At 44.2% G+C, this 57,671-nt stretch carries 55 protein-coding genes and 1 other annotated feature (1 of these 56 only partly in view); of the genes, 23 read left to right on the top strand and 32 right to left on the bottom strand.

The window, feature by feature from the left end; all coding sequences use genetic code 11:
* The 6 genes from cysS to A5877_RS09015 form a co-directional block, all read right to left on the bottom strand.
* A protein-coding gene (gene cysS / locus A5877_RS09040) for a cysteine--tRNA ligase (RefSeq protein ID WP_016619443.1) crosses the window boundary here: on the bottom strand, positions 1-1,385 show its 5' portion. 28 nt of this gene lie to the left of the window's left edge; only the first 1,385 of its 1,413 coding nucleotides appear in the window; the start codon lies at positions 1,383-1,385; the stop codon falls past the left edge of the window.
* Positions 1,378-1,914, bottom strand: coding sequence for a serine O-acetyltransferase EpsC (gene epsC, locus A5877_RS09035; RefSeq protein ID WP_061054472.1), 537 nt, complete (start codon positions 1,912-1,914; stop codon positions 1,378-1,380). Before epsC ends, cysS begins: the two co-directional genes overlap by 8 nt.
* 65 nt (positions 1,915-1,979) lie before the next feature.
* Positions 1,980-2,178: a binding site (T-box leader), on the bottom strand.
* Positions 2,175-3,632, bottom strand: a complete 1,458-nt coding sequence (gltX, locus tag A5877_RS09030; RefSeq protein ID WP_086316722.1) for a glutamate--tRNA ligase — start codon at positions 3,630-3,632, stop codon at positions 2,175-2,177. Its footprint overlaps the feature before it by 4 nt.
* 169 nt (positions 3,633-3,801) lie before the next feature.
* On the bottom strand, positions 3,802-4,941 hold the full coding sequence (locus A5877_RS09025; protein ID WP_005232908.1) for a PIN/TRAM domain-containing protein: 1,140 nt from the start codon (positions 4,939-4,941) through the stop codon (positions 3,802-3,804).
* Positions 4,942-5,104: 163 nt separating this feature from the next.
* On the bottom strand, positions 5,105-6,475 hold the full coding sequence (gene radA / locus A5877_RS09020; protein ID WP_005226394.1) for a DNA repair protein RadA: 1,371 nt from the start codon (positions 6,473-6,475) through the stop codon (positions 5,105-5,107).
* Between the two features lie 44 nt (positions 6,476-6,519).
* Positions 6,520-7,029, bottom strand: coding sequence for a dUTP diphosphatase (locus A5877_RS09015; protein ID WP_005232909.1), 510 nt, complete (start codon positions 7,027-7,029; stop codon positions 6,520-6,522).
* Positions 7,030-7,217: 188 nt separating this feature from the next.
* Between A5877_RS09015 and proB the strand changes: the two genes are divergently transcribed.
* Both proB and A5877_RS09005 read left to right on the top strand, forming a co-directional pair.
* A complete protein-coding gene (gene proB, locus A5877_RS09010) occupies positions 7,218-8,033 on the top strand; it encodes a glutamate 5-kinase (RefSeq protein ID WP_034872095.1) in 816 nt (271 codons plus the stop codon).
* A complete protein-coding gene (locus tag A5877_RS09005) occupies positions 8,030-9,274 on the top strand; it encodes a glutamate-5-semialdehyde dehydrogenase (RefSeq protein ID WP_061053519.1) in 1,245 nt (414 codons plus the stop codon). Before proB ends, A5877_RS09005 begins: the two co-directional genes overlap by 4 nt.
* A 106-nt stretch (positions 9,275-9,380) precedes the next feature.
* On the opposite strand, the gene A5877_RS09000 is transcribed toward A5877_RS09005, so the two are convergent.
* On the bottom strand, positions 9,381-9,782 hold the full coding sequence (locus A5877_RS09000) for a DUF4809 family protein (protein ID WP_086316721.1): 402 nt from the start codon (positions 9,780-9,782) through the stop codon (positions 9,381-9,383).
* 151 nt (positions 9,783-9,933) lie between these two features.
* Here A5877_RS09000 and A5877_RS08995 point away from each other — a divergent pair, with 151 nt between their 5' ends.
* A complete protein-coding gene (locus A5877_RS08995; protein ID WP_008376766.1) occupies positions 9,934-10,137 on the top strand; it encodes a hypothetical protein in 204 nt (67 codons plus the stop codon).
* 57 nt (positions 10,138-10,194) lie between these two features.
* Here A5877_RS08995 and A5877_RS08990 read toward each other — a convergent pair whose 3' ends face one another.
* A complete protein-coding gene (locus A5877_RS08990; RefSeq protein WP_005232914.1) occupies positions 10,195-11,013 on the bottom strand; it encodes a ZIP family metal transporter in 819 nt (272 codons plus the stop codon).
* A 208-nt stretch (positions 11,014-11,221) separates the two neighbouring features.
* Between A5877_RS08990 and A5877_RS08985 the strand changes: the two genes are divergently transcribed.
* Positions 11,222-12,844: an ABC-F family ATP-binding cassette domain-containing protein gene (locus A5877_RS08985; protein ID WP_005226380.1), complete on the top strand. Its 1,623-nt coding sequence runs from the start codon at positions 11,222-11,224 to the stop codon at positions 12,842-12,844.
* Between the two features lie 99 nt (positions 12,845-12,943).
* Here A5877_RS08985 and A5877_RS08980 read toward each other — a convergent pair whose 3' ends face one another.
* The 14 genes from A5877_RS08980 to dnaA all read right to left on the bottom strand — a co-directional run bounded on the left by A5877_RS08980 (position 12,944) and on the right by dnaA (position 29,218).
* On the bottom strand, positions 12,944-13,819 hold the full coding sequence (locus A5877_RS08980) for a DegV family protein (protein ID WP_086316720.1): 876 nt from the start codon (positions 13,817-13,819) through the stop codon (positions 12,944-12,946).
* Positions 13,820-13,959: 140 nt separating this feature from the next.
* Entirely contained in the window at positions 13,960-15,252 is a 1,293-nt protein-coding gene (locus A5877_RS08975) for an adenylosuccinate synthase (protein WP_005232916.1), read from the bottom strand.
* Between the two features lie 247 nt (positions 15,253-15,499).
* Positions 15,500-16,870 carry a replicative DNA helicase gene (gene dnaB / locus A5877_RS08970; protein ID WP_005226374.1) on the bottom strand — a complete coding sequence of 457 codons (1,371 nt, stop codon included), beginning with the start codon at positions 16,868-16,870 and terminating at the stop codon, positions 15,500-15,502.
* A gap of 108 nt (positions 16,871-16,978) precedes the next feature.
* On the bottom strand, positions 16,979-17,431 hold the full coding sequence (gene rplI, locus A5877_RS08965; RefSeq protein ID WP_086316719.1) for a 50S ribosomal protein L9: 453 nt from the start codon (positions 17,429-17,431) through the stop codon (positions 16,979-16,981).
* A 15-nt stretch (positions 17,432-17,446) separates the two neighbouring features.
* Positions 17,447-18,895: a DHH family phosphoesterase gene (locus A5877_RS08960; protein WP_005232918.1), complete on the bottom strand. Its 1,449-nt coding sequence runs from the start codon at positions 18,893-18,895 to the stop codon at positions 17,447-17,449.
* A gap of 239 nt (positions 18,896-19,134) precedes the next feature.
* A complete protein-coding gene (gene rpsR / locus A5877_RS08955) occupies positions 19,135-19,371 on the bottom strand; it encodes a 30S ribosomal protein S18 (protein ID WP_005226367.1) in 237 nt (78 codons plus the stop codon).
* 23 nt (positions 19,372-19,394) lie between these two features.
* Complete coding sequence (gene ssb, locus A5877_RS08950) at positions 19,395-19,919, bottom strand: single-stranded DNA-binding protein (protein ID WP_005232920.1); 525 nt, start codon at positions 19,917-19,919, stop codon at positions 19,395-19,397.
* A 43-nt stretch (positions 19,920-19,962) separates the two neighbouring features.
* Positions 19,963-20,262, bottom strand: coding sequence for a 30S ribosomal protein S6 (gene rpsF / locus A5877_RS08945; protein WP_005226363.1), 300 nt, complete (start codon positions 20,260-20,262; stop codon positions 19,963-19,965).
* A gap of 263 nt (positions 20,263-20,525) precedes the next feature.
* Positions 20,526-23,051: a DNA gyrase subunit A gene (gene gyrA, locus A5877_RS08940; RefSeq protein WP_008376777.1), complete on the bottom strand. Its 2,526-nt coding sequence runs from the start codon at positions 23,049-23,051 to the stop codon at positions 20,526-20,528.
* Between the two features lie 23 nt (positions 23,052-23,074).
* The gene (gene gyrB, locus A5877_RS08935) at positions 23,075-25,024 is read right to left on the bottom strand and encodes a DNA topoisomerase (ATP-hydrolyzing) subunit B (protein WP_005232922.1); all 1,950 of its coding nucleotides are present in this window, start codon (positions 25,022-25,024) and stop codon (positions 23,075-23,077) included.
* A 5-nt stretch (positions 25,025-25,029) separates the two neighbouring features.
* On the bottom strand, positions 25,030-26,142 hold the full coding sequence (gene recF / locus A5877_RS08930; protein WP_005232923.1) for a DNA replication/repair protein RecF: 1,113 nt from the start codon (positions 26,140-26,142) through the stop codon (positions 25,030-25,032).
* On the bottom strand, positions 26,129-26,368 hold the full coding sequence (gene yaaA, locus A5877_RS08925; protein WP_008376781.1) for a S4 domain-containing protein YaaA: 240 nt from the start codon (positions 26,366-26,368) through the stop codon (positions 26,129-26,131). The genes recF and yaaA overlap by 14 nt, the downstream gene beginning before the upstream one ends.
* Positions 26,369-26,590: 222 nt before the next feature.
* Positions 26,591-27,721, bottom strand: a complete 1,131-nt coding sequence (dnaN, locus tag A5877_RS08920) for a DNA polymerase III subunit beta (protein WP_005226354.1) — start codon at positions 27,719-27,721, stop codon at positions 26,591-26,593.
* A gap of 159 nt (positions 27,722-27,880) precedes the next feature.
* On the bottom strand, positions 27,881-29,218 hold the full coding sequence (gene dnaA / locus A5877_RS08915; protein ID WP_005232925.1) for a chromosomal replication initiator protein DnaA: 1,338 nt from the start codon (positions 29,216-29,218) through the stop codon (positions 27,881-27,883).
* 511 nt (positions 29,219-29,729) lie between these two features.
* On the opposite strand from dnaA, the gene rpmH reads away from it, so the two are divergent.
* The 4 genes from rpmH to jag all read left to right on the top strand — a co-directional run bounded on the left by rpmH (position 29,730) and on the right by jag (position 31,966).
* Positions 29,730-29,864, top strand: a complete 135-nt coding sequence (gene rpmH / locus A5877_RS08910; protein WP_002356012.1) for a 50S ribosomal protein L34 — start codon at positions 29,730-29,732, stop codon at positions 29,862-29,864.
* A gap of 147 nt (positions 29,865-30,011) precedes the next feature.
* Positions 30,012-30,347, top strand: a complete 336-nt coding sequence (rnpA, locus tag A5877_RS08905) for a ribonuclease P protein component (RefSeq protein WP_008376940.1) — start codon at positions 30,012-30,014, stop codon at positions 30,345-30,347.
* Positions 30,348-30,365: 18 nt separating this feature from the next.
* Positions 30,366-31,190 (top strand): YidC/Oxa1 family membrane protein insertase, encoded by an 825-nt coding sequence (locus A5877_RS08900; protein ID WP_008376942.1) that lies wholly within the window; start codon positions 30,366-30,368, stop codon positions 31,188-31,190.
* Between the two features lie 17 nt (positions 31,191-31,207).
* On the top strand, positions 31,208-31,966 hold the full coding sequence (jag, locus tag A5877_RS08895; RefSeq protein WP_086316718.1) for an RNA-binding cell elongation regulator Jag/EloR: 759 nt from the start codon (positions 31,208-31,210) through the stop codon (positions 31,964-31,966).
* A 202-nt stretch (positions 31,967-32,168) separates the two neighbouring features.
* Here jag and A5877_RS08890 read toward each other — a convergent pair whose 3' ends face one another.
* The gene (locus A5877_RS08890) at positions 32,169-32,498 is read right to left on the bottom strand and encodes a heavy metal-binding domain-containing protein (protein WP_005226284.1); all 330 of its coding nucleotides are present in this window, start codon (positions 32,496-32,498) and stop codon (positions 32,169-32,171) included.
* 238 nt (positions 32,499-32,736) lie between these two features.
* Between A5877_RS08890 and mnmE the strand changes: the two genes are divergently transcribed.
* Together mnmE and mnmG are read left to right on the top strand one after the other, a co-directional pair.
* The gene (mnmE, locus tag A5877_RS08885; RefSeq protein ID WP_034859087.1) at positions 32,737-34,134 is read left to right on the top strand and encodes a tRNA uridine-5-carboxymethylaminomethyl(34) synthesis GTPase MnmE; all 1,398 of its coding nucleotides are present in this window, start codon (positions 32,737-32,739) and stop codon (positions 34,132-34,134) included.
* A 33-nt stretch (positions 34,135-34,167) separates the two neighbouring features.
* Positions 34,168-36,060 (top strand): tRNA uridine-5-carboxymethylaminomethyl(34) synthesis enzyme MnmG, encoded by a 1,893-nt coding sequence (gene mnmG / locus A5877_RS08880; RefSeq protein ID WP_086316717.1) that lies wholly within the window; start codon positions 34,168-34,170, stop codon positions 36,058-36,060.
* A gap of 105 nt (positions 36,061-36,165) precedes the next feature.
* Here the strand turns inward: mnmG and A5877_RS08875 are convergent, their stop codons facing one another.
* From A5877_RS08875 to A5877_RS08865, 3 genes are all read right to left on the bottom strand, one after another.
* Complete coding sequence (locus A5877_RS08875; RefSeq protein WP_005232932.1) at positions 36,166-36,684, bottom strand: helix-turn-helix domain-containing protein; 519 nt, start codon at positions 36,682-36,684, stop codon at positions 36,166-36,168.
* Positions 36,685-36,700: 16 nt separating this feature from the next.
* Positions 36,701-37,168 (bottom strand): DUF5626 family protein, encoded by a 468-nt coding sequence (locus A5877_RS08870; protein WP_005232933.1) that lies wholly within the window; start codon positions 37,166-37,168, stop codon positions 36,701-36,703.
* A 350-nt stretch (positions 37,169-37,518) separates the two neighbouring features.
* Positions 37,519-37,971 carry a DUF2188 domain-containing protein gene (locus tag A5877_RS08865; protein ID WP_016619437.1) on the bottom strand — a complete coding sequence of 151 codons (453 nt, stop codon included), beginning with the start codon at positions 37,969-37,971 and terminating at the stop codon, positions 37,519-37,521.
* 256 nt (positions 37,972-38,227) lie between these two features.
* On the opposite strand from A5877_RS08865, the gene A5877_RS08860 reads away from it, so the two are divergent.
* From A5877_RS08860 to guaB, 12 genes are all read left to right on the top strand, one after another.
* Complete coding sequence (locus A5877_RS08860; RefSeq protein WP_086316716.1) at positions 38,228-39,121, top strand: SDR family oxidoreductase; 894 nt, start codon at positions 38,228-38,230, stop codon at positions 39,119-39,121.
* Positions 39,122-39,159: 38 nt separating this feature from the next.
* Positions 39,160-39,729 (top strand): alkaline shock response membrane anchor protein AmaP, encoded by a 570-nt coding sequence (gene amaP / locus A5877_RS08855; protein WP_005232936.1) that lies wholly within the window; start codon positions 39,160-39,162, stop codon positions 39,727-39,729.
* 7 nt (positions 39,730-39,736) lie between these two features.
* A complete protein-coding gene (locus A5877_RS08850; RefSeq protein WP_005226258.1) occupies positions 39,737-39,928 on the top strand; it encodes a DUF2273 domain-containing protein in 192 nt (63 codons plus the stop codon).
* Positions 39,929-39,952: 24 nt separating this feature from the next.
* Positions 39,953-40,723: an Asp23/Gls24 family envelope stress response protein gene (locus A5877_RS08845; RefSeq protein WP_005232937.1), complete on the top strand. Its 771-nt coding sequence runs from the start codon at positions 39,953-39,955 to the stop codon at positions 40,721-40,723.
* A gap of 11 nt (positions 40,724-40,734) precedes the next feature.
* Entirely contained in the window at positions 40,735-40,878 is a 144-nt protein-coding gene (locus A5877_RS17190; protein ID WP_005232938.1) for a hypothetical protein, read from the top strand.
* Positions 40,879-41,020: 142 nt separating this feature from the next.
* Positions 41,021-41,737: a 16S rRNA (guanine(527)-N(7))-methyltransferase RsmG gene (gene rsmG, locus A5877_RS08840; RefSeq protein ID WP_005226256.1), complete on the top strand. Its 717-nt coding sequence runs from the start codon at positions 41,021-41,023 to the stop codon at positions 41,735-41,737.
* An 11-nt stretch (positions 41,738-41,748) separates the two neighbouring features.
* Complete coding sequence (locus A5877_RS08835) at positions 41,749-42,513, top strand: ParA family protein (protein WP_005226255.1); 765 nt, start codon at positions 41,749-41,751, stop codon at positions 42,511-42,513.
* Positions 42,503-43,393 carry a ParB/RepB/Spo0J family partition protein gene (locus tag A5877_RS08830; protein ID WP_005226254.1) on the top strand — a complete coding sequence of 297 codons (891 nt, stop codon included), beginning with the start codon at positions 42,503-42,505 and terminating at the stop codon, positions 43,391-43,393. Before A5877_RS08835 ends, A5877_RS08830 begins: the two co-directional genes overlap by 11 nt.
* A gap of 10 nt (positions 43,394-43,403) precedes the next feature.
* A complete protein-coding gene (locus tag A5877_RS08825) occupies positions 43,404-43,592 on the top strand; it encodes a DUF951 domain-containing protein (protein ID WP_005226253.1) in 189 nt (62 codons plus the stop codon).
* 8 nt (positions 43,593-43,600) lie between these two features.
* On the top strand, positions 43,601-44,701 hold the full coding sequence (gene ychF / locus A5877_RS08820) for a redox-regulated ATPase YchF (RefSeq protein ID WP_086316715.1): 1,101 nt from the start codon (positions 43,601-43,603) through the stop codon (positions 44,699-44,701).
* 71 nt (positions 44,702-44,772) lie between these two features.
* Positions 44,773-45,465, top strand: coding sequence for a DUF1129 domain-containing protein (locus A5877_RS08815; protein ID WP_005226251.1), 693 nt, complete (start codon positions 44,773-44,775; stop codon positions 45,463-45,465).
* A 202-nt stretch (positions 45,466-45,667) separates the two neighbouring features.
* Entirely contained in the window at positions 45,668-47,152 is a 1,485-nt protein-coding gene (gene guaB, locus A5877_RS08810; RefSeq protein WP_005226250.1) for an IMP dehydrogenase, read from the top strand.
* 158 nt (positions 47,153-47,310) lie between these two features.
* Here guaB and A5877_RS08805 read toward each other — a convergent pair whose 3' ends face one another.
* Positions 47,311-50,016, bottom strand: a complete 2,706-nt coding sequence (locus tag A5877_RS08805) for an FtsX-like permease family protein (protein WP_086316714.1) — start codon at positions 50,014-50,016, stop codon at positions 47,311-47,313.
* Between the two features lie 9 nt (positions 50,017-50,025).
* Positions 50,026-50,727, bottom strand: a complete 702-nt coding sequence (locus A5877_RS08800; protein ID WP_008376960.1) for an ABC transporter ATP-binding protein — start codon at positions 50,725-50,727, stop codon at positions 50,026-50,028.
* Between the two features lie 85 nt (positions 50,728-50,812).
* Between A5877_RS08800 and A5877_RS08795 the strand changes: the two genes are divergently transcribed.
* On the top strand, positions 50,813-51,439 hold the full coding sequence (locus A5877_RS08795; RefSeq protein WP_005232942.1) for a TetR/AcrR family transcriptional regulator: 627 nt from the start codon (positions 50,813-50,815) through the stop codon (positions 51,437-51,439).
* A gap of 69 nt (positions 51,440-51,508) precedes the next feature.
* On the opposite strand, the gene A5877_RS08790 is transcribed toward A5877_RS08795, so the two are convergent.
* From A5877_RS08790 to A5877_RS08775, 4 genes are all read right to left on the bottom strand, one after another.
* On the bottom strand, positions 51,509-53,029 hold the full coding sequence (locus tag A5877_RS08790; RefSeq protein WP_086316713.1) for a polysaccharide deacetylase family protein: 1,521 nt from the start codon (positions 53,027-53,029) through the stop codon (positions 51,509-51,511).
* A gap of 287 nt (positions 53,030-53,316) precedes the next feature.
* Positions 53,317-54,594 (bottom strand): serine--tRNA ligase, encoded by a 1,278-nt coding sequence (serS, locus tag A5877_RS08785; RefSeq protein WP_005232944.1) that lies wholly within the window; start codon positions 54,592-54,594, stop codon positions 53,317-53,319.
* A gap of 290 nt (positions 54,595-54,884) precedes the next feature.
* The gene (locus tag A5877_RS08780; protein WP_005232945.1) at positions 54,885-56,093 is read right to left on the bottom strand and encodes a cell wall metabolism sensor histidine kinase WalK; all 1,209 of its coding nucleotides are present in this window, start codon (positions 56,091-56,093) and stop codon (positions 54,885-54,887) included.
* Positions 56,083-56,772, bottom strand: a complete 690-nt coding sequence (locus tag A5877_RS08775; RefSeq protein ID WP_008376963.1) for a response regulator transcription factor — start codon at positions 56,770-56,772, stop codon at positions 56,083-56,085. Before A5877_RS08775 ends, A5877_RS08780 begins: the two co-directional genes overlap by 11 nt.
* Positions 56,773-57,671 lie beyond the last annotated feature (899 nt).

Below are 57,671 nucleotides of genomic sequence, written 5' to 3'. Positions count from 1 at the left end.
TGCGGGGTATCTTCTAAGATGATCCCTTGTTCTTTCAACTCATCACGGATTTGGTCGCTGCGGGCAAAATCTTTGGCTTTGCGGGCGGCGATTCGTTCATTGATCAGCTGTTCGATTTCTTCATCTAGCAATTCTTCTGATACAAAATAAATCCCGAAAATCGTCAGCCATTCGCTGAACTTGGCTAATCCAGCGGTTAATAAAGCCAAGTCTGTTTCTGGGTCTTCGCTAGCTAAGTTCAGCCACTTCGCCAATTCATAGACCACTGTGATCCCATTAGCCGCGTTGAAATCATCGTCCATTTCTTTGATGAAACGTTCTTCAAATTCTTCCAGAACCGGTGCATTGACTTCCTCATCGCTGGCTTGATAGTGACTGCTATTCAAGCGGAATTTGGCATTTTCATAGGTCGTACGCAATTTTTGCAGATTGGTTTGTGCTTCATGCAAGGTAGTCTCGCTGTATTTGATTGGTCGGCGGTACTGAGTCGTTGCCAAAAAGAAACGCAGCACCTGTGGATCAACTTTTTTGACCATCTCATGCACCGTGACGAAGTTGCCCAGCGACTTACTCATTTTTTCTTCGTCTTCACCGATCGTCACATAGCCATTATGCATCCAATAGTTGGCAAAGGTCTTGCCGGTTTTTGCCTCGCTTTGGGCGATCTCATTTTCATGATGAGGGAAGGTCAAGTCTTGTCCGCCTCCATGAATATCGATGGTCTCGCCTAGGTGTTTGGTCGCCATCACCGAGCATTCGATATGCCAGCCGGGACGGCCGGCTCCCCAAGGAGATTCCCAAGCGATCTCATCGCCTTTTGCCGCTTTCCACAAAGCAAAATCCAACGGATCTTCCTTGATTTTTTGTTCTTCACCGGTTCGCTGGCTTGCGCCGACTTCCAGCTCGTCGATGGATTGGTCGCTTAATTGCCCATAGTGAGCAAATTTACGGGTACGGTAATAAACATCGCCATTGACTGGATAGGCATAGCCTTTTTCTACAAGAGCAGCAATAAAGGCAATGATGTCTTCAATATGATCCATCACACGAGGATTCATCGTAGCAGGTTTGACATTCAGCGCTGCAGTATCTTCATTGAAGGCGTTGATAAAACGCTCTGCCACTTCTGGGGCCGTCGTACCTAATTCTTTTGCTGCACGAATGATTTTATCATCGACATCGGTAAAATTCATCAAATAGTCCACTGTATAGCCGCGGTATTCGAAATAACGACGTACGGTATCAAATGAAACAGTACTGCGGCCATTCCCGATATGGATATAGTTATAGACGGTGGGTCCGCAAACATACATTTTTACTTTCTTTTCTTCCAATGGCTGAAACACTTCTTTTTCTCGTGTCAGCGTATTATAGATTTTAATCATCGTGGGTAACCTTCTTTCCTTTGATTCGAACGATCTTTGCCGGGATGCCGACAGCAGTTGCTTCTGCGGGGATATCCTTCAAAACCACTGCATTGGCGCCGATCTTTGCACGCTCACCGATCGTGACAGGACCTAAGATCTGCGCATGGGCTGAGAGAAACGCACCGGTTTTAACCGTGGGATGACGCTTGCCCCGCTCTTTGCCGGTTCCCCCCAGGGTGACTCCGTGAAACAAGACGACATCATCTTCAATGATCGCCGTTTCCCCAATCACGACCCCCATCCCATGATCGATAAAGACCCCTTGACCGATCTGGGCACCAGGATGAATCTCGATCCCGGTCAAGAAACGCCAAAACTGGGCCGTCAGTTTTGCCAAAAAATACCAGCGATGCTGAAACAAAAAGTGCGCCCAACGATGCCAAAATAAGGCATGGAATCCCGGATACGTGATGATGATCTCCAACGTTGATCGCACCGACGGATCGTGTTTTTTTGTTGCCGCAATTGCTTTTTTGAACCAAGTCATCTTCTCACCTGCTTTATCCAAACTTCTTGATACGAAAAAAGCGTCTTTCAAATAAGTTTCCTTATTCAAAAGACGCTTTTTTGCGTGGTCCCACTTTTGTTCGCAGTTCGGCACTGCCTTCAAGCGGGTAACGTCCGCTGCTTCGTCTTTGACTTGCGCCAAAGCCACTCCTAGGTGCATTTCCTAGCCTTTTTTGACCACTCTCACCTTCCGTGGCCTCTCTGAAAAAAATCGGCTAGTACTTCGTCTATTCGCTGTGTTTATAACACGTTATTCAAATGATCAAGGGCTTTTTCTTTCCCTAATAATTCAACGGTATCCGGTAGTTCTGGTCCATGGGTTTGGCCTGAGACTGCCACTCGGATCGGCATGAATAAATTCTTGCCTTTGATGCCTGTTTCTTTTTGGATCTCCTTGATAGCTGCTTTGACTGCTGCAGCTTCTACGACTGGCGTCGCCAGCAATTTTTCTTTAAATGCTGTTAAAACCGTCGGTACGGTTTCCCCTGCCAAGACTTCTTTGGCTGCATCATCTAATTCAGGATGTTCTTCGAAGAACAATTCCGAAAGATCGACGATTTGAGCCGCAAAACTCATTTGTGGTTGATACAAGGATACGATTTTTTTCAACCAAGCAGCTTTTTCTTCGGTCAATGTTTCTTCGATGCGGCCAGCTTTTACCAAGTAAGGAACGCACATTGCCGTCAATTCATCCAAATCCATTTGTTTCATGTATTGGTTATTGACCCATTCCAATTTCTTGGCATCGAAGGCAGCTGGTGATTTGCTCAACCGTTCAGGATCAAAGATTTTGATCAATTCTTCTTGAGAGAAAATTTCTTCCTCCCCAACTGGTGACCAGCCTAAAAGTGCAATAAAGTTGAACATAGCATCTGGCAAATAACCCAATTCACGGTATTGCTCGATGAATTGCAGAATCGATTCGTCCCGTTTGCTTAATTTTTTCCCAGTTTCGCTATTGATGATCAACGTCATATGCCCGAATTCCGGTGCTTGCCAGCCAAATGCTTCATAGATCATCAACTGTTTTGGTGTGTTGGCGATGTGGTCATCTCCACGCAACACATGGGTGATTTTCATATGATGGTCATCCACTGCTACTGCAAAGTTGTAGGTCGGCATGCCATCACGTTTTTGGATGACAAAATCGCCACCGACATTATCTGATTCAAAAACGATCTCGCCTTTGACCATGTCATGGAATTTGTATTCAGTATTGCGAGAGACACGGAAACGAATCACTGGTTTCAAGCCTTGTGCTTCTTTTTCGGCTTGCTCTTCCGGTGTTAAGTTGGCACATTTCCCTGCATAATGAGGCATTTCGCCACGCGTTCTTTGGCCTTCGCGTTCGGCTTCCAACTCTTCTTCCGTACAATAACACTTATACGCACGATTACTTGCGAGCAATTGATCGACCAGTGGTTGGTAGATATCGCCGCGTTCTGATTGACGATACGGCCCATATTCCCCTGGATTTTCAGGTGATTCGTCCCAATCCATCCCTAACCATTGCAAGTTTTCAAGCTGGCTTTTTTCACCATCTTCAATGTTTCTTTTTTGATCGGTGTCTTCGATTCGGATAATAAATTCACCGTCATTGTGACGAGCAAACAAATAATTGAATAAAGCCGTCCGAGCATTCCCGATGTGTAAATGTCCTGTTGGACTTGGCGCGTAACGTACACGTACTTTTGTCATTGTTTTCCTCTTCCTTCATCTGATTTCCAAGCCAGCCAAGCTGCTTGGGGCTTATTGTTCAGTTTAGTGGGAAAGACCCGCGTAAAAAACAGAACCCTCAAGTTGAATTGTACAATCAATAACCCAATTAGTAAAGGCAGCTGGCATATTTTACGCCAGCTGCCGAGGATTATTTCTCTGATTTTGATCCTTCTTTGTTGTCGATGCCGCGACCAGAATGGGCTGGTTTGGCAAAAATCATCCGCCCAGCTGCCGTTTGCAAGGCGCTGGTGACGATCACTTCGATGTGTTCGTTCATGTAATGCTGGCCATCTTCCACCACGACCATCGTCCCGTCATCTAGATAAGCGACCCCTTGCTGCCGCTCCGTGCCAGCTTTCACTACTAAGACGTGCATGCTTTCTCCTGGAATCACCACTGGTTTGACCGCATTGGCCAACGCATTGATATTCAAGACCGGCACATTTTGAAATTCAGAAACTTTGTTTAAATTGTAGTCATTAGTCACAACGACACCATCCAGCAATTTCGCTAACTTGATCAGCTTGCTGTCGACTTCGGAAATGTCTTCAAAATCGCCTTCGTACATCTCAACTGCGATGCCTTCTTCTTTTTGCAAAGCATTCAAAATATCCAAGCCGCGACGGCCCCGGACCCGTTTCAAACTATCGCCAGAATCTGCGATGTATTGCAATTCATACAAAACGAAATTCGGGATCAGCAGGACGCCTTCCAAAAAGCCGGTTTTGGCAATATCATAGATCCGGCCATCAATGATCACGCTGGTATCCAAAATTTTGTATTTGTGGAAATGGTCCGCGATTTTTCTTTCTAGCATCTGCTGTTCATCTTGCTCTTGAGGCTCTGCCTTTTTGTTTTTCGGGGCAAAGACTTTTTTCCATTCATCGATCCGTGTCGTCCCGATCTGAAAACCGAGATACCCTAACAGGACCATCACTAAGATTGGGGCGATCCCGTTGATAAAAGGAATATCCCAATTGTAAAAAGGAATCGACACGATCACACCGATCATCAGACCGATGATCGAACCAATTGCGCCAAACAAGAGATAGGTTAAGCTCAATTCACTTAGTTTTTCTTCAATTTTGCGAATACCGGCTGCAATATATTTCGCTAATAGTAAAGATAATAAAAAGAAAATAAGGGCTCCAAGCAAACTATTAGTGATGTTATTATTCAGCCATTCATTTTGGGTTTGCCCAATGGCTTGCCATGCGATGGGCATCAGTGAGATCCCTAGACTTGCACCGGCAAGTACCATTAGTGCGGTAATGACTCGTTTCTGCATACATGTTCCTCCATACTCCAGTAGGTTTCTTTTGTTCAAAAATCCGTGCTGCCAAACTGACTCCTTCCACCAGTCAGCGGCTGTCGGTTGGTTCAATGAATGAACCAGCAGCGTCAGGGCAAGAGGAAGGGAGATTGCCCCTTGCTCTTGCAGTGACTCCACTTTAACGGAAGACTTTCCGTAAGGTTTCGGCTAAGGTAGACACGCCTTCGACTTCGATGCCTTTTGGCGGCTGCCAACCAGTCAGATTGTTTTTAGGCAAATAAACTTTTGTAAAGCCCAGTTTCTGCACCTCTTTGACCCGTTGTTCGATCGCATTGACTCGGCGAATCTCACCCGTCAAGCCAATTTCACCGATAAAACACTCCGTCGGGCTGGTGCCTTTTTCTTTATAGCTGGAGGCGATACTAACAGCGATCGCTAGATCGATCGCGGGTTCATTTAATTTGACCCCGCCGGCTGCTTTTAAGTAGGCATCTTGATTTTGCAGCAGCAAACCTGCCCGTTTTTCTAAAACCGCCATGATCAGCGAGACCCGGTTGAAGTCTAGCCCCGTCGTCGTGCGTTTGGCATTGCCGAACATCGTTGGCGTGACCAATGCTTGGATCTCCACCAAGATTGGCCGACTGCCTTCCATTGCCACTACGATCGCCGATCCGGTTGCGCCTTCTAAGCGTTCTTCCAAAAAGACTTGTGACGGATTGGCGACTTCTTTCAACCCGCCTTCTTCCATTTCAAAAATCCCGATCTCATTGGTGGACCCAAAGCGGTTTTTGACGGCCCGCAAAATCCGAAAGCTGTGGTGCTTTTCGCCTTCGAAATACAAGACGGTATCCACCATGTGCTCCAGCATCCGCGGTCCTGCGATCGAGCCTTCCTTCGTCACGTGGCCAACGATAAAGATGGCGATGCCATTGGTTTTAGCGATTTTCAGCAATTCTGCGGTCGTTTCTCGCACTTGGCTGACACTGCCTGCCACACTGGTGATATCCGGTTGGGTCATGGTTTGGATCGAATCGATGATCACATAATCTGGGCGGATGTTTTCGATCGCTTTACTGATCTCTGACATGTCCGTTTCCCCATAGAGATAAAATTCCGTGTCGATGGCGCCTAAGCGCTGCGCCCGCATTTTGATCTGCTCGGCACTTTCTTCTCCTGACACATACAAGACCGTTCCGCCGATCGCTGCTAATTGCTGGGAAACTTGCAAGAGCAGCGTCGATTTTCCGATCCCGGGATCCCCACCGATCAAAATTAAGGAACCTGGGACCACGCCGCCGCCTAAGACGCGATTCAACTCAGCGAGTTTCGTTTGGACCCGCGGTTCTTTTTTCGGTACGACATCGGCAATTTTCGTCGGCTGCATCTTTTGCCCCGTCAATGTCGTACGTACACGACGATCAGCGGTTTCTTGGATCACTTCTTCTACCATTGAATTCCAGCTGCCGCAATTGGGGCATTTTCCTAAATATTTAGGGGAACTATACCCGCAATTTTGACAGACAAATTGACTTTTTGCTTTTTTTGCCATTGATCTCCTCCACTACTTCTATCAAACAGACCCCCAGGCAGGATTTACTGATTCGAGGAGCCAAAGCCGCCGGTTCGGCTGGCAGTGGTTGTATCTTGATCAGCTTTTAAGAACGGCAAGAAAATTCCTTGGCCGATCCGCTCGCCTTTTTTAATGACGACATCTGTGGGGCCGAAATTAGTAAACTGGAACATAATATGCCCTTCATTATCTGGATTGTCATAGTAATCGCTGTCGATGACGCCGACACCATTCGTCAAGACTAAGAAACGTTTCAAAGGATTGCTGGAACGATTTGTCAGCTGCAAATACTCGTCTTCCCCCATATAGGCTTTGATCCCAGTGGGAATCAAGGTTGGCTTCAACTGTTTTGCGGTCTCTTTCGCAAAAAGCGCTTTGACCCCATCGATCACGCCCGCTTTCCAAATGCTTGGCACCACGATTTCTTCCGCGGCTTCAAAGTCATAACCAGCCGCATGATGGGTGGCACGTTGAGGCAAGGTGATGCTTTTTTCTTTATATGATGTAATAATTTCAAATCCTCGTAATTTCATGGGTTCCTCCAATAATAAAACATATAGCTATTTTAGCATAGGAAGAACTATTTTCTTCATGGAAAACACAATTATCGAAAAGTCTTTACAATTTCTTCGTTTAAAATAGCTCAAAAAGAAAAAAGAGCATGACGAAACGCCCGTTTGCGAGTACAATAGAAAAAATATCAAAAAATAGGCGGTGGCATATGCGCGCAGATCTTTCAAACAAAAACCGAATCGTTGTAAAAATCGGCACCAGCTCGTTGATTTATCCCAATGGTGCCATCAATCTAGCTGGCATCGATGAATTAGCCTTTGTCTTAGCAGCTTTGCAAAACCAAGGCAAAGAAATCATCTTAGTTTCTTCCGGGGCGATCGGTGTTGGCATGAACAAGTTAAATTTGAAAGAACGACCCGTGGAGATTCCACAGCAGCAAGCCGTGGCCGCCGTTGGCCAATCGGAACTGATGACGATCTACAACCAGCGTTTTCAAAGCTATAGCCAGCAGACTGCACAAATTCTGCTGACCAGAGACATCATCGAATTTCCCCAAAGCCGTCAAAACGTTAGCAACACCTTAGAGCAACTACTTACGATGGGGATCATCCCGATCATTAATGAAAACGACACGGTGGCAGTAGATGAATTGGACCATCTCACCAAATTTGGCGACAATGACCAGTTGTCAGCGATCGTCGCTCAGTTGACGAAAGCCGAGCTTTTGATCATGCTTTCTGATATCGATGGCTTTTATTCCGCCAATCCGCTGAATGATCCTGATGCCGTTTTGTATTCCGAGATCAATGAAATCACCCCGGAACTTTTAGAACAAGCTACGGGAAAAGGCAGTCCTTATGGAACCGGCGGTATGACCAGTAAACTAAAAGCCGCCCAACGCATCTTAGACGTGAACAGTCACATGCTGCTCGCTAACGGCAAGCAGCCGAAAATTATTTTTGACTTGCTCGCAGGGGAACCTGTCGGCACCCACTTTTATCAACGAACGGAGGATGAGCAATGAGCAACTTGCAAACGATCGGTCAACAAGCTCAAGCAAGCGCCCAGACATTAAGCTTACTGAGTGCCAGTGAAAAAAATCACCTACTGGTAGCGATGGCCGATGCTTTAGAAAAAGCTACTGAGACGATTTTAGCTGCTAATCAACAAGACCTAGCTGCCGCAAAAGCCAAAGGAACCAGCCAAACGATGCTGGATCGACTGTTGCTGACAGAACAACGGATCACAGAGATGGCTAACGGCATCCGAGAAGTCGCCCAATTGCCCGATCCAATCGGTGCCGTGGATAAAATGTGGCGCAATGCTGACGATCTTTTGATTGGTCAACAGCGGGTGCCCTTAGGGGTCATCGGCATCATCTACGAAGCTCGTCCTAATGTCACCACTGACGCCGCTAGTCTGTGTTTCAAATCAGGAAATGCCGTGATTTTGCGTGGTGGAAAAGAAGCCTTCCACTCCAATCAAGTCCTCGTGACTATTTTACAAGAGGCATTAGCTGCCAATGGACACTCCCGCCATGCGATCCAGTTTATCGAAGACACGAGCCACGAAACAGCGGCTGAACTAATGCGTCTGACGGATTACTTGGATGTTTTGATCCCCCGTGGGGGCGCCGGCTTGATTCGTCGCGTCAAAGAGACCGCCACAGTACCAGTGATCGAAACCGGCACCGGCAACAATCATATCTACATCGATCAAGCCGCCCAGCTGCCGATGGCACTGGCGATCGTTACGAATGCAAAAACGCAACGCCCTTCTGTCTGCAATGCCATCGAAACGATCCTCGTCCATGAAGCAGTGGCAGCGGAATTTTTGCCAATGGTAGAACAGCAATTTGCCAATCAAGTCGAATTGCGAGGAGATGAAAAAGCATTGGCGTTTTTAAACAATGCACAGCTTGCCACTGAAGAGGACTGGGCAACCGAGTTTTTAGACTATATCTTAGCGATCAAAGTGGTGGCTTCGCTAGAAGAAGCCATTGCCCACATCAATCGCTACAATACGAAGCACTCCGAAGCGATCATCACTGATGATTATTTCGCTTCCCAACGCTTCTTGAAAGAAGTTGATGCGGCGGCGGTTTACGTCAATGCCTCGACCCGTTTCACGGATGGCTTTATGTTTGGCTTTGGTGCCGAGATCGGCATCTCGACGCAAAAACTACATGCCCGTGGGCCAATGGGGTTAGAAGCACTGACTTCCACCAAATACATTATTTATGGCGAAGGACAGATCCGTAAGTAACGATATGCAAAAACAGCCCCCTGCTGTAGTGTCCCCCAAAAAGTTCGATCAAAAGCGAACTTTTGGAGGTCGGTACACCCGTGCAAGGGGTTGTTTTTGCGTCTTCTTATGCTTGTGCAGCCCGCAAAACGAAGGAAAGCGGGTCGATGCCAAACAATTCTGTCAGCACCCGATTGGTTGTGGCAAAAACGTCTGCTTCACAACTCTTTTTCGGACAAGCAATCGTCTGTCCTTTGCTGGAAAACGTATCCTGGCGGCTGCCTTCTACAAAAATCACTTCTTGTGTTCCTTTGCGATAGATCAGCCCTTCGTCTTCTTCCAATAATAAGCGAGTCTGCCACTGATTGATTTGAGCGATGGGCATCACCAAGGATGCAACATCCAAGTTTTCTAACGAAAAACTACGACCATCTGGCAGCTGCAGCGTGAAGGTATTGAGTTCATAAGGCAAACAGGCATTGCACCCTCCTTCTGTGATGACTTGGCTCGTGAGGATTTCTACGTTCATTCGTTTCGCCTCCTTTCATGAATACTTCATGTTTAGTTTATCACAAAACCTATGGCCCACGGCGGAGCAATTATTCCGCCTTAAGTTGGATGTGTTTCTTCTTCCTTCTTGCTATGCTAAGGATAAGAAAAAAAGTCTAGGAGGAGTCGCTATGAATACAGAAAGTTTATTAGGAAGAATCGTTACTGTCGTGGCAGTTTTAATCGCAGCATCTCTTGTTTTATCTGTCGTATTAGGCATTGTTGGTGGGTTGATCGGATTGATCTTCCGTTTCGGGATTCCTTTACTGCTGGCCGTTTTGATTGTTCGCTGGTTAACCTCGATTCGCCAAAAACCAAGAAAATATTATCGTTAATTGCAGGAAAACCAAAACCACCTGACTTTCCAACAGTCAGGTGGTTTTTTCTATCCATCAGCCTAATGCGACATCTAGAACCATCATTAAGATAAAGCCTAACATGACGCCAAAAACCGCAAAATGGCGGCGACTCGTCAAGGTTTGCTGCGCTTCTGGAATCAATTCTTCCACCACCACATAAATCATAGCACCCGCTGCAAAAGCCAACGCATACGGCAAGACAGCGGACATACTCGTTACCAACAAAGCCCCGATCACACCCGCGATCGGTTCAACGATCCCAGATGCTTGCCCATACATAAAGGCTTTGGTTCGGCTTAACCCTTCTTGGCGCAAGGGGATCGAAACGGCTGCGCCTTCTGGAAAATTCTGGATCCCGATCCCGATTGCCACCGAAAGTGCTGCTAAGATCGCAGCTCGCGGATCATCAGCACTAGCCGCCGCCCCAAACGCTACCCCTACCGCCAAGCCTTCCGGGATATTATGTAGTGTGATGGAAAAAACCAGCAAGATCGTTCGCTTCAAATGACTAGGCAATCCTTCTGTTTCATGATTCGGACCAAAATGCATATGTGGGAGTGTCTTATCTGCTGCATAAAGAAACAAACCGCCCAAACCAAACCCGATACTGACCACCAGCCACGGAATGTCGCCATTTTCTTCGGCTCGTGCGATCGCAGGATCTAATAACGACCAGAAACTAGCGGCGATCATCACTCCAGAGGCAAACCCCAGCATCGTGTTCAGGACATTTTTATTGATTTCTTTGAAGAAAAAGACTAGCGCTGCCCCAAGCGCCGTCATACCATACGTAAAGATCGTCCCCGCCAGCGCTTGCTGCCATGGCGACAATCCAACCAACCAATCCACCATTCGTCTGCTCCTTTGTCTAACTATTCTACCAATACTCTAGCATAGGAAGCCGTCAGGTTCTACTAGGAAGGCAGCAGCAGCCATAATTTTTCTTTCACCAGGCCTATGCCTTTCCTGACGAAATCCGCGGCTTTACTTGAAAGTTTCAACATTCATCGCTATAATGCTAGGAGACTCCATGTCAATTTATATAAAGTGAGGAAAAGAATTGATTACAGTAAGTGATGTAAGTTTGCATTTTTCAGACCGCAAACTGTTTGATGATGTTAATATTAAGTTTACGCCTGGTAATTGTTATGGTTTGATTGGTGCAAATGGTGCTGGTAAATCAACTTTTTTAAAAATTTTATCTGGTGAGATCCAACCTTCGACCGGGAACGTTTCTTTAGGTCCTGATGAACGGATGGCTGTCTTGAAACAGAACCACTATGATTACGAAGAGTTTCCAGTGATCGAAACGGTCATCATGGGCCATAAACGTCTCTACGAAGTGATGAAAGAAAAAGACGCGATCTACATGAAGGAAGACTTTTCTGATGAAGATGGGATTCGTGCCGCCGAACTAGAAGGCGAATTTGCGGAACTTGATGGTTGGGAAGCAGAGCCAGAAGCAGCCGTTCTTTTGCAAGGCCTGAACATTCCCGATGAATTGCATCATGTCTTGATGAAAGATCTAACTGCTGGTCAACGGGTAAAAGTCTTGCTCGCACAAGCCCTTTTCGGTAAGCCAGACGTCTTGCTCCTAGATGAGCCTACCAACGGATTGGATATCCAATCTATCAACTGGTTAGAAGAGTTTCTAATCAACTTTGACAACACTGTCATCGTTGTTTCCCATGACCGCCACTTCTTAAATAAAGTTTGTACCCATATGGCCGATCTAGACTTCGGCAAAATCAAATTGTTTGTCGGCAACTATGATTTCTGGTTGGAATCAAGCCAATTAGCGGCGAAATTACAATCACAATCAAATGCCAAAAAAGAAGAACAGATCAAAGAACTGCAAGACTTTATCGCACGCTTTAGTGCCAATGCATCAAAATCCAAACAAGCAACGTCTCGGAAAAAAATGTTGGATAAAATCACCCTTGATGATATTCAACCTTCGTCCCGCCGTTATCCGTTTGTTGGTTTTAAACCAGAACGTGAAATCGGGAATGACTTGCTGCAAGTCGACAATGTCAGTGTGACGATCGACGGCAAAAAGATTTTAGACAATATCTCTTTCACCTTGAATAAAGACGACAAAGTCGCTTTTGTTGCCAATAGCGATATCACCACCACGACGCTATTCAAAGTCATCATGGGGGAAATCACTCCTGATACAGGTAGTGTTCGTTGGGGCGTCACCACGCAGCATGCCTACTTGCCAAAAGATACGACCAGCGAATTCGATACGGATACCCCGATCGTTGATTGGCTGCGTCAATACGCAAGCAAAGAAGAAGACGACAATACCTTCTTGCGCAGCTTCCTAGGTCGCATGTTATTCTCTGGTGATGAAGTATTAAAACCCGTCAACGTTCTTTCCGGGGGCGAAAAAGTTCGCTGTATGTTGTCGAAAATGATGCTTTCAAAAGCCAACGTATTGGTGTTGGATGATCCAACCAATCACTTGGACTTAGAATCGATCACCGCATTAAACGATGGTTTGATGGCCTTCACCGGCTCATTGTTGTTTGCTTCTCATGACCACCAATTTATTCAAACCCTTGCGAACCGTATCATTGCGGTCTCTAGCAAAGGCGTGGTGGATCGTGCCGAAACGACCTACGATGAATTCTTAGAAAATAAAGATGTCCAAAAACGCGTAGCAGAAATGAATCAATAATCTGCTTCTACAAAAAAGAACGCTCCAGTTGCAGCCTTGGTGGCAGGCAACTGGAGCGTTCTTTTTATTTTGTCTAATACTTCGGGCATGTTGGGCAGGTTACGCTTGTTCTAAACGGGCTTTGCCGAATGAAAACAGCGCCAAGCAGCCGTAGCCGGTATGACTGGAGATCGTTGGACCTAATGGATAATGATGAATAATAATGTCAGGAACTTTTTCGGTCAAACGCTTGATGACTTTCTCCGCTGCTTCGGCATCGCCAGCATTGGCAAAATAAACCGTATTGGTTTTTGATTCGTGAAGATTGGCGATGGTTTGATCCACGATTTTTTGGATCGCTTTGTTGCGTCCCCGCACTCGATCAACACTGCGTAATTTTCCCGCGGTATCTACGGTAATGATTGGTTTCACATTCAACAATCCACCGATCGCTGCGGCTGTTTTAGAGATTCTGCCGCCGCGTTCCAATTGTTTTAAATCATCGACGGTGACCCATGAATCTAAACGCAGTTTATTTTCTTCTACCCATTGGCTGACTTCCAGCAACGAACGCCCTTGGGCTTTTTGTTGAGCTGCTTCAGCCACTAAGAAGCCTTCGCCTAAACTAGCAGAGCGCGTATCGATCAAGGTGATCGCGACTTCTTTGTATTCTTCTTTTAGTAAGGCTACGGCTTGGACGGCACTTTGGAATGAGCCGCTCATTCCTGAAGAAAAACCTAAATAAAGGATCGGTGTGCCCGCTTCGACATATGGCCGAAAATATTCCATATAACGTCCGACATTGATTTGAGAAGTCGTCGGTTGCGCATGCTCTTTTAGTTTTCCTAAAAACCATTCCGTATCAAATTCTTTGCCCATATCATCGATATATTCTTTGCCATCTAATTCAATCAGCATTGGAATATAGGCGACATCTAGCTCCGCTAATCTTGCTGCTGGTAAATCACAGCAGGAATCTGTCATGATTTGAAACATGGTTTCACCCCTCTCGTTACCCCCTATTATAGCAAAAAAAGAACAAGACAGAAGAAATTCTCATCAAAAGCAGCCAAACTTATCGTTGACCGCTTCTGACACAGAAGTTCTTTGTCTTGTTCTGATGCTTTCGCGTCAGGTTAAATTTGCGCCCAAACACTTTCTAAGATGTTGGTTTGGCTGCGGTCTGGCCCTACCGAGAAGGTCGAAATGCGGACACCGACTAATTCAGAGATGCGGTGAACGTAATTGCGTGCATTTTCTGGCAGATCTGCCAATGTTTTGCAGCCAGTAATGTCTTCAGACCAGCCAGGAAGTTCTTCGTAGACTGGTTTGCAGCGGTTCAACTCTTTCAAGCTTGCTGGATAATGATAGATCAATTCGCCGTCTAGTTCATAAGCGGTACAGATTTTCACGGTTTCTAAACCGCTCAAGACATCGATCGAGTTAAGGGATAGGTTCGTGATCCCTGAGACCCGTTTTGAATGGCGCATCACGACGGTATCAAACCAGCCCACACGACGAGGTCGTCCTGTCGTTGTCCCGTATTCACGACCGATCTTACGAATTTGTTCACCTGTTTCATCAAACAGTTCCGTTGGGAATGGACCATCTCCTACCCGAGAGGTGTAGGCTTTGCAGACACCAACGACTTTGTTGATTTTTGAAGGGCCCACACCACTACCGATGGTGACACCTCCAGCAACGGGGTTGGATGACGTTACGAAAGGATAGGTTCCTTGGTCGATATCCAGCATCACGCCTTGTGCCCCTTCAAATAAAACTCGTTTGCCTTCGTCTAAGGCATCGTTAAGGATCACCGAAGTATCCGTCACATATTTTTTGATTTGTTGGCCATATTCGTAATACTCTTCAAAAATATCTTCAAAGGCGATTGGCTCTGCATCAAACATTTTCACGAATTGACGATTTTTTTCTTCTAAGTTGATACGCAGACGTTCTTCAAAAATTTCTTTGTCTAAAAGATCAGCGATCCGAATGCCGACTCTGGCCGCTTTATCCATATAGGCTGGTCCGATCCCTTTGATTGTCGTACCGATCTTGTTGTCACCTTTGGCATCTTCTTGCAGCTGATCCAAATGGATATGGTAAGGTAAAATAACATGTGCACGATCAGAGATCTTCAAGTTTTCTGTTATTATATTGTTTTCTTTCAAGTATGCTAATTCTTTAACTAATGATTTCGGGTTCACAACGACCCCGTTTCCAATGACACTGATTTTATCTGCATAAAAGATCCCTGAAGGAATCAAATGCAGTTTATAGGTCACACCGTCAAATTTAATCGTATGGCCGGCATTGTCTCCACCTTGATAACGTGCAATGACTTCCGCGTTTTCACTCAAAAAGTCCGTAATCTTTCCTTTACCTTCATCGCCCCATTGTGTACCTACTACTACTACAGATGACATATAATGACCTCTTTCTTTAATTAGTGCATTCCTTAAGTATTGTAACAAGATTCGCAAGCTCTTTCAATCTAAAATCGAATAATCGTTTTAAATTCTCATTTTTCAGGGGTAAAAAACGAACTATTTTCTTTGGAATAATTATTTATACACGTAAAAACGAATAAAGTCGACACATAAAAAAAGCCCTACTACCATCAGCGCAATGCAGACGGCAGCAGGAGCCATTGTTTTTCAAATAATTGGTGTCTTACCCGAACTCTTCTCGCGGCGAGACCGAGGAGAACTTATTGTATTCTTTGATGAATAGAAGTTCGACGGTCCCTCGGGCACCACTCCGGTTTTTCTCGATAATGACTTCGATCACATTGTTGTTTTGTTGTTCTTCTGGTTCATCGTCATCGTCGCCTTCGCTGCGGTAGTAGTCATCTCGGTACAAGAAAGCAACGATATCGGCATCCTGCTCGATCGACCCTGATTCCCGAATATCACTTAAAACAGGACGCTTGTCTTGTCGCTGTTCCACACCCCGAGAAAGCTGAGACAGTGCAATCACCGGCACTTTCAATTCCTTCGCCAGTTTCTTTAATTGGCGAGAGATCTCAGAGACTTCTTGTTGGCGGTTTTCGCGACCCGTTCCTTCAATCAGCTGCAAATAGTCGATCAAAATCAAGCCGAGATTGCCTTTTTCTTGCGCCAGTTTCCGACAACGCGCCCGGATCTCAGAGATCTTGATCCCGGGGGTATCATCGATATAGATATTGGCGTTAGAAAGACTGCCCATGGCAACGATCAAATTCCGCCATTCTTCTTCTGAGAGCTGCCCCGTCCGCAAGTGACTAGCCTCAATCGAGCCTTCCGCACAAAGCATCCGGTTGACCAATGATTCAGCCCCCATTTCCAGACTAAAGATCGCTACGGAACGATCGGTTTTCGTTCCGACATTTTGCGCGATATTCAAGGCAAACGCGGTTTTCCCTACCGCGGGGCGGGCAGCGAGAATAATCAGCTCTTCTTTTTGCAGCCCCGCCGTCATTTTGTCTAAAGCCGCATAACCCGTAGGTAATCCGGTGATTTCTTCATTGTTTTGCGCCAATTGATCGATCGTTTCGATCGTCCGATTCAAGACTTCCGCTATCGATTGGAAGCCATTACTGTTGCGCTTTTCGGATACTTCTAAAATACTTTTTTCTGCTTGATCAATGATCGATTGTACATCTTCATCTTGTTCAAAGCCTTTGGTTACGATACGGCTCGCTGTTTGGATTAGATTGCGCAGCGTGGCTTTGTCGTCAACGATCTTCGCATAATAAGCAATACTTGCTGCTGATGGTGAAGCTTGACTCAGTTCAGTCAGGTACGTCAGACCGCCAACATCTTCAAGACTGTTGCTTTTTTCAATTTCTGCTTTCAACGTAATCAAGTCGATCGATTCACTACGGTCGTTCAACTGGATCATTGCTTGAAAAATTATTTGATGGCTGCGGCGATAAAAATCTTCTGGGGCGATTACTTCCATTGCATCGATGATCGCATCGGCATCTAAAAAGACTGCCCCTAGGACCGCTTGTTCCGCTTCAATATCTTGTGGGGGAACTTGATTTTGCCAAACTTCATTCATGCCATTCGCTCCTTCGTCCATTCATTCTACAAGATTCCCATCCAAAGTACAAGATTGCTTGGACGTTTGCCGAAAAAAAACCCAACATGTGACTGTTGGGAGTAATGCTTATTCTTGAATGGTATGAACATTGATCGTTGCTGTTACTTGTGGGTGCAATTTTACAGGTACTTGCGTAAACCCTAATGCACGAATCGGCTGATCCAATTCGATTTTGCGTTTGTCGATCTTAATTTTGTATTGCTTGTTCAAGGCATCGGCAATTTGTTTTGATGGGATCGAACCGAACAAGCGGCCATCTTCCCCTGCTTTGGCATTGATCTTCACGACGGTTTCTTCTTTTTCAAGAAGTGCTTTTAGCTCTTTCGCTTCTGCTAAGACTTCCGCATCTTGTTTTTCTTTGGCTTTTTGTTTGCCTTTTAATTCTGCCATGCTTTCATTGTTGGCAGGTTTGGCTAAGTTGTTTTTGATCAGAAAGTTTTGTACGTAGCCATTAGGGACTTCCTTGATATCGCCTTTTTTGCCTTTGCCTTTGACATCTTGTAAGAAAATAACTTTCATCTTGGTCACTCCTTGTTATTGTTCATTTTTCGTTAATTCCGCTCGCAGCTGGTTTTCTACATCACCAATGCTGCTGTTCTTTATTTGCGTGGCTGCGTTGGTAAAATGTCCGCCGCCGCCTAATGCCTCCATCAAGGTTTGTACATTGACTTTACCAGTGCTTCTAGCACTGATACCGATCAAATCTCCTGGTTGTTTCGTAATGACAAATGCGGCATGGATCCCATTGATCGATAGCAGAGTATCGGCCGCTTTTGCAACGGTGACACTATCGTACACCCGATCTTCATCCGCTGCAGCAATCACGATATCTTCGCGGAAATGCTGGCTGCGAGAAACCAGTTCACTGATCATCAAATAGGAATCGAGATCCGTACTCAACATGTATTGAACCAATGACGTATCTGCGCCTTGGTTTTTCAAATAGCCAGCAATATCAAAGGTCCGACCAGTGGTTCGCACCGTGAAGTTCTTCGTATCCACGTAGATTCCCGCTAATAAAGAAGTCGTAATAAATTTAGGGACTTGCGATCTGCGAGAAGCGCGATACTGGATCAATTCTGCTACCAGTTCCGATGCTGAAGACGCGGAAGATTCAATATACGTCAATAATGGCTTATCGGGAAACTCATCCCCGCGACGATGGTGATCGATCACTGCGATTTTGTCAAATTCATCATAGACCGCTTGCGAGATCGACATCGACGGCTTATGGTAATCTACCATCACTAAAACACTTTCTTCATTTGATAAATTGACTGCTTCTTCCCCAGTGATCACAAATCGTTCCAGCTCGGGGTATTTTTTCAATTCTTCCAATGCCCGCTGAATGTCGGCGGTGATCTCTTTCGGATTTAAAATGATGTAGCATTCTTTGTCGCTCATCATCGCCATGTAAGCCACCCCAAAAGCCGAACCTAAAGCATCCATGTCCGGGTAACGATGACCCATGATAAAAATCCGCTGGTTTTCAGCAAAAATCTTTCTCAACGCCGTACTCATGGCACGAGAACGAACACGCGTTCTCTTCGGCGTACCATCCGTATTACCGCCAAAGAATTGCGGTTTTGCTTCTTCTTTGGCTTCTTTTAAAACGACTTGATCGCCGCCACGAACTAACGCAATGTCGAGATTGTTTTGTGCCACTTCACCAATCTCTTCAAAAGACTCTTCCCCATAGGAGATTCCCATACTGATCGTTAATGCCAGATCATTTTTTTCCGCAACTTGCCGTACTCTAGTCAAAAATTGGAATTTTTCTTCCTTCATCCGCTCAATATCTGAATACTTCGCGACGAAAAGAAACCGCTCGGAATTGATTCGTTTGTAAAAAACATGATTCTCACTTGCCCAATCAGAAATCAGTGTCGTGATCAGCGAGTTCAAATAAGAAACTTGTTTGTCGTCTTTTTTCTCAATCAAATCATCGTAATTATCAATTGAAATCAACCCAATTGCTGCCATCTTTTTTACCCCTCAATGTATCATCCCATTTTTTTGAAGCTTTGTTCCTTATTTTACCACAAAACAATCAAATAGGCGATTGATGCAAAAAGTTCCACGTGAAACTTTTTTGGTGAGATAATCATGGGAAAATTTCTGTCACTCGTTATTTTATCTGTATATAAAATAACAAGTATTTCTTCAGTAGATAAAAAAATTGACAAGCTTCAAAAGAAACTTGTCAATGAAAATCATTCGATTTATTCTTCGCCTACGAATGGAAGTAATCCCATAATACGCGCACGTTTGATTGCAATGGTAAGTTTGCGTTGGTTTTTCGCACCAGTACCAGTTACACGACGTGGTAAAATTTTACCGCGTTCTGAAATGAAACGTTTTAGTAATTCAATATCTTTATAATCGATATGTTCAATATGGTTTGCAGCAATGTAGTCTACTTTACGACGTTTGCGTCCGCCTCTTCTTTGTTGTGCCATCCTATTTCCCTCCTATCAATTTCTTAGAATGGTAAATCATCGTCTGAAATGTCGATTGATGAGTTTCCGAATGGATCGGAGTTGTCTCGATCAAAATTAGGCATTCCTGATGGTTGAGAGGATTGAGTTTGATTTGAGTTATTGTTACCAAATCCAGAAGAACTATTTGAGTTATACGTATTGCTGCTGCCAGATCCGCTATCAGTTGTGCGTCTTTGCTCGGAAGCATTTCGCGATTCTAATAATTGGAAGTTGTCAGCAACGACTTCTGTTACATAAACACGTTGGCCTTGTTGGTTGTCGTATGAACGGGTTTGAATACGTCCAGTAACCCCTAATAAAGTTCCTTTGCGTGCATAGTTTGCTAATGTTTCCGCTGGTTTTCTCCAAATAACACAGTTGATGAAATCAGCTTCGCGCTCTCCACTTTGGTTGGTAAAATTGCGATTTACCGCCAAGGTAAAGGTTGCGACACCAGTGCCATTAGAAGTGTAACGTAAATCAGGATCTTTGGTTAGTCTTCCTACTAGTACAACATTATTAATCAAAGTTCATCATCTCCTCATCGCTTTTGTTTCATGTGAAACAATATTATGCTTCTTCTTTGACAATCATGTGACGGATAATGTCATCATTGATTTTCGCAAGACGGTCAAACTCGTTGATTGCACTTGCAGTTGTTGAAGAAGAAACTTTAACGATGTGATAGATACCCTCACGGAATCCATCCATTTCATACGCTAGACGGCGTTTTTGCCAATCTTTTGATTCGATAACTTCAGCGCCGTTATCAGTTAAGATTGAGTCAAAACGAGCGATCAATGCGGCTTTTGCTTCTTCATCAATGTTTGGACGAATGATATATAAGATCTCATATTTCGTGTTTTCCATTGATTTTTCACCTCCCTGTGGACTTTGGCCCCTAGTTTTCTAGGAGCAGAGAGAGTGGTCTAATTAGACTACTCACAAATAATTATTATACACTTTTTTCGTCCCTACTGCAAGCTATTTTTTTGCGTCCCTGCATCTACCCATCACCGCAAACAATCGCTTACACTGATAAATACGTCAGCTGCTGCCGATTTTTTGAAAAAGAGTAAAAAGACAGCAAGCTGCAGGTTCGCAGGTTGCTGTCTTCCTAGAAAATGTATTGCTTATTCTTGTGTATCCGTGGTGTCTTCCGTTGTTTCTTCCACAACTGGCACGTCTTGTCCCGCTGTTTCTTCGGCAGTCGTTAGTTCTTCTTCGACTTCCGGTTCAACCGTTGCCATCGTCACTACTTTGGCATTGTTTTCCATCTTCATCAAACGAACCCCTAAGGTTGCCCGACCAGTTTGGGAAACAGTCGCTACATTGAAACGAATCAAGACGCCTTTATTGGTGATCACCATGATGTCTTCCTCACCGCTGACCGTCGTCAAGCCGGCTAATGGACCGTTTTTCGCCGTAATGTTGGCTGTTTTGATCCCTTTTCCGCCACGACCTTTGATTGGGTATTCAGAGCCTTTGGTGCGTTTGCCATAGCCGTTCTCAGTGATGACCAAGACTTCACTGTCTTCTGTGATCACAGCGGCACCTACGACGTAGTCTCCATCTCTTAGACGAATGCCTCGCACACCAGCAGCTGTTCGGCCCATATCCCGAACAAGGGCTTCTTTGAAAGTCACAGAGTAGCCATCGTGGGTGCCGATGATCACGACATCTTCGCCATGGGTTTCGATCACGTTAACCAACTCATCATTTTCCCGAAGACCGATCGCAATCAGACCATTGGCACGGATATTTGAAAAGGCCGTCACTGAGGTCCGTTTGACCACACCTAGACGCGTCGTGAAGAACAAGTAGCGTCCTTCTTGAGGCCCACCAGAAGCCGAAATGATCGCTTCGATCCGTTCGCTAGAATCGATCCCTAGCAGATTGATCACAGGGATACCTTTGGCTGCCCGACCATACTCAGGAATTTCATAGCCTTTGGCTTTGTAAACTTTCCCTTTATTGGTGAAGAACAGTAATGTGTCGTGAGTCGAACAAGAAATCAACGTCTTCACGAAGTCTTCATCGTGGATCCCCATTCCTTGAACGCCACGTCCGCCGCGACGTTGTGCACGGAATTCAGACTTAGCTACTCGTTTGATGTATCCATTGTTCGTCAAAGTAATGACGATTTCTTCTTCTTCGATCAAGTCTTCATCTTCAAGACTTAAGACTTCCCCAACCAATAATTCAGTCCGGCGATCATCGCCAAAGCGTTGGCCTAATTCTTGCAACTCCGTTTGGATGATCTCTAGGACTCGTTGTGGATTTGCTAAAATGTCTGTCAAATCAGCGATAAATTCTAACAAACCTTGGTACTCGTTTTCGATCTTGTCGCGTTCCAAACCAGTCAAGCGACGCAAACGCATATCTAAAATTGCTTGCGCTTGGCGATCGGACAATTTGAAGCGCTCCATCATGCTATTTTTTGCTTCATCATCAGAATTTGATGCCCGGATCAAAGCAATGATCTCATCGATATGATCCAATGCGATCCGTAACCCTTCTAAGATGTGGGCACGGGCTTCTGCTTTGTTTTTATCAAACTGTGTCCGACGAGTCACCACTTCTTGTTGATGCTCGATGTAGTTTTCTAAAATTCGTTTCAAACTCAAAATCTTCGGCACGCCTTTTTCAATGGCTAACATATTAAAGCCAAAAGAAGATTGCAGTGCAGTCATTTTGTAGAGATTGTTTAAGATCACCGACGCACTGACGTCGCGACGAACGTCGATAACGATCCGCATGCCTTCACGAGACGATTCATCCCGCAGATCGGTGATTCCTTCGATCCGTTTGTCACGGTGCAGCTCAGAGATCCGCTCGATCAACTTCGCTTTATTGACCATATACGGCAATTCAGTCACTAAGATCCGTTCTTTACCGTTGGGCATTTCAGTCACTTCGACTTTTCCGCGAACAGTGATCGAACCTTTCCCTGTTTCATAGGCACGGCGAATACCGGATTTTCCCATGACGATCCCGCCGGTTGGGAAATCTGGTCCCGGCAGGACTTCCATCAATTCACTTGTCGTGACTTCTGGATTTTCCATCAATAGATCGATGGCTGCAATAACTTCATTCAAGTTATGAGGCGGGATATTGGTCGCCATCCCAACAGCGATCCCCGTCGTCCCGTTGACCAAAAGGTTCGGGAAGCGTGCTGGTAATACCGCTGGTTCTCGTTCTGTATCATCATAATTGCTTTGGAAATCAACAGTATCTTTGTTGATGTCCCGCAGCATCTCCATCGCCAGTTTGCTCATGCGGGCTTCGGTATACCGCATCGCAGCGGCACCGTCACCATCGACTGAGCCAAAGTTTCCGTGGCCATCGACTAACATGTAGCGATAGCTGAAGGGCTGTGCCATCCGCACCATTGATTCATAGATCGCACTATCACCATGGGGATGGTATTTCCCCATGACATCGCCGACGATCCGGGCTGATTTTTTATGGGGCTTGTCTGGTGTGACCCCTAATTCATTCATTCCATATAAAATTCGGCGGTGAACCGGCTTTAAGCCATCCCGCACATCTGGTAAAGCCCTAGCAACAATTACACTCATTGCATAATCGATAAAGGACTCGCGCATTTCACTGGTCAGATTGACGTCATGAATATTTTGTTTTGCTTCTTCACTCAAGCTGTTTCCTCCTCTACGATTGGCTAGATGTCAAGATTTTTCACGTAGTGCGCGTTTTCTTCGATAAAGGCCCGTCTTGGTTCGACGCGATCCCCCATCAGCATTTCAAAAATTTGATCGGCTTCAATGGCATCATCTACGCTGACCCGCAGCATCATCCGATTGTCAGGATCCATCGTGGTTTCCCATAACTGGTGGTCATCCATTTCCCCTAGACCTTTGTATCGTTGAACTGTTGGTTTTGGTGTCGCAGGTAGTGATTCAATCGTATTTTTCAAATCTTGTTCGGCATTCTTGCCGGGTTGGATATAATGGATATTTTTCCCTTGTTTGACACCGTACAATGGCGGTTGTGCGATATAGACATAACCGGCTTCAACGATGGGACGCATATAACGATAGAACAGCGTCAAGAGTAGGGTCCGGATATGGGCACCATCGACATCGGCATCGGTCATGATGACTAGCTTGTGGTAACGGGCTTTTGCTACATCAAAATCAGCACCAAACCCGGTACCCATTGCCGTAAACAATGAACGGATCTCTTCGTTTGCTAGGATTTTGTCCATGCTGGCTTTTTCGACATTTAAAATCTTCCCACGGATCGGTAAGATCGCTTGGAATTCCCGACTGCGGCCTTGTTTTGCTGAACCGCCGGCAGAATCTCCTTCGACGATAAACAATTCGCATTTTTCTGGATCATTACTGGAACAGTCGGCTAATTTCCCAGGTAAGTTACTGATTTCTAACGCACCTTTTCGGCGAGTCATTTCCCGGGCACGTTTGGCTGCTTGACGGGCTTTTGATGCCAAAAGTCCTTTTTCCACGACTTGACGACCCACATTCGGGTTTTCCATCAAGAATTTCGTGAAATGTTCGGAAAAGAGACGATCGGTGACTGTCCGCACTTCGGAATTTCCTAATTTGGTTTTCGTTTGTCCCTCAAACTGAGGATCTGGATGCTTGATGGAGATAACCGCCGTCAAGCCTTCCCGAACATCTTCTCCGGTCAGGTTTTCGTCGTTTTCTTTCATCAATTTTGACTTGCGGGCGTAATCATTGATCACCCGGGTCAAGGCAGTCTTAAACCCGAATTCATGGGTTCCGCCTTCATAGGTATGGATGTTGTTGGCAAAACTTAGCAGGTTGCTATGGTAGCTATCGGTATATTGCATGGAGACTTCAACCGTGATTCCTTGTTGTTCTCCTTCTAAATAGATCGGATCTGGGAAAATCACTGTTTTACTCGCATTCAAATGCTCCACATAGCTCTTGATCCCGCCGTCGTAATGATATTCTTTCAAAACGGGTTTTTCTTCCCGTTTGTCTTCGATCGAGATTTTTAAACCACGGTTCAAGAAGGCTAATTCCCGAACCCGCGTCGCTAATTTATCAAAATTGAATTCCGTTGTTTCCGTAAAGATCTCTGGATCTGGAACAAAGTGGACGGTCGTTCCGTGGCGGTCGGTTTCATCGATCACTTTTAAGTCATCAACGACTGCTCCACGATGGTATTCTTGATAATACACTTTGCCTTCTTTATAGACTTTTACGTCTAAAGTCGTGGACAACGCATTAACGACGGAGGAACCTACCCCATGAAGTCCGCCGGAAACCTTGTAGCCGCCGCCGCCAAATTTCCCGCCGGCATGCAGGATCGTAAAGACGGTTTCTACCGCTGGACGGCCTGTCTTGGCTTGGATATCAACGGGGATCCCCCGACCGTCATCGACGACCGTAATACTATTATCTGGTTCAATGATCACTTGAATACTTGAGGCAAAGCCTGCTAGTGCTTCGTCGATCGAGTTATCGACGATTTCCCATACTAAGTGGTGCAAACCTTCTGAACTGGTAGAACCAATGTACATCCCAGGTCGTTTGCGGACGGCTTCTAGTCCTTCCAGCACTTGGATCTGACTGGCATCATAGGCTTTCGCACGTTCAACTAAGCTTTTTTCTTCTTCTGTCATTCAGTCTATTCTCCTTTAATATGTCCTTGCTCTACATAAAAAATCTCTGCTTCCACAGACATTTTGTCTTTTACATGTTCTAATGTCGTTGTTGTCAGAAAGGTCTGAACTTTTCCTTCAATGGTTTCCAATAAATGCAGTTGTCGGGAATCATCCAGCTCACTCATGACATCATCTAATAAAAGGACGGGATATTCCCCTGTTTCTTCTTTCATCAAATCGATTTCTGCCAATTTGACACTTAGGGCCGTTGTTCGCTGCTGTCCTTGCGAACCAAAGGTCTGAACATTTTTCTCATTGATCAAAAAATCCAGATCGTCTCGATGGGGGCCTGCCAACGTGACTTGCCGAAATCGTTCACGGTCTTTGACTTGTGCCAAGGCTTTGACAAATTGCTGTTGGATCTCCTCCAGCGAGGTCGCCTCACCGGGCACATTTGATAAATAGTCGATCTGCAAGGTTTCTTTTCCTTGGCTGATCTTTTGGTGCAGCTGATTTGCCCAATACGCCAAGCGCTGAACAAACCGTTGTCTGGCTAAAATGATTTTACTGCCGAAAGCCACCAGCTGTTCCGTCAAAACATCTAAATAGATCTCATCGGTCTGTTTTTTTTCATTCAGCTGTTTTAAGTATTGATTGCGCTGTTTCAAAACGGATTGGTATTGAACGAGATCATAGAGATAAATTGGATCGATCTGCCCAATTTCCATATCGAGAAATTTGCGGCGGACTTGGGGACTTCCTTTTACAAGGGAGAGGTCTTCTGGAGCAAATAAAATGACATTCAGCTGCCCTATGTAACTACTGAGCTTTTTTTGCTCAATGTGGTTTACTTTCGTTTTTCGTCCTTTTTTTGACAAAAACAGTTCTAACGGGATCGTTGAGCGTCCCCGACTGACACTGCCAGAGATCCGCGCACCTTCCGTGTCCCAACGGATAAGTTCTTGCTCGCTGGAGGTGCGGTGGCTTTTGGTCATCGCCAATACATAGATACTTTCTAAAATATTGGTTTTTCCTTGCGCATTTTCGCCTAAAAAAATGACCAGACCTTTCTCAAAAGTCAGTGTCAGCGAATCATAGTTCCGATAATTGCTTAAATGCAACTCATTCAGCCGCATCTGCGTCTTCCTTCTTCACCATAAAAAAAGTACCTTCATCAGGTAGCTCAACACGCATTCCCGCATACAATTTGCGCCCTCGTCGATTTTCCGGCTCGCCGTCGACAAAAACGGTGTGCTCTGCAAGGTACCATTTCGCTTGGCCGCCGCTGCTGATCACACTGACTTCTTTGAGCATTTGTCCAAGTGTCATATATTCCGTTTCTAACGGTATTTGCATTTTCATAATTCCCCTCAATTCTATCAAAGAGCGTTTAGCTCTATTATACTCTTTTTTTGCCAAGAAAACAAATTCATCGGCATATTTTTCATTCTCAGAAGACTTACTGCTTTTAGACAAAAAAGAAGCCAAAATAGAAAAAAGGGCTTAAAAACGATTTTAAGCCCTTTTAACTCATTTATTCATTTTCAGATGATTGTTTCAACTTTTTTCAAAAGACATGAAAAACTAGTTGGTGCGCACCGGTGTGATCAGCTGGATAAAGCTGCCTTTGCTCTCTGTTGGCTCCAATGTAAAGGGACGGATCGCTGAGATAAAGCGGATCACGATGCTGGTGTCACCAAATGCTCGTAGTGCAGCTTTCATATAATCAGGATTGAAAGAGATCTCTAATGGGTCGCCGGTCACTTTTTCAAAAGAAAGGTCTTCTTCCACTTTCCCGATTTCTGGTGAGTTTCCATATAAGACAACAGCTTCCTCGGAGATTGCCAAACGAACGATGTTGTTACGGCCTTCATGGGAAAGCAATGACGCCCGTTCGATAGCCTGTAACAATTCTGGCACAGAAAATTCAATTTCAGTATTGAAGCTTGAAGGGATCAGACGGTTGGTATCTGGGTAAGTTCCTTCCAATAAACGAGAATAGAATTTCATAGTTTTCGTTTGGAACAATACTTGGTTATCCATAATGCTGATTTGGATCGCTTCTTCTTCATCTGTTAAGGAACGAGAAAGTTCCGTTAGGCTTTTGCCGGGAATCACGATATTGAAGGCTGTTTCCCCGCTTTCCAAGGGAATCACCCGTTGGCTCAAACGGTGTGAGTCCGTTGCAACAGCTAATAATTTTTGATTTTCTAAGACAAAGTGGACCCCAGTTAAGATTGGACGGCTTTCGTGTTGCGAAACCGCAAAGACCGTTTCACTAACAACCTTATTCAACACGTGCGCTGGAATCTCGATCGAATCTTGACTTTCGACAACTGGTAAATGTGGATAACTATCGGCATCCAAGCCGTTGACGGTAAAGTTAGCTTTTCCAGAAGTGATCGCTACTTGATTATTGTCTAAAACTTCTAACGTTAAGGTACTTTCAGGCAAACGACGAACGATTTCGCTGAAGAAACGTGCTTGTAAAACGATTGCTCCTGTTTTTTCGATTTGCATTTGCGCTTTTTCGTTTTCCACACTTAAAAAAGTTTCAATGGAAATATCGGCATTGCTCCCAGTCATGGTCAATCCTTTTTCGGAAAGGGACAATTTTACTCCGGTTAAGATCGGGATGGTGGTTTTGGTTGAAATCGCCCGTTGGACAGTTTGTAATTCTTGCATGAACTCTGTTCGGTTTAAAGTTAGCTTCATAGCGATACTCCTTTAATTTATAGTTATTAAATAAAAGTAATAGTAGTAATAGGCTTGTTAGTAATGTGGATAACTCGAGAAAAGAGTGATTAGACTAACGAAAATGCCTGTGAATAACTTGTGGACAACTTTTTTGGTTCTTCTTTTCTTATCCACAGATCAGCTGAAGAGAATTTGTTTGATTTCAGCGATCTCATTTTTGATCGTGGGATCTGTTTCGACTAAATGCTGAATTTTTTCATGGGCATGAATGACCGTGGTATGGTCTTTGCCACCAAATTCGCCACCGATTTTTGGTAAAGAACTATCGGTCAATTCTCGAGAGAGATACATCGCGATCTGCCGTGGGACAACGATGCCTTTGACCCGTTTTTTCCCTTTTAGATCATTGACATGAATGTGATAGTATTTTGCGACTTCTTCTTGGATCTGCAAAATCGAAACTTGGGTCGAGCCATGGCTTGATTTCAAGGCTTTGATGGCTTCAGCTGCCAAGCTCGTTGTAATGTCTGAGTTTTGCATCGTAGCAAAAGCTTGCACCCGCACGAGTGCTCCTTCAAGTTCCCGGATATTTGAATCGATCTGTCCAGCGATATAACTTAGCGTATCGTCGGGGATCTCCAAGCGTTCGGCTTCGGCTTTTTTCCGCAAAATCGCAGTCCGCGTCTCTAGATCCGGCGGGGTGATATCAACGGACAAGCCCCAAGCAAAACGGGAAACCAAACGTTCTGGTAAAGTCGGGATCTCATTTGGCAAACGATCACTTGTGAGGACGATCTGTTTATTATTGCGATACAGTTCTTCGAAGGTATTAAAGAATTCTTCTTGGGTTCCTTCTTTATTGACTAAGAATTGAATATCATCCACTAGCAAAAGATCAACATTGCGGTATTCGTTTCGAAAATCTTCCATTTTGTTCTTTTGAATAGAAGTAATGAAATCATTGGTGAAATTTTCACTACTAACATACTTGATTTTGGCATTGGGACGTTTCAGCAACATTTGATGACCGATCGCATGCATCAAGTGGGTTTTCCCTAAACCAACGCCACCATAGAAGAACAGCGGATTATAAATAGACCCAGGATCTTCTGCAACAACTAAAGCAGCAGCGTGGGCCATCTGATTGCCTTTCCCGATGACAAAGGTATCAAATGTGTATTTTTCATTTAAGATCGATTTCGGCGGCCGCTCGTTTTCTTTTGCAGCTGTTTGAATAGTAGAAGGGGCTGTTTTTAAAGCTTCTGCTTCTTCGACAGTCACAAAACTAGGAATCAATTCTTCACCAGTTTTCATAAATCCCATTTCAACAATTTTGGCAGCTAGATTTTTTTCCCAATAAGATTTATGAAGATCGCTGGGTACTTCGATCAGCAGCTGATTTTTTTCAAACGACAAGACATTGGCAGTCTCGATCCAAGCACTATAACTGGCCGGATTCAGCTCTTCTTTAAAGGAACGTTGAAGATCTTGCCAAATAGAATCAGCAGATGGCATAAATTGTCCTCCTATAACTAAGAATAGATATAACTAAAATAGCACGGATTGAAAAAGTTTTCCACAGATTACGATAAAAAAGGTTAGAAAAAAATACTTTTCCACAAAACGGGATAAAAGAAAAAAGGAAATGCACATGTTCGAAAATGCACTATCCACAGGTAGAAAAAGAATGTGCATAACTAGAAAAAATTCTCTCTTATCCACAGATCTATCTGAAGATCACGCCTTGATAATACTAGGTTTTAGGCCAGTTATCAACAGCTGGAAAAGCGATTGTGGAAAACTTTTCTACAGGCTGTTTGTTTGTGGAAAAAGTCAAAATAACTCTGGGGAAAAAGTTATCCACAAAAATTAGCTGTAAACAGCAAACCCACACAAATCAAGGGAATTGTGGATAAAGAATGGTCGATTTTGAGCAAACTTCTTATTGACAAACTAGTACTTGACTCGTTATACTATCAAAGTATGTCTGTGCGCATAAGCATTATCCTGATGGAGGTGGAAATAAATGAAAAGAACGTATCAACCAAATAAACGTAAACGTCAAAAAGTTCACGGATTCCGTAAACGTATGAGTACAAAAAATGGACGTCGTGTTTTAGCTAGCCGTCGTCGTAAAGGCAGAAAGGTTATTTCTGCGTAAGCCACTGAATGCCAGTGGTTTTTTTTTATGCCGTTTTTGCGGAATATAGTGTCTGACTTTTGGCAAATATGGTATTATTGACAGGTGAGTGGTTACGGATTCAATCCGTTTCGCGAAGCTTAATTGAAAGAAGTGAAGGAACCGAAGATGAGAAAATCCTATCGAGTAAAAACAGAGCAAGATTTTCAAAAAGTTTTTCAGGCAGGAAATTCTTTTGCAAATCGGAAGTTCGTGGTGTATGTCTTACCTAAAGAGCAATCACATTTTCGAGTTGGTTTATCTGTAGGAAAAAAAGTCGGTAATGCAGTGAAGCGAAATGAGGTCAAACGTAAGATTCGTGCGAGCTTAACGGAAATGAAGCCGCGAATCGAACCAGCGATCGATTTTATTGTGATCGCCCGTCCAAGTATCGCCACTTGTTCCTCAAAGGAAATCTACTCGAATTTAGAGCATGTCTTAAAGCTTGCCAAAATTATTCATTAATGGAAAGGAATTAGTTACGTGAAAAAAGGGAAACGCGTCTTACTATTTTTGGGAGTTCTCTCATTAGTAGTTGTCTTATCTGCCTGCGGTGCAACAGGTGAAGTAAATGCACAAAGTACCGGTCTATGGGATCGTTACATCGTTTATTATTTTGCAGAGGCGATCAAAGCCCTCTCCTTCGGCAATGCCGGGATCGGGATCATCCTCTTTACATTGATCATCCGGGTCATTTTGATGCCGTTGATGCACTTTCAAACCAAAAGCATGCGCAAAACGCAAGAATTACAACCGAAGCTAAAAGCGCTGCAGCAGCAATATGCGTCAAAAGATACAGAAACACAAAGCAAGTTAAAAGAAGAAACACAACGTTTGTATGCGGAAAACAATGTCAATCCCTATGCCGGCTGTCTACCATTATTGGTACAAATGCCGATTTTGATGGCCTTGTGGCAATCGATCTCACGGGTTCCTGCTCTGCAAGAAGGAAAATTCTTATGGCTGCAGCTGGGTGATCGTGACCCATACTTCATCTTGCCGATTTTAGCGGCGCTCTTTACTTTTGCAAGTACCTACTTATCAAGTATGAGCCAAGTGGAATCAAATGCGAGTTTGAAAATCATGAATTTCGCTATGCCGATGATGATCTTACTGATGGGGATCAACATTGCCAGCGGTCTTTCCTTGTACTGGGTTGTTTCTAATGCATTCCAAGTCTTGCAAACAATGATCTTAAATAACCCATTCAAGATTCGCCAAGAAAGAGAAGAAGCCGCCCGCAAAGAACGCGAGCGTGAACGAGCCCTGAAAAAAGCAATGAGTCCTAAAAAGAAACGGAAAAAATAAGAGGAGGTTGCACTGCAATGCCGATTTATGAAAATCTGACAGTAGCTGAAGCAATTCAAGAGGGATTGCAAGTCCTTGGTATCACCAAAGATCAAGCAGTAATCGAAGTCCTGGATGAAGGAAAAAAAGGCTTCTTGGGGCTAGGAAAAAAACAAGCACGGGTCTCCATTGAAAAAAGAATCGTTGAAGAACCGGCACCCGTTGAAGAAGTACCAGCAAAACCGCTGGTAGAACCAGATCCTGTGACGACAGAGGATGCAAGCAGTGTGATGGAGGCGGCCGCGAGCGAACCTGTTTTGCTGACGGATCTTTCAGATGAGGAAGCATTGGCTCAGTTGGGACTCTATCTGACAAATATTTCAAAAGCATTGAATGCACCTGCCTTAGTAAAAACCGCTCGTCAAGACGGCGTGATCGTCTTTCAATTAGAAACGCAAAAACAAGGCATTTTGATTGGGAAGCACGGCAAAACCTTGAATGCACTGCAATATTTGGCGCAAGTTTATATTCATCGCATCGCGAAAAACAAATTGTCGATCGTTGTGAATGTCGGGGATTACCGTGAAAAACGTCAAGCGATCTTAGAACGTTTGGCCAGCCGTACTGCTGAAAAAGTCAAACGAACAGGCCGCCCGGTCTTTTTAGAGCCGATGCCGGCGTTTGAAAGAAAACAGATCCATTCCGTATTGAGTAAAGATGCGTATGTTCAAACTCATTCTGAAGGGGATGAACCGTATCGCTACTTAGTAGTGGAACCTGCGGACAAACGAATTTAATGAAAAAAGGGAAAGGCGGTCTGACAAGCCTTTCCCTTTTTTGATGGGAAAAAGCGATTGACAACAAATTTAAAACCAAGTATCCTTGACTAGAAATCATTCTTATCAAAGTCAACATACGTTACGTAGGTCAGCCTTTGGTATCAAAAAAGAGTCCGTATGCCGCGGACTCTTTTTTGTATTTCGTTGTTCAAAGGGGCAATTAGCCGCCAATGGTTGATTGAGTAAATTGAACCACCGTACCATAGGCAAAGATCTCAAGGTAGGTTTTGTCGCCTTCGACGATGCGGTCGTGTTCGAAATGACAGTTGATCACTGCATTCGCACCGTAGCTGTGAGCTGTTTCTTTTAAGCGATAGGTCACATCTGCCAAAAGATCGTTCAAATTCACAGATGTATCAAATAGATCTACTTCGATTTTGTCTGCCGCAAAGACGATATCCCGCACGACATAAGGCCGATTCACGTTTCCTGTCGATAAAATGATTTCTTTAATGCGGGCAGCACTGTTTGATGATTTGATGGTTTCCATAATAGATCCCTCTTTTCTTATTCTTTGCTTTTATTTTAAAGGTTTTTGCGGACAGATGCAAAATTTAAAAGTTTTTGAAGGAAGCTTGCGACTCGCGCAAAAATGTGCTAATCTATTTCCAGAATTTAATTGACAAGCAGTCAAAGTGCTAAGTCTACTCGTTTTTATTGATTTTCAATCAATTTGACGGGTGGAGTGGGCACTTTTTTTATGTGAAAAAATAGGAGGAGCATGCAACATGGCGAATATTACGCAAGAATTTGATACGATTGCCGCAATTTCCACCCCGCCAGGCGAAGGGGCCATCAGTATTGTGCGATTAAGCGGGGAAGAAGCAATCGCAATTGCGGATCGGATTTTTCAAGCAGGCACTAAAACCCTCGCCCAAGTCCCTAGTCATACGATTCATTATGGTCATATCGTGGACCCAGAAGAAAACCGTTTGATGGATGAAGTGATGCTTTCAGTGATGAAAAAGCCGCGGACCTTTACCCGAGAAGATGTCGTTGAGATCAACTGTCACGGCGGGATCGTTGTCGTCAATCAACTCTTGCAGCTGGTTTTACGACAAGGTGCACGTTTGGCTGAGCCGGGGGAATTCACGAAGCGGGCCTTTTTAAATGGACGGGTTGATCTTTCTCAAGCCGAGGCGGTGATGGACCTGATTCGTGCTAAGACCGATAAGGCGATGAATCTCGCTGTCAATCAGCTGGATGGCAATCTTTCCCACTTGATTCGGACCTTACGCCAAGAGATCTTAGAGACGTTGGCGCAAGTTGAAGTGAATATCGATTACCCTGAATACGATGATGTGGAAGAATTGACGACCCGCTTATTGTTAGAAAAGGCCACGATGGTCAAAGGGCAGATCCAAGCCTTATTAGCAACTGCCCAACAAGGAAAAATTTTGCGAGAAGGCCTGAGTACTGCGATCATCGGTCGGCCGAATGTCGGTAAATCCAGCTTATTGAACCATTTATTAAGGGAAGAAAAAGCTATCGTAACAGACATTGCTGGTACGACTCGAGATGTCATTGAAGAGTATGTCAATGTTCGCGGGGTACCGTTGAAACTGATCGATACGGCTGGTATCCGCGAAACGGAAGATGTCGTTGAGAAAATTGGGGTCGAACGCAGCCGCAAAGCACTGGCAGAAGCGGAGTTGATTTTGCTGGTTCTCAACCAAAGCGAAGGATTGACCCAGGAAGACAAACAATTGCTGGAGCTGACTGCTGGCAGCCGTCGGATCATCTTATTGAATAAGACCGACCTTGAGCCAAAACTAGCGCCCGCTGAATTAGCGCAGTACGCAGCAGATGAACCGATTTTTTCTGTCTCTGTATTGACCAACGAAGGCTTGGATCAACTGGAACAAGCCATTGCCGATCTATTCTTTGGGGGGAAAACCACCGACAAGGATGCTTCCTATCTTTCTAACACCCGCCACATTGCCTTATTAGAAAATGCCGTTCAGTCGTTGTCTGAGGTCATCCAAGGGATCGAAGCAGGAATGCCTGTCGACTTGGTTCAAATCGATATGACACGTTGCTGGGACTATCTAGGAGAAGTTGTCGGCGACAGTGTCCAAGATGAGTTGATCACCCAATTATTTAGTCAGTTTTGTTTAGGAAAATAAAGAATGCGCCACTGGCGTAAAAAGGAGAACACCATGCAAGAATATCAAGCAGAAAGTTATGACGTGATCGTTGTTGGTGCCGGCCATGCCGGATCAGAAGCTGCCTTAGCAGCCAGCCGAATGGGGGCAAAAACCCTTTTACTGACCATCAACTTAGACATGGTCGCATTCATGCCTTGTAATCCCTCCGTCGGCGGACCAGCAAAAGGCGTCGTGGTGCGCGAAATCGATGCTTTAGGCGGAGAAATGGGCAAAAATATCGATAAAACCTACATCCAAATGCGGATGCTCAATACAGGAAAAGGTCCCGCAGTGCGGGCTTTGCGGGCGCAAGCCGATAAACATGCCTATGCGGCTGAAATGAAACGAACGATCGAAAAAGAAGCCAATCTAACACTGCGCCAAGGGATCGTTGAAAAGCTGATCGTTGAAGAAGGCGAATGCCGTGGCGTCGTGACATCTACAGGCGCTCGTTACCAAGCCCAAGCTGTAGTGATCACTGCAGGAACAGCGTTGCGAGGGGAGATCATCATTGGAGAGTTGAAGTATTCTTCTGGTCCAAACAACTCCCAGCCATCGATTGGATTAGCCGATCATTTGAAAGAGCTTGGTCTAGAGATCGCTCGTTTTAAAACCGGTACACCACCGCGGGTCAAATCCAGCACCATCAACTATGAGGTAACGGAGATCCAGCCTGGCGATGAACAACCGAATCACTTTAGTTACAGCACACCCGATGAAGCCTACAATCAAAACCAAGAACCTTGCTGGTTGACCTATACGAACGAAGGGACGCACCAAATCATCAACCAGAATTTACATCGGGCGCCGATGTTTACAGGGATCGTCGAAGGGGTAGGTGCCCGTTATTGTCCATCCATCGAAGACAAAATCGTGCGTTTTGCAGACAAATCTCGTCACCAACTATTCTTGGAGCCAGAAGGATTGAACACCGAAGAAGTGTATGTTCAAGGGCTTTCTACTTCTATGCCAGAAGACGTTCAAGTCCAAATGCTGCATTCCATCGCAGGTTTAGAAAAAGCGGAAATGATGCGGACGGGCTACGCCATTGAATATGATGTCGTGGTACCTCATCAATTGCGTCCAACATTAGAAACCAAAGTCATCGAAAACCTCTTTACGGCAGGACAAACCAACGGAACCAGCGGCTATGAAGAAGCGGCCGGTCAAGGCTTGATTGCTGGCATCAATGCCGCTTTGAAAATTCAAGGCAAAGAACCTTTCATTATGAAACGCAGCGACGGTTATATCGGTGTGATGATCGATGATTTGGTGACCAAAGGAACCAATGAACCATACCGTTTATTGACCTCTCGTGCCGAATACCGCTTATTGCTGCGTCATGATAATGCCGATCTGCGTTTGACCGAAGCGGGACATCAAATTGGGCTCGTCCCAGAAGCGCAATACGAAGCATATGTAGCGAAAAAAGAAGCTGTTGAAGCAGAAATCAAACGCTTGTCTAAAATCCGCATCAAACCAACGCCAGAAGTACAAGCATATTTGACTGCCAAAGGGACGGCCACCTTGAAAGATGGTGTTTTAGCAAATGAATTCTTGCGCCGGCCTGAAGTGACGTATGCGGAAATGCTGCAATTTATTGAAGCCAATGAAGCATTGAAACCAAAAGAGATCGAACAAGTCGAGATCCAAATCAAATACGAAGGCTATATCAAAAAAGCCCTCGAAAAAGTGGAGAAACTCAAACGGATGGAAGCCAAACGCATTCCTGAAAACATCGACTATGCCGCTATCAATGGCTTGGCAACAGAAGCCAAACAAAAACTGCAAAAAATCCAACCCGAAACCATCGCCCAAGCGAGCCGTATCAGCGGAGTAAACCCAGCTGATATTAGTATTTTGATGGTGTATATCGAACAAGGGAAGATTGCAAAGGTTAACTAAAGACGGTGAATATTCTTTGAAAAACCAATTTATAAATGGTAAATACAGTGTCAAAAGCCCGCTACGAGAGTAACTCGCAGCGGGCTTTTTGTGTTAGCAATTGATTTATTCAACTTTTTCAATCGTAGTGGTTCCCCAGTTCATGATGTTGCTGAGATGGACATAGCCATCGTACAAATTCAAGAAAATTGAGAAGGCACAGACGATATAGATCAATACATAAAAATTATTGGCCTTTTTGTTACGCCATAAGACAAAGCCATCTAAAATCAAACCTAATGGAAAGAGAAATGAGCCGATTCCAGCTAACAGTAGCAAGAGCAGACTTTCATCTTTTTCCGTTGCCATCGTTCTTTGGAGTAACGACAATTTTTCTTTTTTGTCGTTAATCTCTTGATTATTGGTTTCGATCCGCTCTTTTAACGCTTCGTTTTCCCGCAAGAGCTCATCAATCGAGACTTGATAGAGATCGCTCAACAAAATCAAATTCTCAATATCTGGATAGCCGCGCCCGTTTTCCCATTTTGAAATCGACTGGCGTGAAATCTGTAATTTTTCTGCGACTGCTGTTTGCGACAATCCGGAAGACTCGCGACAGCTTTTTAATTGTTCTGCTAAAGCCAATGTATGCTCCTATCTGCTATTTAACAACTAGCTTCCCATTTGAGATCGTGGTTACGACACTCCCATTGGTAGTGATTATACCTGCTTTTTGCTTAAACGTACAGGTGGCTTTAGTGGACGTGTGAGTTAATGAACTAGAAGTGATACTTCCTCTGTGAGCAACTAAACTTAAATTCGAAGTGCCTGTAAATTGATTGCGGCTATTGACCGTGACATTGTAACTAGCGGTCCAATTACCGGTGGATGTTTTTGACACGCGATACGTTCCTGCTGCCAGATTTGCCCGGAATGACGGCAATTTTTCAATGGTCAAAATCAACTCGTTGCCTTCTTCATCTACGGTGATCAGCTGCTCATAGGGACTATCTGATGCTAAGTCGTAAACGAGTTCAGGTTCTTCCACTGTTTGGGCGGCAGCTGGGAGAGCAAAGAAGAAACAAATAAAAATAAACGGCACAAAAAATAATTTTTTCACAAATACCACTCCTTGTACTTTTGATAGTTTAAGTATACAAGGTTTGGCTAGTTAAAGAAAGCACAAGCTAATTTGCAACGGCAACGGATGGTTTACAGTTGTTGCTAGAGCAGCATTTCATAGGCTTATTTTTTAGGATGTCGAGAAATTTTAAAAGTAATGGTTCATTCAAAAGGTCTTCGTTTTTTAGGTTTCTGACAATGAAACGTTGTTTTTTAAAAGAAACGTTAAAGAAGCGGTTGCTTTAGTTTTAACCAAACCTAGCTGTAAAAGGAAACAAAAAAGCGAAAGAGAAGGTAACGTTTCGCGCCGTTAAAACGACAAACGTAAGACCTCCTTCCGCTTTTTTGCGGCCAATTTTATTCTCCTAAATCAATATCCTTTTGATGGTCGCCGTCTTTTTTATAAACGTTCACCACGGATTCTTTATTTTCGGCAATTTCTTTGGCACGGGCGATGGCCTCTGCTTTCTTGTCGAAATGATCACTGGCACGTTTTGCTCCTTTGGAACGGACTTGCCATTGGTCCTCTTCATACACAACTTCAACATCCGCATCCATTAATTTTTTCGCATTTTTATTGGTTTGATGGGCATCATCTTTTTGCGGATTTTTCTCTTTCTGAAAAGCTTTCTTCTCCTCTTCATCTGCATTGTCATACCATTTTTCTGCTTGACTCGTGGCGATCGGGATCGCCCGATCGTCGGAATAGCCATCGGCTAGCAGGGCATTGGCGATATCGATCGCTTTTTTACGAACTAAGGGGTCTAGATTCTTCATTGACGCAGGATAATCACGGACATTCCAAGGCATTGTTTGGTTCCTCCTTTTTCTTGATCCAAAGTCATTTTCCTAGGGGTTCCTTTTTACAGGCACCACCAGATATTACTTATTAGTTTACCCCCTTCTATAAAAAAGTGAAATCATTTGCTTTCTGGTCAAAAATGAGGGCACTTTCTTTTTTCATTTTCTAATAAACGAGGATTTATTTTTGTTAACAAAGCGTTATATTTCCCAAAAAAAAATGAATGGTTTAGAATTTTATTATAGAGAAAAGGAGGACGTAAGAATGAGTGAACCTATTTTGACTGATCCACGGGAACTTTATCACACGGGTAAATACAGCAAACAGGAACAAGATACGCCTGCTTTACAAGAAGAAATGCGACCAAAACCTGATTGTGGTGAAGACTCTTATGAGGGAAGTCAGCAGTTAGAAAACCGGCGGGTACTGATTACCGGTGGGGATTCTGGGATCGGACGAGCAGCAGCGATTGCCTTCGCTCGTGAAGGAGCAGACATTGCCCTGCACTTTTTCCCAGGAGAAGAAGAAGATGCCGAAGAAGTTGCAGGGTACATCAAAGAAGCCGGACGCAAAGTGATTTTGCTACCCTATGACCTGCGAGACGAAGCGACACCACAAGAGATCGTTGACAAAGCGGTAGCAGCATTAGGTGGGTTAGATACATTAGTATTGAACGCAGCACAGCAAATCACGCGGCCATCGATTGCAGAATTACCGATTGAACAAGTGAAAGACACCTTTATGGTAAACATTATCTCAATGTTTGCATTAGTGAAAGCAGCTGAGCCACACTTACCGGCTGGAGGAGCGATCGTGACAACGACTTCTGTCCAAGCCTTTAGTCCAAGTGCCCATTTAATGGATTATGCGGCAACCAAATCGGCGATCGCCAGTTTTACAGTCAGCTTGGCGAAACAATTTGCTGAAAAAGGGATTCGGGTCAATGGGGTAGCCCCAGGACCAATCTGGACACCATTACAGTTAGATCATGGCCAACCGCAAGACAAGCTGCCTGAATTTGGTCAGCAAGCATTACTGGAGCGGGCAGGACAACCAGCTGAGCTGGCACCCGTCTATGTCTTTTTAGCTTCCAATAAAGCTAGCTATGTGACAGCACAGATTTATGGTGTTACCGGCGGAGAAGCCATCAACTTGTAAGCTTATCAAAAAATCGGAGAAAAAGGAGGAGGTGTCCTATGAGTAAAGGGTGGAAAATCGTATCAATCATCGTTTCGTTGATCTTTATCACTGTCTTATTACCAATCGTTTTAATGAGTAATCCTTACATGCAGCTGCCATTTGGTTTGGACAGCAGAGGCAATGTCGTCACGTATTTCTTTGACAACTTGTTTATGCGTCAATATATGTTTTGGGTAGCCGTTGTTTTGATCGCCGTATTCTTGATCGTGATCTTAGTCGTGCTGTTTTATCCAAAAACCAAAACAACCTTTGTTTTGAAAGAGGATAAGGGCGCATTGACGATCGATAAGAAAGCGATCGAAGGACTTGTACGTACGAAAGTAAATGAAAAAGAATTTGTTGAAGGACCAAAAGTTCATGTCAAGGCGACCAAAAATCGAATTTTAATCAAAATCAAAGGCCGCTTGAAACGGACGTCTGCCTTAGTTGGCAAAACCGAAAACTTAATGGCGGAAATCCAACAAGATGTCCAACGAGTGCTTGGCTCAAGTGAAAAAGTCAAAGTCGAAGTCAATTACGCGAATTTTGAACAAAATGAGACTCCGGAAAACCCGCGAGTAGAATAGGAGGGCTATGATGAACGAACTACAACAATACAAAATCCCATTGATTTTTGGAGCAATCGGCCTTGTTCTGGCTGTGTTGTTTGTAACGATCGGTTTTTTCAAAACATTGCTGATTCTACTCCTAACAGGTTTGGGTTTTGCGCTAGGATTGTATCTCCAACGTACCGGTATCATCGACGAATTTTTTAACCAACAATAACGTATTTTATAGGAGGAATTTTTAATGAATAACGATAAAAACGAATTAAACAATGAAAAAAATGTCAGTGCACATCCAGATCCAGTGGTTCCCAACACCAATCATCAAGCCAATGAAAATGCGATTCCAATGACTGAATCACCTGATCCAGTGGTACCAAATGCTGAAAAAGCAGTAGCAGGACAACAAAATGGACCAAAACCAGGGGATCATCCAGCACCAGGAAATCCAGATCCAGCCGGACATCATCCAGCACCGCCAAAACCTGGCCACAACGATTTTGAAGGACCAACCGGGGATGCACCCGTTCATGGTTCATTGACCTATGATGACAAAGTGATCCAAAAAATTATCGGAATTGCATTAGAAAATGTAGATGGTCTGTTGACGGTCGATGGTGGTTTCTTCTCTAATATTGCTGAAAAATTAGTTAATACAGACAATGTGACTGCCGGTATCAATACTGAAGTTGGGAAAAAACAAGTAGCCGTTGATTTAGATATCGTGGTTGAATACGACCGCAATATCCCAGAAATCGCTGAACAAGTCAAAGAAGTCATTCAAAAAGAAGTAACGACAATGACCCAATTAGAAGTGATCGAAGTCAACATCAACGTTGTGGATGTGAAAACAATCGCTGAATACGAAGAGGAACAAGAAACGGTTCAAGACAAAGTAACGTCAGCGGCTTCTAAAACCGGCGACTTTGCTTCACGTCAAACCAACAAAGCCAAACATGCGGCTTCCCGCGCGTCTGATCGTATCGAAGAATACAACGAACCTCGCGTGAAATAAAAAAGTTTCATATGAAACAAAAACAAGCATTGATCCTGAGATCAATGCTTGTTTCTTTGAGAAAAAAGCTGACCAGCAGGGTTGGCAGCCTTGCTGGTCAAGGAAAAATGAAAAAAGTTTTTTGGATTGAAATGAGTATAATTTCTATGCCTTAAACCAACCTTAAAGCCCCAGTTAAAAAATAGTAAATTCTCCTAGAAAGCAATCTCTGGCTATTGCATCGCACTGCTTTTTGCGTTAAAGTAGGAACTAGTCTGTGAAACATTTTTCTGTTTCACAAAATAGAAAGGATTCGTTATGCTACCTGAAGAATTTCATGAAGAATTACGCAAAAACGGGATCGTTTTAACCGAAGAACAAATGGAAAAATTCGCTGTCTATTTCGAGCGTTTAGTCGAATGGAATCAGAAGATGAATCTAACCGCAATCACGGAAAAATCAGAAGTGTATTTAAAGCATTTCTACGATTCTGTTTCCTTAGCTTTTGAAACCGCCTTTGACCCGCAAAGTCATTTGTGCGATGTCGGTTCAGGTGCTGGCTTTCCAAGTATTCCACTAAAAATCGTGTTTCCTGAACTAGAAGTGACGATCGTCGACTCTTTAAATAAGCGCATCACCTTTTTACAAACTCTTGTGACGGATCTACAATTGGAAAATGTCCACTTGTACCATGACCGTGCAGAAACATTTGGTCAAAACCCGCAATTTCGTGGGCAATTCGATTATGTGACCGCTCGAGCGGTTGCCCGTTTGAATGTGTTAACGGAACTCTGTGTGCCATTGGTGAAAAAAGCAGGCTATTTTTATGCGCTCAAAGCTGCCAAAAGCGAGGAAGAACTGGTTGAAGCCAAACCAGCGATCTCACTCTTAGGCGGCAAATTTATTGAAGAAAAAAGCTTTACCTTACCGGTCAGCGGCGATGAACGCCATCTTTTGATCATTCAAAAGAAAAAAGAAACGCCAAAGAAATACCCCCGCAAACCGGGAATGCCAGCGAAACAACCAATTAAATAGGAGGAAAATCAATGGCCCGTATTATTTCTGTTGCAAACCAAAAAGGCGGCGTAGGCAAAACCACCACAACGGTGAACCTAGGTGCGTCCTTAGCATTTGTCGGCAAAAAAGTGTTACTCGTAGATATTGATGCCCAAGGCAACGCCACAAGCGGTGTCGGCATTCGCAAACCAGATGTGGAACAAGACATCTATGATGTATTAGTCAATGAAACACCGATCGTTGAAGCGATTTTACCTAGCAGCCGAGAAAACTTGGATATCGTTCCAGCGACGATCCAATTAGCTGGTGCGGAAATTGAATTGACCTCCATGATGGCACGGGAATCTCGATTGAAATCGGCTTTGAATGAAATCAAAGAACAATACGATTATATCTTTATCGATTGCCCGCCATCTTTAGGTCATTTGACGATCAATGCCTTTACCGCCAGTGATTCGATTTTGATCCCAGTCCAATGTGAGTACTATGCATTGGAAGGGCTGAGCCAACTATTGAATACCGTGCGTTTAGTACAAAAACATTTTAACCCTGAGTTAGAGATCGAAGGGGTCTTACTGACGATGTATGATGCCCGCACGAACTTAGGCGCGGAAGTCGTGGAAGAAGTCCGCCGCTATTTCCAAGAAAAAGTATACGAAACCATTATTCCGCGGAATATCCGGTTGTCTGAAGCACCTAGTCATGGATTGTCGATCATTGATTATGATCCACGCTCAAAAGGAGCCGAAGTCTATCAGACGTTAGCAAAGGAAGTGTTAGCCCGTGAAGAATAAAGGGAAAGGATTAGGGCGTGGGATCGATGCGTTGTTTCAAGACCTGCAAGGGTTAGAAGAAGTCGATATCAAGACAGAAAAAGTCGTTGAACTGCCTTTAAACGAATTAAGACCCAACCCTTATCAACCGCGAAAAACCTTTGATGAGCTTTCATTACAAGAACTGGCCAATTCGATCCAGCATTCGGGGGTCTTTCAACCGATCATCGTGCGGCAATCATCCGTCAAAGGCTATGAGATCATTGCTGGTGAACGCCGGTTTCGAGCGTCCAAATTAGCTGGCAAGGAAACGATCCCAGCCATCATCCGCAATTTTGATGAAGAAGCGATGATGCAAGTCGCCGTTTTAGAAAACTTGCAGCGGGAAGATTTGAATCCTTTAGAAGAAGCAGAAGCCTATGACATGCTGATGAAGAACTTGAAATTGACCCAAGCACAAGTCGCTGAACGTTTAGGGAAAAGCCGCCCGTATATCGCCAATTATTTGCGGTTACTGTCCTTGCCGAAACTCGTCAAAGAAATGGTTCAAGATGACCGTTTGTCTATGGGGCAAGCCCGGACATTATTAGGCTTGAAAAACAAAGAACAGATCTTAAAATTAGCCAATCGTTGTGTCAAAGAAAATCTGACAGTCCGCCAATTAGAACAAATGGTCGCTGAGATGAACGACACGAAAAACGAAAAGAAAAAAGTGCCGCGTCTGATTCGGGAAAAACCGTACTATTTACGAGAAAGCGAAGAACGGTTGATGGATAAATTCGGCACGAATGTCGAGATCCGCGAAAAAGAAGGCAAAGGAAAAATCGAGATCGAATACCTGTCACAAAAAGATTTAACCCGTATTTTAGATTTATTGAACATTCAATTTGATGAAGCTTGAGGTGATAAAGATGTATGATCTTGGGGATATTGTCGAAATGAAAAAACCGCATGCCTGCAAAGCCAATCGTTGGGAAATCATCCGCATGGGGGCAGACATCAAAATAAAGTGTACGAATTGCGGCCACATCGTCATGATGACGCGCCGAGAATTTGATAAAAAGATGAAGAAAATCCTAGAAAAAAAAGAGAAAGAGTGAAGTGAAGCATGGCGTTAACTGCCGGAATCGTTGGATTGCCAAATGTGGGCAAATCTACTTTATTTAATGCAATAACCAAAGCAGGAGCAGAAGCCGCAAACTACCCGTTTGCGACGATCGATCCGAATGTAGGAATGGTGGAAGTGCCAGATTGGCGCTTACAGCGTTTAACAGAATTAGTCCATCCGAAAAAGACGGTCCCAACCACCTTTGAATTTACGGATATTGCCGGAATCGTCCGCGGTGCCAGCAAAGGGGAAGGATTAGGGAACCAATTTTTGAGCCATATCCGCCAAGTGGATGCGATCTGTCATGTCGTTCGTTGTTTCGACGATGACAACATCACCCACGTGGAAGGCCGCGTGGACCCATTAGCTGATATCGACACCATCAATTTGGAGTTGGTTTTAGCGGATTTAGAATCCGTCAACAAGCGCTATACTCGGGTCGCAAAAATTGCCAAAACCAAAGACAAAGATGCAGTTGCGGAACTGGCCGTTCTTGATAAGATCAAACCGGTCTTAGAAGAAGGGATCTCTGCTCGTTCGATCGAATTTACAGATGAAGAACAGCGCATCGTCAAAAGTTTGTTTTTACTAACGACCAAACCAGTCTTATACGTTGCCAACGTAGCAGAAGAAGACGTGGCAGACTATGAAATCAATGACTATGTCAACAAAGTGAAAGAATTTGCAGCAAGCGAAAATGCGGAAGTGATCGTCATCAGTGCTCGTGCTGAAGAAGAGATCGCTGAGCTGGAAGAAGAAGACAAAGCAGAGTTTTTAGAAGCATTAGGAATTGAAGAATCAGGGTTGGATCAATTGATTCGTGCCGCCTATGATTTGCTGGGTCTAGCAACGTACTTTACCGCTGGTGAACAAGAAGTGCGTGCGTGGACGTTCCGTAAAGGCATCAAAGCACCGCAAGCAGCGGGGATCATCCATACGGACTTTGAGCGCGGCTTTATTCGTGCGGAAACTGTTTCCTTTGAAGATCTGAACCAATACGGCACGATGCAAGCGGCCAAAGAAGCCGGTCGGGTACGTTTGGAAGGAAAAGATTATGTCGTGCAAGATGGCGACGTGATGTTGTTCCGTTTTAACGTATAAAGGGCTTTCTTCCCAGTGAATTTGTGGTAAAATGTCCATTGTGAAGAAAACGCAGAAGGGAGAATCAATTCATGGAACCAGAAACTCTGCGAAATTATGTTTCCGAAAATCGTGAATTAGAACAACAATTAACAAAACGAAACCAACAATATATATTTGATTTAAAAAAATCGCTAGAGGCAGCCAACCTTTCTGAAGAAGAAAAAACGATTGCCTTGCATGAGATGCTGCCGGTCTTAGTCAAAGAACAAAAAGGCGGCAAAACGGCCCGCCAATTATTTGGTACAGTGTCTGAACGTACCGAAGCCATCATCAACAAACCCGTTGAGCAAAAAGAATCCGGCCCCTTCTTGATGTGGTTGGATAACACCTTGCTGATTTTAGGGATTTTTGGGTTGATGCTAGGGGTTATGGGAATCTTTACTAGAGGACAAGCACAACCTTATGGCTTATTGACCCTCTTCTTGATGGCGATGCTTGCTGGTTGGGTCTTCTACTTGATGTACAAATACATGTATCAATATGAACGCCCGGGTGCTGATAAGAGCAAACGGCCGAAGATGTGGAAGATCATTTTGATTTTAGTCGCAGCCTTCATGCTATGGATCGTTGTGATCTCGCTTTCTGCGATGATCCAACCACCATTGAATCCACAAGTGGACCCTGTGATCGAAGCCTTGATCGGGGCAGTGGCATTAGCAGCGAAGTACTACTTGAAACGCAAATACAATATCATCAGCAGTCTGTCTGTTCCTAGAGGCTGATGGCTACACGTTGATCGTGCGCCTTCTTTTGTTAAAAAAGACCGCACGATCAGCGTGTTTTTTTAGAAAAAATGGCGAATTATGAGATTTGACCAAAGGTTTGAAGAGGATTATTAAGAAAGCTTTCCGAATGGTTGACTTATGAAAAAATCTTTGCTATTTTTTTTAAAATACCTAAAAACTTTAAGGAGTGGTTACAAAAATGTCCAACTGGGAAACCAAATTTGTAAAAAAAGGGTTAACGTTTGATGATGTCTTATTGATTCCGGCAGAAAGTCACGTCTTGCCAAATGACGTGGATATGAAAGTGCAGCTTGCCCCGAATATTACACTAAATATTCCAATCATAAGTGCCAGTATGGATACCGTAACTGATAGTAAAATGGCGATCTCAATGGCGCGTCAAGGCGGACTTGGCGTGATTCACAAAAACATGAGTATCGCCGCGCAAGCAGATGAAGTGCGCAAAGTAAAACGTTCTGAAAGCGGCGTGATCATCGATCCGTTTTTCTTAACACCAAGTCACTTAGTTGCTGATGCAGAACATTTGATGAGCAAGTACCGCATCAGCGGGGTACCGATCGTAGAAACGATGGAAAACCGCAAATTAGTCGGTATCATCACGAACCGCGACATGCGTTTTGTCACGGATTATACGATGCCGATCAATGATGTGATGACCAAAGACCAATTGATCACAGCACCTGTCGGTACTTCGTTGAAAGACGCGGAAAAAATCTTACAACAACACAAGATCGAAAAATTACCGATCGTTGATGAAGCAGGGATCTTAAGCGGGTTGATCACTATCAAAGATATTGAAAAAGTAATCGAATTCCCGAATGCAGCCAAAGACACGCATGGACGCCTATTAGTGGCAGCGGCAGTCGGCGTTACTAGCGATACCTTTGAACGAGCACAAGCATTATTGGATGCAGGCGTGGACGCGATCGTCATTGATACTGCCCATGGACACAGTGCGGGTGTTTTACGCAAAATCTCTGAAATTCGCGCGCATTTCCCAGAAGCGACATTGATTGCTGGAAATGTTGCCACTGCAGAAGGCACGAAAGCATTGTATGATGCTGGTGTCGATGTCGTAAAAGTCGGGATCGGTCCAGGATCGATCTGTACTACTCGGGTGGTAGCCGGTGTCGGAGTTCCTCAATTGACAGCGATCTATGATGCAGCCTCTGTGGCACGTCAATATGGCAAAGCAATCATTGCCGATGGTGGGATCAAGTACTCCGGCGATATCGTCAAAGCTTTAGCAGCTGGCGGACATGCTGTAATGCTCGGTAGCATGTTGGCAGGAACTGACGAATCACCAGGTGAATTTGAAATCTATCAAGGCCGTCGCTTCAAAACGTACCGCGGAATGGGTTCATTGGGGGCAATGGAAAAAGGCTCCAGCGACCGTTACTTCCAAGGGGGCGTAAATGAAGCCAACAAATTGGTTCCAGAAGGCATTGAAGGACGTGTCGCTTATAAAGGCAGCGTTTCTGATATCATCTTCCAAATGATCGGCGGGTTGAAATCAGGGATGGGTTATGTCGGTGCCGGCAATCTGCAGCAATTACGTGATGAAGCACAATTCATCCAAATGAGCGGCAACGGACTAAAAGAATCACATCCCCACGATGTTCAAATCACGAAAGAAGCACCAAACTACTCCGTAAAATCATAAAATGTTTCACGTGAAAACCAACGCCCCCTCTGTTCAAAAGTGGACAGTGGGGGCGTTTGGTTCTAAAAAAGGGTGCCGATCTTGCCAAAATGGCTGAGATCGGCACCCTTTTCTCTAAAATCGCTGCTGGATGATCAGCAAATCGCTTTAGCAGTAACTTATTCGTTTGATTTCAACGCATCGATCATATTGACATGAGTCAGTTTCACATGGGTGACGTACATCACGATGATCGTAAAGAGAATCGTCATGCCACCGGCTAAAGCATAAGCCGGCCAATTGATCACTAATGGAAAGACCATGTTCTCCATCGAAGCTTGGATCAAAATAAAGTCAGTCAAGAAGTAACCTACCACGTAACCTGCGAGAATCCCAAATAACGTAAAGACGATATTTTCTCGTACGATGTACATAGTCACTTCCTTATTGTAAAACCCTAATACTTTGATAGTAGAAAGCTCGCGAATCCGCTCGGAAACATTGATGTTGGTCAAGTTATACAAGACGACAAAGGCTAATGCCCCTGATAATACAACTAAGATCAAGACAATGGCGTTCAAGTTACCCATCGAATCATCCTGCATTTTGATCTGAGTGGAAAGGAACGTCGTGTTTTTGACTTTGTCGGTATCTAACAAGGCTGTTGATAAAGCTTCCTCTTGTTTTTTCGTCATCGTCTTGCTTTTGACTAAGAACGCATTTGGTTCAAAGGTACTATTGGTGATTTCTTCATAAACGGTCGGCGACAGATAAAGAGAATTGCCTAAATAATTTTCTGCGATGCCACTAATAGGTACTTCATAGGCTTCTTGATCGCTGGTATAGAAGGTCAATGTATCGCCAACGTGCAAATCATATAATTCTGCGTACTTCATAGTCAGCACGGCACCCTCTGTTAATGACAGCTTCTGTCCTGCCGTCGTTTTCAAATGGACATAGTCTGCAAAAGCATCCTGATCTGCCGGAACCATCAAGGTCAGACTTTGTTTTCCTTGGTTAGTCGGTCGAATCTCGATCGTTTCATTGTAGACTAGCATCGAATGGGTCACAAGAGGCTCGTCTGTTAAAACCGTTTCAGCGGCAGCAACGGTTTCTTCCTTCGCATCATTTAAGGTCACGACGGCTTGATAATCCGTAATGGGCCCAAATTGTTTTGCAGTCACGGCACTTAGAGAATCTTTCAACCCAACGCCTGCCACCATCAGTCCCGTACAACCGGCGATGCCAATGATTGCCATGATCATTCGCGATTTGTAGCGGAAGATGTTACGGAAGCTGACTTTTTGATTGAAGCTTAAACGGGACCATAAGGGGGTAATTACTTCTAATAAAATCCGTTTCCCGGGCTTTGGTGCGCGAACTTGCAGCAGCTGGGCAGGTTTTTCCCGCAATTCTTTGATCAGAACAAACAGACAGGCACCAAGCGTCGCCAGTAAAAAGGCGATTGCGGCCAAAATAATTGGCGACCAGACATAATAGACGCGAATCCCGTCTAAAAGATACCGTTCGCTGGATAGGAAATAGATCAAACGCGGCAACAGTTCGGTTCCTAATACGGCACCACTAATAATGCCAATGGCCGAAGAAAGGAGGGCATAAATCAAATATTTAAGGGAGATCTCGACTTTGCCATAGCCCATCGCTTTTAAGGTACCGATCTCTTTGCGGTTTTCTTCTACCATCCGCGTCAGTGTCGTAAAGGTGATCAACGCAGCGATAAAGAAGAAGAAGACAGGAAACACATTGGCGATCGCTGCGATACGATCAGACAGCCCACCATATTCTTGGAAACCGGGATTGTCTTTGCGTTGGTTGTAAAGATACGTCGGCTCTGCCAAGTCTTCGATCTCTGCCCGTTTTTCTGCCAGTGTTTGTTGGGCATCGGTTAGTTCTTGTTGCTGTTCATCTAATTGGTCTTGCTGCTGTGTCAATTCTGCTTCTCCAGCCGCCAATTGGCCTTCGAGGGCTGCTTGTTGTACGGGCGGCAGCTGTGCCAAGGCGGCTTGCTGTTGTTCTAGTTCCGCTTTGGCCTGATCCAGTTGGGCTTGTCCATCAGCTAACTGTTTTTGTCCATCGCGGACTTCTTTTTCTGCAGGGGCTAATTCATCAAAAGCGTCTTGTTGAATTTCTGCTAAGCGTTCCTTAGGACGGTCCGCAAACAGTTCCTCAATCGTTTCTTGATGGGCTGCCATCTTGTCGGTGTACGTATCGGAGTATGTTTCAAGCCCGGCGACATCATCAAAGGCGAGATAGAGGATCGATTTGACCTCCATCGTGAACTGTTCTTCCGGTACATAAGCAAAGTACGTCACGACACCGCTGCCGACATTTGCATAGCCCCGTTCGGCAGCACTGATATAAATGGGAGAAGTGGCAAACCCAACGATCGTATACTCTTTGTCCGACAGATTATCGGCATCATCGATCGTAAAAGTATCACCTATTTGCCAGCCATAATTTTTTGCTTCGGTGTCCAGCACGATTTCATCGGCTTTTTCTGGCAGTCGGCCGTCCTTCACCAGTAACTGGTTGAGTTCCTGTGAGGGGTCATAGGAGGTCACTTGCACGACTTCATCTGAATTGGCAGCGTAATAAAATTGATAGGCGGCTTCTGTGTGAGCACCGCTTTTTTCCGCGGCATCAATGTCGTCCTTCGTCAATCCCAGTGTTGAAGTGACTTGCAGATCTGCTAATTGCTGGCCGTTGACATATTCACTCGCGGAATGGTTCAGGATCGGGCCGGTCGATTTGACACCGACAAAGAGAAACGTTCCTAAAAAAATGATCAAGGTGATTGCGATAAAGCGGCCTTTTGATTGGCGAATCTCTCGCAAACTTGCTTTAAGATAGGTCTTATTTTTCATCAGATCCTCCTACCAAACGATTTCATCGATCGAGATGGGATGAGGATTCTCTTCAATGGAACGGACAGTGGCATCGTTGATATGGATCACCCGATCGGCGATCGGGGCAATGGCGCTATTATGGGTGATGATCAACACCGTATTGCCATTTTTCCGGCTAGCGTTTTGCAAAAGCTTCAACACTTGTTTTCCTGTTTCAAAGTCCAAAGCACCAGTCGGTTCATCGCATAGCAGCAGTTTCGGGTTCTTGGCTAACGCCCGAGCGATCGATACCCGCTGCTGTTCCCCACCAGAAAGCTGAGAAGGAAAGTTGTTTTTGCGGTTTTCTAACCCGACTTGGGCCAAGACTTCATCAGGATCGAGTGCATTCGGTGAGACTTCAGTAGCCAATTCAATGTTTTCTTTTGCTGTCAGATTTGGGACCAAATTATAAAACTGGAAGACAAACCCAACGTCTGTGCGGCGGTATTCTGTTAATTGTTTGTCGTTAAACTTCGCGATATCGACATTGTCGATAATGATTTCTCCTTCATCTGGCGAGTCCATCCCGCCTAAGATATTCAAAACGGTCGATTTTCCGGCACCACTAGGTCCAAGAATCACCACTAATTCGCCTTCTTCAATGGCAAAGGAAAGATCATTATTGGCAGTGATAGTGGTTTCGCCCATCTGATAGCGTTTATATTCATTCTTTACTTCAACATAACTCATTAATAAAGCCTCCATTTTTTAAACACGTGTTGATTTAATCACATGGTGTTAGTATACTAAGAAAGAAAAGTAAGAGCAATCCTCAATGCTTGCTTATTTGTCATTAAATAGACAAATATTGATTAAATGTACAGAGAAAAGGGGAAACGATATGGTAGGGACTGTCGGGAACCGTCGAACGATCTACTCGAAAAAAGTGATCCGGCGCGCCTTTCAGGAGTTATTGTTGGAAAAAGAGTATCGCAAAATCACGATCAAAGAGATTGCGGAACGAGCAGATATCAATCGGGGAACATTTTATAAATATTATAAGGACACAGCCGCTTTGTTGGAGGAGATCGAAGGGGAGCTCGTTGAGCAGATCGCATCGAACTTGCAGCAGGAAAATTTGTCATTGGATCTTTGGCTGGAAAAACTATTGACGATTTTGTATGAGAATCCTAGTACCACCCATTTGATTTTGTTGAACAACAGCCATTTGCTGAATCTTTTGTTGTCAGAAATCAAACCGGAGACCTTGAAACGATTTGCCCAATACTTTCAAGATGCTTCCGAGGAAGAATTGGAACTGTGCCTTAGCTTTTTTGTCTGCGGGTCTATCGGTTTGATCGAACGCTGGCTCAAAGATTTTTCAACGATGCCGCCAAAAGCTGTCGCTGATCTATTGATTCAAATTTTTGTGACTAATGTGTATGAAGAAAAGAAGGGCTAAAAAAGAGGGAATGATCCAATAACCAAAAAGGAACGCAGCAAGAGACAATTTGCTGCGTTCCTTTTTCTCTTAATCAACGAGGCGTTCATCGTTCATCCCAAAGTATTGATGCAACGGTTTTTGCCGTGCTTCTAATAATTGATCGACGGTCACGAATTCGTAGCCTTCGTTTTTGAGTGTTTTAATGACTCCCGGTACGGCTTTCACAGATTTCGGGTGGATATCATGGATCAAGATCATGGCACCATTAAAGACATTTTGTTGAACCAAGGCATTGATTTTCTTCGGATCCTTCAATTTCCAGTCTTGAGAATCGATGTCCCATTGAATGATCGGCATGCCGATGGTTTCTGCGCTTTGTTTGTCGATAGCGCCATAAGGTGGCCGTAAATTCCTAGGTAGTAAACCCGTCGCATTGTAAATGGCTTTATTGGTTTTCGTAACTTCTGCCTGCAAATCTTCCGCTGAAAGAGTATTCAGCTGCGGATGAGAGTAAGAATGACTGGCGATCTCGTGCCCGGCTTCTTGGACTTTTTTGGCAGCTTGTGGATATTGCTCAACCATTTGTCCCAGCATAAAGAAGGTCGCTTTGACGTCATTTTCTTGTAAGATGTTCAAAAGATCCATAGTGGAGGTACTGTTGGGTCCATCATCAAAGGTCAATGCCACGTATTTTTTATTGGGGTCAAGACTTGGCAAGGCATTGTTGAGTTGGTCAGCAGCCACGAGATCAGGATCAATGAATGGGGCGATCTCGCTGTAAGACAGGGTGATTTCTGTCGCTTCCGTCTGATTTTTTGGCAATTCGATGGTCAGCTTTTCCGGATCATAAGTAAATTTCGAATCGAAGGTGATCCGCTCCATGGCCAAGACGGCATCGATGATTTTGGCGGGTTCCTTGGCTTGATCCAGCAGTTTCTGCTGAATGACTTGTTGAATACCTAATAAGCTGCCTTCATCAGGAACAAGTTCTTTCAAAGACAATTCGGTTTGCGTCTTCTCTGATACGAAGATCGGTGCATCTGTTAAACGATCAGCATCTTCAAAACGACCGGTTTCTCGATTCCATACATAGCTGTCGGCTTTTAATGAATAGGTAGAGACTTTTGCAGCTACCGTTTGTGCTTGGATACGGGCAACGGTGACGACTTCTTTTTCCGTTTGTTTTTTGCGCAATGACTCAGCGGCTTTTGTCAACCGGTCTTTGATATCTTTGATGGGAAACGTATCGAGGTCTTGCGGGCGGTAGATCAGTTCTTTGTTTGCTCCTTCTGAGAGCACTTCAGGCGTTGTTTTTAACCCATTTTGGCTTTGTTCTGCTTGGATTGATGCCAGTAATTTCTCTGCAGCTGCCTCATATTTTGCTTTGGCCGCAACTTCTTGTTGGTGCAAGGTGTAAAGAACCGAGCCAGCCGTTGCGATCAAAACGATCAATAATAAGGCAAATAAGGAAAAAATTGCTTTCCGATACGGCTTCTTTCTCGAGGGTGGTCCTTTCGGTCTTTCTTCAGCTGATGCTGTTCGTTTTTGATTATTGTTTGGTTTCTTGTGCAAGTCACTCCGACGGGCATAGGTCTTTCGTTCGGGCATTGGTGAAGCTCCCTTCATTCCATCCTAAATTATGCCCACGTTACCATAAGTCACAGGCACTTTCAACGATCATGCCCGGTTTCTGATAGAGGATTAAAAAGACAAAGGGATTTTTCTAATTATTCGCTTAAAAATTACAGCCTTGTTGCGTTGTTTCTCTTGCAAGAAGTGATCAAAGTGGTTAGGGGGATGGAAACCACTATAGGCTACGTGAACAAGAAAACCCCTAGGCAACAGCTCACGCGGTGTGACTGTTCTCTAGGGGTTGCTACTGAGGTTACTAAGGCTTAGGCTTTTTCAATTTTTGTCAGTCCGCCCATATAAGGAACCAGAACTTCTGGTACCGTTACACTGCCGTCTTCGTTTTGATAATTTTCAAGCACTGCGGCTACCGTTCGACCGACAGCCAAACCAGAGCCGTTTAGTGTATGCATGTAGTGAATCTTGCCCTCTTGATCACGGTAACGGATCATGGCACGACGTGCTTGGAAGTCTTCACAGTTTGAGCAAGAGCTGATCTCACGATACATCTCTTGGGCAGGGATCCATACTTCTAAATCATAGGTCTTCGCTGCAGAAAAGCCCATATCTCCTGTACACAAGCTAAGCACACGGTAAGGTAAATTGAGTTTTTGCAAAATATCTTCGGCATTAGCCGTCATTTTCTCTAATTCTTCATAAGAATGTTCTGCATCACTGAATTTCACCATTTCGACTTTATTGAATTGGTGCAAGCGAATCAAACCGCGAGTGTCACGGCCAGCGCTGCCGGCTTCTGAACGAAATGATGGGCTCAAGGCAGTGAAGTATGCAGGGAGCTGTTCTTGTTCTAAGATCTCCCCTTGATAGTAGTTGGTCAAAGGTACTTCCGCAGTCGGGATCAAAGTCAAATCAGTGTCTGCCAATTGGAAAACATCTTCTTTAAACTTCGGAAATTGCCCAGTACCGAACATTGCTTGGCTGTTGACGATATACGGGGTGATCATCTCCGTATACCCATGCTCATAAACATGCTGATCCAACATGAAGTTGTATAAGGCACGTTCCAAACGAGCACCTAAGCCTTTGTAGTAAACAAAACGGCTACCAGAAACTTTGGCACCTCGCTCAAAGTCGAGAATCCCCAAGTCTTCTGCGATCTCCCAATGGGGTTTTGGTTCAAAGGCAAAGGTTTTTGGGTCTGCCCAACGGCGGACTTCTACATTGTCATCTTCATCTTTGCCCACCGGAACAGAATCATTGGGCAAGTTCGGCAACGTCGTGGCGATCTCTTTGATGTCTTCATCAATTTGAGCGATCTCTTCATCCAATTGCTTGATTTGGCTGCCGACTTCTTTCATTTGGGCAATTTTATCTGCCGCATCTTCTTTCGCCCGTTTCAAGGCGGCGATCTCACCAGAAACCTCATTACGCAATTTCTTGCGCTCTTCCGTTTGGACTAAGAGTTCTCGGCGACGCTCATCAAGTGTTAAAAAGCGGTCCAACACTTCTTTTTGGACACCTCGTGTTGCGAGTTTGCTTTGTACTTCAGCAAAATTTTGGCGAATCATTTTTACATCTAACATAGTGATACATCCTCCTTTGATTTTTCCATAGAAAAAAGGCCATTCCAATCCCGTATTGCTTGGGACGAAATGACCATTCGCGGTGCCACCCAAGTTCAGCTTGCGCTGCCCTTGCTGCTCGTATCGTGAGCCAACGATTTTTCTTTCGAAAAATACACGTTAAAGAACTGGATTCTATTTTTTCCAACACTGATTTTCACCAACCATCAGCTCTCTATACAGATGAAAAAAATATACTAGGTTCTGTGCCTTGATTATTTTCTCTAGCATACCCAAAAAATGTTGGGTCGTCAACCATAGGTTTGTGTGTTGGATAAGTTGTTGCGTTTCAACGGGAGATGGATAATAAAGGACGTCCATTCCGGCGTTGACTTGGCATAGATATAGCCGCCATGTAAGGCGACGATGCTTTGAGCGATCGCTAGACCTAAGCCAGTTCCTCCTGTTTCTTGAGAGCGGGATTCTTCCACTCGGTAGAAACGATCGAATAGAGAATCAAGGGCTTGCTTAGGGATCATTTGCCCATTGTTTTTGACTGTTAAGATCGCTTCGGTCCCGACTTTCTCGACTTCCATGCGGATCTTATCGGCGCCTTTGCCGTATTTCAAGGCATTCGAAAGCAAGTTATTGAAGACCCGCACCAGTTTTTCGGTATCGCCATCCATCTCGATGTGTTCCGGACGGGTGTATGTTTCAATCTTGATGCCTTTCCGACTAGCTTCTAATTCAAAGTCCGCCGCCAATTGTTCCACTAGCTGGGCCATGTCAAATTCCATCACATTGATTGGGACGCTAGGCTGGCGCACTTTTGTGTATTCAAACAAATCATCGACAAGGGATTTCATTTGCTTGGCTTTGACATACGCCGTATGGGTATATTTCAGCAATTCTTCTTCTGAATGGTATTGTCGATCTTCAATTAGACCTAAATAGCCGATGATCGAAGTCAACGGTGTTCGAATGTCATGACTGACATTGGTAATCAGCTCATCTTTGGATTGCTCGATCCGCCGTTCATCTTCAATCGCCGCCACCGTACTGTCGACTAAGCCATTGATATTAGAAACGATCCGACTTAAATCGCCCCGTAACTCGAAGGGGATGCGATGATCGTAATTGCCTTCCGCAATAAAATGAAGCTCGCTGATAATGTGACGTAGCTGCATTTGATGGTAGCGACGAATCAAACGCCAATATAAGACGATCACATCTAATAGGAAGAACATCGGTAGAATGAAGTTGCGCCCACTGCGGAAGATATCTGTATTAAAGGCAGATGTGAAAGCATTCTTCGATGCGTAGATGGCATCAACTAAATCTGGTGAATTTTCAACGATTGAGGTCAAGATGACCAAAATAGCGATATTTAATAGAAGTAAAAGAACAATCGTTACAATTCCTTCGGCAAATAACTCACTGATTTCCTTTGAGGTCAGCGTGATCCGTTTCTTTTTTTCGATTGGTGTGTTGCGCTTTTTTTCAGTTGGTTTACTTCGCATCTATTTTGTAGCCGACCCCCCATACTGTTTGGATGACTTTTTCACCATCCGTGGCTTCTTCAATCTTATCTCGTAAGTGACTGACATGGACCATAACTGTTTTGGCAGAAACGACACTTTCTTGTTTCCAAACTCGTTCAAAAATCTCATCGGCGCTAAAGACACGGTTCGGATGCGATGCCAGCAAGTAGAGGATACCGAATTCTAATGCAGTCAATTGAATTTCGTTGCCATCGACGGTTTTTACTTCATGGGAATCGCGATTGATAATAAGGGAGCTTACTTCTAGAATCTCTGGTTGATTTGAAGCAGCCTGCATCTTGGTTCTTCTCAATAGCGATTTTACCCGGGCCATAACTTCTAATGGGTTGAAAGGTTTTGTGACATAATCATCCGCACCGGCGACCAATCCACGAATCTTATCCATATCGGTTGTTTTAGCGGTCAGCATAATAATAGGGATTTGGGATTCTTTTCTCAATTCTTTCACGACTTGCATGCCATCCATTTCTGGCATCATGATATCTAAGATCAATAGTTCGATATCAGAAGTGGTGCGGATCTTGGTCAGTGCTTCTTTTCCATCATATGCTTTGACCGATTCATAACCTTCATTGTGTAAATAAATGCTTAATAGTTCTACGATCTCTTTGTCATCATCTGCTACAAGTATTTTCATACTGGGTCCTCCTAGGAACAATATTCTTTTCTCCATTTTAGCAAATATTCCACAAAATAGATAAAATCATACTTAAATTTATAAGAATGATAGGAATTAAGAAAACACAAAAAGGAAAAAGACGAACGATAGGCAAATAATAACGGAAAAATTCCTTAAAAAAGGCGGAAATCACGGACTAAAAATCACGAATCATCTTTGGAAACGGAGTAACTAGAAACGTTGGTCTATCAATCATTTTATGGTTGACGAATAGCGCAAGTCTTGGTATATTATTACATGTGCCAAATGACTAAACGAATTCGTAAAAAGAATTTAAAAAAGTGGTTGACGCACAGCTCGACAGATGATATTATAACGAAGTCGCAATTTTAAAATAGTTAATCGATGTTGATACATCAACAAAATTAATTAAAAAAAGTTGTTGACAAATAACAAATCATTTGTTATTCTAATGAAGTCGCTGAGACAGCCGCTGCGAAGTTGAAAAACAACGAGCGAAAAAAACTTTTAAAAAAGAGTTGACAATCAAACGTCGCTCTGATATGATATAAAAGTTGCTAACACAGCACTGTAGACCTTTGAAAACTGAACAAAGCAAGCAAACGAACCAATGTGTAGGACGTTTCAATTTATTGAAACAAATACATGCAAGCAATAGCTAGCAAAGTTAATTTTTATGAGCTTAATGACCGTATGGTCATTCAAACAAATCATTATGAGAGTTTGATCCTGGCTCAGGACGAACGCTGGCGGCGTGCCTAATACATGCAAGTCGAACGCTTTTTCTTTCACCGGAGCTTGCTCCACCGAAAGAAAAAGAGTGGCGAACGGGTGAGTAACACGTGGGTAACCTGCCCATCAGAAGGGGATAACACTTGGAAACAGGTGCTAATACC

The sequence above is a fragment of the Enterococcus sp. 3C7_DIV0644 genome, from assembly GCF_002141235.1.
GTDB lineage: Bacteria > Bacillota > Bacilli > Lactobacillales > Enterococcaceae > Enterococcus_D > Enterococcus_D entomosocium.
Note: the sequence above shows the minus strand (reverse complement) of the source record. Positions and strands in the feature narration are given on the sequence as shown.

Excerpts from the sequence above, each read along its gene's own strand:
- A5877_RS08845 (WP_005232937.1), top strand. The coding sequence starts at position 39,953 with ATGAATAACGATAAAAACGAATTAAACAATGAAAAAAATGTCAGTGCA.
- A5877_RS09000 (WP_086316721.1), bottom strand. The coding sequence starts at position 9,782 with ATGAACGTAGAAATCCTCACGAGCCAAGTCATCACAGAAGGAGGGTGC.
- A5877_RS08860 (WP_086316716.1), top strand. The coding sequence starts at position 38,228 with ATGAGTGAACCTATTTTGACTGATCCACGGGAACTTTATCACACGGGT.
- gltX (WP_086316722.1), bottom strand. The coding sequence starts at position 3,632 with ATGACAAAAGTACGTGTACGTTACGCGCCAAGTCCAACAGGACATTTA.
- jag (WP_086316718.1), top strand. The coding sequence starts at position 31,208 with ATGCCGATTTATGAAAATCTGACAGTAGCTGAAGCAATTCAAGAGGGA.
- epsC (WP_061054472.1), bottom strand. The coding sequence starts at position 1,914 with ATGACTTGGTTCAAAAAAGCAATTGCGGCAACAAAAAAACACGATCCG.
- proB (WP_034872095.1), top strand. The coding sequence starts at position 7,218 with ATGCGCGCAGATCTTTCAAACAAAAACCGAATCGTTGTAAAAATCGGC.
- A5877_RS08890 (WP_005226284.1), bottom strand. The coding sequence starts at position 32,498 with ATGGAAACCATCAAATCATCAAACAGTGCTGCCCGCATTAAAGAAATC.
- ychF (WP_086316715.1), top strand. The coding sequence starts at position 43,601 with ATGGCGTTAACTGCCGGAATCGTTGGATTGCCAAATGTGGGCAAATCT.
- rpmH (WP_002356012.1), top strand. The coding sequence starts at position 29,730 with ATGAAAAGAACGTATCAACCAAATAAACGTAAACGTCAAAAAGTTCAC.
- A5877_RS08795 (WP_005232942.1), top strand. The coding sequence starts at position 50,813 with ATGCTTGCTTATTTGTCATTAAATAGACAAATATTGATTAAATGTACA.
- rpsR (WP_005226367.1), bottom strand. The coding sequence starts at position 19,371 with ATGGCACAACAAAGAAGAGGCGGACGCAAACGTCGTAAAGTAGACTAC.
- amaP (WP_005232936.1), top strand. The coding sequence starts at position 39,160 with ATGAGTAAAGGGTGGAAAATCGTATCAATCATCGTTTCGTTGATCTTT.
- rsmG (WP_005226256.1), top strand. The coding sequence starts at position 41,021 with ATGCTACCTGAAGAATTTCATGAAGAATTACGCAAAAACGGGATCGTT.
- mnmE (WP_034859087.1), top strand. The coding sequence starts at position 32,737 with ATGGCGAATATTACGCAAGAATTTGATACGATTGCCGCAATTTCCACC.
- A5877_RS08980 (WP_086316720.1), bottom strand. The coding sequence starts at position 13,819 with ATGTTTCAAATCATGACAGATTCCTGCTGTGATTTACCAGCAGCAAGA.
- serS (WP_005232944.1), bottom strand. The coding sequence starts at position 54,594 with ATGTTAGATGTAAAAATGATTCGCCAAAATTTTGCTGAAGTACAAAGC.
- rpsF (WP_005226363.1), bottom strand. The coding sequence starts at position 20,262 with ATGGAAAACACGAAATATGAGATCTTATATATCATTCGTCCAAACATT.
- A5877_RS08780 (WP_005232945.1), bottom strand. The coding sequence starts at position 56,093 with ATGCGAAGTAAACCAACTGAAAAAAAGCGCAACACACCAATCGAAAAA.
- recF (WP_005232923.1), bottom strand. The coding sequence starts at position 26,142 with ATGCGGCTGAATGAGTTGCATTTAAGCAATTATCGGAACTATGATTCG.
- A5877_RS08990 (WP_005232914.1), bottom strand. The coding sequence starts at position 11,013 with ATGGTGGATTGGTTGGTTGGATTGTCGCCATGGCAGCAAGCGCTGGCG.
- A5877_RS08815 (WP_005226251.1), top strand. The coding sequence starts at position 44,773 with ATGGAACCAGAAACTCTGCGAAATTATGTTTCCGAAAATCGTGAATTA.
- A5877_RS09005 (WP_061053519.1), top strand. The coding sequence starts at position 8,030 with ATGAGCAACTTGCAAACGATCGGTCAACAAGCTCAAGCAAGCGCCCAG.
- A5877_RS08805 (WP_086316714.1), bottom strand. The coding sequence starts at position 50,016 with ATGAAAAATAAGACCTATCTTAAAGCAAGTTTGCGAGAGATTCGCCAA.
- rnpA (WP_008376940.1), top strand. The coding sequence starts at position 30,012 with ATGAGAAAATCCTATCGAGTAAAAACAGAGCAAGATTTTCAAAAAGTT.
- A5877_RS09025 (WP_005232908.1), bottom strand. The coding sequence starts at position 4,941 with ATGCAGAAACGAGTCATTACCGCACTAATGGTACTTGCCGGTGCAAGT.
- guaB (WP_005226250.1), top strand. The coding sequence starts at position 45,668 with ATGTCCAACTGGGAAACCAAATTTGTAAAAAAAGGGTTAACGTTTGAT.
- A5877_RS08790 (WP_086316713.1), bottom strand. The coding sequence starts at position 53,029 with ATGCCCGAACGAAAGACCTATGCCCGTCGGAGTGACTTGCACAAGAAA.
- A5877_RS08775 (WP_008376963.1), bottom strand. The coding sequence starts at position 56,772 with ATGAAAATACTTGTAGCAGATGATGACAAAGAGATCGTAGAACTATTA.
- A5877_RS08800 (WP_008376960.1), bottom strand. The coding sequence starts at position 50,727 with ATGAGTTATGTTGAAGTAAAGAATGAATATAAACGCTATCAGATGGGC.
- dnaA (WP_005232925.1), bottom strand. The coding sequence starts at position 29,218 with ATGCCATCTGCTGATTCTATTTGGCAAGATCTTCAACGTTCCTTTAAA.
- A5877_RS08995 (WP_008376766.1), top strand. The coding sequence starts at position 9,934 with ATGAATACAGAAAGTTTATTAGGAAGAATCGTTACTGTCGTGGCAGTT.
- rplI (WP_086316719.1), bottom strand. The coding sequence starts at position 17,431 with ATGAAAGTTATTTTCTTACAAGATGTCAAAGGCAAAGGCAAAAAAGGC.
- dnaB (WP_005226374.1), bottom strand. The coding sequence starts at position 16,870 with ATGAATGAAGTTTGGCAAAATCAAGTTCCCCCACAAGATATTGAAGCG.
- dnaN (WP_005226354.1), bottom strand. The coding sequence starts at position 27,721 with ATGAAGCTAACTTTAAACCGAACAGAGTTCATGCAAGAATTACAAACT.
- yaaA (WP_008376781.1), bottom strand. The coding sequence starts at position 26,368 with ATGAAAATGCAAATACCGTTAGAAACGGAATATATGACACTTGGACAA.
- A5877_RS08865 (WP_016619437.1), bottom strand. The coding sequence starts at position 37,971 with ATGCCTTGGAATGTCCGTGATTATCCTGCGTCAATGAAGAATCTAGAC.
- A5877_RS09015 (WP_005232909.1), bottom strand. The coding sequence starts at position 7,029 with ATGAAATTACGAGGATTTGAAATTATTACATCATATAAAGAAAAAAGC.
- A5877_RS08960 (WP_005232918.1), bottom strand. The coding sequence starts at position 18,895 with ATGGCAGCAATTGGGTTGATTTCAATTGATAATTACGATGATTTGATT.
- A5877_RS08975 (WP_005232916.1), bottom strand. The coding sequence starts at position 15,252 with ATGTCATCTGTAGTAGTAGTAGGTACACAATGGGGCGATGAAGGTAAA.
- A5877_RS08850 (WP_005226258.1), top strand. The coding sequence starts at position 39,737 with ATGATGAACGAACTACAACAATACAAAATCCCATTGATTTTTGGAGCA.
- mnmG (WP_086316717.1), top strand. The coding sequence starts at position 34,168 with ATGCAAGAATATCAAGCAGAAAGTTATGACGTGATCGTTGTTGGTGCC.
- A5877_RS08825 (WP_005226253.1), top strand. The coding sequence starts at position 43,404 with ATGTATGATCTTGGGGATATTGTCGAAATGAAAAAACCGCATGCCTGC.
- gyrB (WP_005232922.1), bottom strand. The coding sequence starts at position 25,024 with ATGACAGAAGAAGAAAAAAGCTTAGTTGAACGTGCGAAAGCCTATGAT.
- A5877_RS08835 (WP_005226255.1), top strand. The coding sequence starts at position 41,749 with ATGGCCCGTATTATTTCTGTTGCAAACCAAAAAGGCGGCGTAGGCAAA.
- A5877_RS17190 (WP_005232938.1), top strand. The coding sequence starts at position 40,735 with ATGAAACAAAAACAAGCATTGATCCTGAGATCAATGCTTGTTTCTTTG.
- radA (WP_005226394.1), bottom strand. The coding sequence starts at position 6,475 with ATGGCAAAAAAAGCAAAAAGTCAATTTGTCTGTCAAAATTGCGGGTAT.